The following is a 57671-nucleotide window of genomic DNA, read 5'->3' as shown; positions in this document are numbered from 1 at the left end:
CAGCGTCCGGCACAGGTCGAGAGCTTCGAGTGGACGCTGCAATCGTATGACATCATCCTGTTGTCGTGGACCTATCCGGGGCAGAATGATGTGACGTTCCGCATTGCCCGCAACGGGGTCACGATCGCCGACAATGTCGAGGCCCATTTCTACACGGACCGTGGACTGGACGAAGCACGATCGTACCGATATGAAATATGGGCCGTTAACGAGCAAGGCGAGTCGGAAGCGCCGGCGCAATTGACGGCAGGTACGAGCAACGCCTATCAAATGCCCATCTCCGTCGCATACGACGGAGCGGTCGCAGAAGCGGAGATGCCGGTCGTCAGCGAGGACGGGACGTCGGTGGCCTTCGTCTCCACCGATCCGGACATCCTCGAAGGCGCGCCGCCTTCCCCTTATCCGATTCTATATGTTCGGGATATCCGGACCGGCGTAACGGAGAGAATCTCTCAGTCCGCGCCTTTCCTTGACATCCCGCAGCATGCGCCGGTCTTCAGCCGGGACGGCTCGAAGCTGGTGTTCCAGGACGGCAGCAACGGTTCCGCCCGCATCTTCCTGTACGACCGGAAGTTGGATCGGAACGAGTGGCTCGAGATGCCGATGAGCCAATCCGCCTATGAGCCTTCCTTGAGCGGCGATGGCAATATCATTGCCTATACCGGACGTACGGCGGCGCCGGGCGGTTCGGGCGAATATACGGATGTCTATGTCTATAACAAGTCCGCCCGGCATACGACCCGACTTGATATTCCGGGACGGGAGCAAGCGGCCGGCGTTCTGAACGTGCATCCTGCCGTGAGCGGGGACGGGCGCTATGTCGCTTTCGTCAACGGGTCGAAAGGAATGGGGACCTTGACGCCGCATCTGTTCCTCTACGATCGCACGATCGGCGCGATCGAGGAGATCGACTTCTCGCGGCTGGGCGTTCCGGATCGGGTAGAGGACGCGGCGATTAACCGGGACGGCTCCATCATCGCCTACATCGGGAGCGGCTTGGATTCGCCGACATCGGTGAACATTTATAACCGGACGGAAGATCGCGTGGAGACGATATATGAGGTTAATTCCGGTGTCGGCCCGGACATGGCGTTCTCGGATCCGTCCGTATCGGCCGATGGCCGGTATGTCGCGTTCCATTACGAGAACAGCTCGCCGGATGATCCGGCGTCCGGTCCGTTCACGGAGAGAAGCGGCGTCGTTCGGTACGATCGGGAAACGGGGGCCTTCAAGCGAATCGGCCATTCGGGGGAGGCGAGTGATGATCCTTCGATTAGCGGAGACGGCAGCAAGATTGCCTATCGCACGGCACAAGGGGTCTATCTGGCGTGCTTCGCCGGCCCTTGCTATGAAACACCGGATCCGGGCCAGCTGATCGGCTCGGCGAGACGGGTGCCGAATCAAACGATCCACGGCCAGGCCGTATACGGTACGGGCGTCAACCTGCTGGCCACGGGCCGGCCGGGTCAATCGCTGGAAGGCGCGATCGCCTATCGCGTTCTTACGGAGGGAGGTGCCGTAGCGGATCAATCCGCTGTCGTTCCGCTGACGGAGACTGCGGGGAGCGGCGTATATACCGGAAGCTTCGCCTTCCCGGAGGGTACGGTTGCGGTGCAGTCGTACGCAGCCAGACTTGCGGATGACCCGAGTGTAAGCGTCGCTTCCGCGCAGCCGCCGTTGAAAGTTTCCGGTCAGCTTCATGTGCGGTTAACGTCAACCGAGCCGGGCTTCTGGGCAGGAGGCCGGCTGATCCTCGCCTCCGAGTCGCGCCATCAAGGCCATCAAGCCGAGCTAACCGGGGAAGACGAATATGCGCTACCGCTGGGCGATGCCGCCGACTACAAGCTTACGGTAATCGGCAATAACGGAGCGAGGCTGTATGAGCAATCCGGCATCGCCGTGAAGAACGGCGAGCGGGTCGAACTGAATCTCGAGCTGACGGAAGCCGCCTCCCTAACGGCGAAGCTGATGTCTGAACAAGGCGAGGTTATAACGGGGATTCCTATCCAGATTCGATCCAACACCGGCGCGATGCTGCAAAGCGGCGTGACCGATGACAATGGAGAGTTATCGCTGCAAGGACGGTTCGAAGCAGGCGAAGAGATTATCGTCGTACCGATCGCGCCGAAGCCGTATCGGACCGTAGCTTCCCGGAGGATCACGCTTGCGGCGGGGCCGAACGACGTTGCGTTCACGCTTCCCATGTATCGCAAAGGTACGGTTGCAGGTATCGTGACCGGACGTAGCGGGCCGCTGTCCGGGGCCTCCGTGACGCTGCATCATGCCGAATACCCGCCGCTGCGAACCGTAACGGATGAGGAAGGACGTTATTCGCTGGAAGCCTATGAAGGTCATTACGAGCTTGCGGTGACGGCAGCGGGCGCTGCTTCCTCCGGCGGCTTCGGCCAGACGACGAACGTATCCATTGCCGCGGCGGCCACGATTCAGAAGGATATCGCGGTAACTTCGTTGGGCAAAGCCAAAATCAGCATCGAGCTGCTTCAAACCCGGCTGGACGGCGTGTCGAACAAGATCGCGCTTCACGACGGCTTTGATGCCGCACGATACGGGATGACCGTCGAGGCGGTCGAAACCGGCGGCTGGCAAAGCTTGCACCAGATCAGCTACTTGCAATCCGCGGCGATCTTCCAAGGGATGCCGGGCGAATCGTACCGCATATGCGCGAAGGGTGCGGACAACACGGCCGGCAGCGCTTGCCAGACGGTGGAGCTAGACGACTTCCGTTACGGGGAAGCGACGCTCCGGCTGGAGGAAGCGGCACGGATTACGGGACGTTTCCTCGCGGAGTCGGGGGCGCAGTATGCCGAGAATACGCTGCGCCGCATCGATCCGGAGGACGAAAGCCGCCAGACGGTGGTTCGGCATTTCGACACGGACGCCTCGCACCGGTTCACGCTTTCGTTGGCGGAGCCGGGGACGTACGAGATCGTCTCGCGAAACTGGACGCCGTCGTTCCGGGTTGCCCGTCAGCGCATCGTCGTATCACGGGGCGAAGTGGCGGCGCTCGGGGATATCCCCTATGCCACGAACGATAAGAAGTTCGAGGGGAAGCCGGATAATTTCCTGACGGCACAGCCACAGCAGGTGCTGCCGGGGGATAAGGTCGCCATGCGCGCCTCCTACCGGCTGGCCGGCGGATCGGTCACGGAAGCGTCCTGGCTCATCTCCGTGCCGGAAGGATTCGCCTTTGTCGAAGGCAGCAGCACGGTCAACGGGACGCCTGCCGCGGCAGCGAAGGTGTCGGAAGCGCGATACGAGCTGCCGATCGGCAGCATAGGCGCCGGCCAATCCGGCGTGCTTACCTACTGGCTGCAAGCGAAGGAAGGGCTGACCGAGGATGCGGAGGCGCAAGTGGCGATCGCCTTCCGTTCGGGGACGGCGATGACGGAAGAGACTATCGGCCGGGCGGTCTTGACGGCGGTTGGGGTCACCCTTGAGCCGGCGCAGGAATATGTCTCTGTCCCGCAAGTCACATTGAGCGGCCGGGCGCCAGCGAACTTGATCGTGCGCATCTACAAGGACGGGATCCTTCATGGGCAGACCGAAGCGTCGCCGGGCGGCATCTGGCTGTATGAAGCGAAATGGGAGGAGCCGGCCGTGGTCGAATTGGGCCGGGATTCAACGCCGACCTATGCGTGGACGGCAGAAGTATCGACGCCGCAGCGGCTGCTGGCTTCGGGCAAGGCGCTGGTCACGTACGACAAGCACCGTCCGTCGCTATCGGAGCTTGCGCTGAGCACGGGGGCAAGCCGCCAGCCGGTGAAGATCAAGCCGGCCGACGGCGTATCCCGGTTCCCGATCAACTATCGCAGATATCTGGACATGAAGATGACGTTCGCGCATACGGAGCGGGTCGAGAATGTGCGGGTCGAGATCGGCAGCAAGCTCGTCATCCCAGCCGAGTTCGATCCGCAGACGTCGACCTTCATCGCGCACACCTCTGCCCCGGAGAGCCTGATGGGCGAAGGCATCTACGTGAAGTATGACGTCATTCCCGAGCCGTTCCAGCCGGGTCCGACGCCAACCGCTGAGCAATGGGAGGAGCTGTTCGCGCAAGCGCCGGAGGCATGGCGCAATGCGGCATACCGCGTCGGCGGCGGCATGTCTGGACCGGATGCGAGCGGCTTCGTGGCGACGCCGCCGATTCATGCCGAATTCGATATCGGCGGCAAGCAGTCGGACGTGACCATGAAGTGGAAGGCGAAGGCGGTTCGCGGCGCCTTGGCCGAGCATGAGCCGTACCGGCTTGAATATCACGTCATCCCGTCAAGCAACGAGCTGCAGGTCGTCATGACCGCCAGAGCCGAATTGTACGGCGACTTGGGCAAGCAGATCGTGGGGTTGTCGGCCATGAAGGACGACGGCGGCGTCATCAAGGATAACGTCGACCATATCGTGAATGTCGTTTCGTTTGTTTTTGACGACAGCAAATTCATGGAGATCGGCGGCACGCTCTGGGATCTGAAGGACTACGTCATGGACGGCCTGGATTTCGGCGGTTATGCGGACAAATTGCTCGCTTTCCAGGATTATGTCAATGAGAATGAGTGCCTCGGGAGATTAAAGGAGCCGTACCTCCAAATGATCGACGACCAGTATGAGCATGCGAAGAACATGCTGGTCGTGAAGTATTTCACGACAGGCATCGGCCTGGTCGCCGGAACGTTGACGCTCGCCGTTCCGCCTGTCGGCATCCTGGCGCTGTCGACGGCGGCAACCGTGCTCGGCGACGCGGCCAAGAACGATTGGGACGAAGGTCTCGACTATATGAAGCAGGAGTTCGACAAGCATATGGAATGGCGGCGCGCGATGGAAGACGCGGGCGTGCTGGAGAGCTGCACGTATAAGCCGAAGAAGAAGGATAAGGTCGGCGAGCCGATCTGGATTTTCGACCCGAGCGGTTATGTGTATGAAGGCATGCCGTCGAACCGAGTGCAAGGCGTAACGGCAACGCTACTGTACAAGGATCCCGCAACCGGCGAGTGGGGGCCATGGAACGCGGACTGGTACGGGCAAGCGAACCCGCAGGTTACGGACAAGGAAGGCAAATACGGCTGGGACGTTCCGGAAGGCTGGTGGCAGGTCGTCTATGAGAAGAAGGGCTATGAGCTTGCGCGAAGCGAGGAGCTTAAAGTGCTGCCGCCGCATTTTGACGTGAATATTCCGATTACGACGCTGCAGCCTTCGGAGGTGTCCGGCGTCCGGAGTATCGGGGCAGGGGAGGCGCTCGAGCTGCTGTTCACGAAGCCGATGCTGGTTGCTTCGGTGACGGAGGAGCTCCTAACCGTGGAAGGGGCAGACCATGAACCGGTTCGCGGGACGTTAACGGCGATCGGCGCGGAGCATGATATGCAAGGCCGTGCGCTGGCGAAGACGTTCCGGTTCACGCCGCAAACGCCGCTGCAGGTCGGAGCCGCCTATGAGCTGACAATCGAAGGCTCGGTGCTTAGCTATGCCGGCGTGCCGATGAGCGCAGACTATGCGGAATCGATCGTTATTCCTCCGGCTGACGCTAAGCCACAGGATGCGATCCGCAACGTTCAGATCTATCCGGGCAATCGCTCGCTCGACGTGACATGGGAGGAACTCGATTCGCTCGAGCTTGCGAAGCTCAGAGTGGAGTGGCGTAAGCAGGGAGAGACGGCTCCTGCGGGAAGCATCGAGGTTGCGGCCGGTGTCGGTACCGTTCATCTTGGCTCGCTCGAGGCGGGCACGGCTTACGAGGTGAAGGTCGCCACGGTGAATGTGAACGGGGTGGCTTCTCCTGGCGTTCCAGCGCAAGGCTCCACCCGCGCTGCGGTCGCTGACGCGGATCTGCAGCCGCCTGCAGAAGTCGGTACGCCGGCCGTGCATGCCGAAGCCGAAGCGCTTACCGTGACATGGACCGATCCGGAAGATGACGATTACCGATCCGCGTTGATCTCATGGAGGGAAGCGGGGAACGGTGCGTTCAGCTCGCCCGTCTACCTGGACAAAGGCGTTCAGGAATATCGGTTGGGCGGTCTGAAGGCCAAGACGCGCTACGAATTGAAGATCGCGACGATGGACCAACATTACAACGAGTCGGCTGGCGTAACGGTGGCCGACTCGACGGGCTCGGGCACGACCGGCGGCAACAACGGAAACAACGGGAATACCGGCAATAACGGCGGCACATCCGACGGCGATACCGGTTCAGGCAAAGGGGAGTCCGTCAAGGTATCCTCCAAGGGGGCCGATTGGATGGGGTTTGGGGGCGATGTTCGATTAACCGTGCCGGAAGGCGCATTCGACGAAGCAACCGTGCTTCGTATCAGCCGGCATGACGAGGCAGGTTCCCTTCAGCCGAAATACCGTTCCTTCAGTCCGGTCGTGACGCTTGCAGCCGAGCCGGCGGCAAGCGCGGGCAGCGCGCGGTTCCGTAAGCGCGTACGGCTTTCGATCCGCGTCGTCATGCCGCCGAAGGAGCTGATCGATACGCTTAAGCTTGGCATCTACCGGCGGGATGAAGCAACAGGCCGATGGGTATACGCCGGCGGCGCATGGCATGCGAAGCAAGGGGCAGTCGAGGCCGATATCGATCAGCTCGGCCAGTACGCGGTGCTGTCTTATGCCAATCCATTCCGAGATACCGCAGGTCACTGGGCACAGCAGGAGATTGACGTGCTAGCTTCCAGGCACATCGTAAGCGGCATCAGCGAATCGCGCTTCGAGCCGAACCGTCCGATTACGCGGGCCGAGCTCGTGACGCTCTTATTGCGGGTTGCGAATCCTGGCGCAGCTGCAACCATAGACGCGGTTCAGGGCAGTGGCTTCAAGGATGTGGCGGAGGAGTCGTGGTACGCGCCATATATCGGGACTGCAGTGAAGCTCGGCATTGCGACAGGCAGCAATGGCAGCTTCAGGCCGGACGATCCGGTGACGCGCCAGGAGATGGCGGTCATGCTCGGACGCGCGCTGCAGCTGAAGGCCGATGGCATGGCGCAAGAGGCGGATTTCGCGGACAACGAGCGAATAGCGGCGTGGGCGAGCGCTTACGTGCTTGCTGCCAAGCAGCTCCGGCTCATTCAAGGCGTCAGCGGCAACCGCTTCGATCCGCACGGGCTTGCGACCCGCGCGCAGGCGGCTGCCATTCTCTACCGCGCGCTGAATCATTTGGGGATGCTGCACCAGGACTAGAATGAAAGGAATGAACGGCCGTTCGGTTAGCGGTTAACCGGGCGGCTTTTTTTGCGCGTTGCAGACCTCGAGGGGCAATCGCCTTCCGCGAGAGCCAGGAATCGAGCCCCTGGCTTCAAGAGTGCCTCGGAAGCATAAGCTAGCGCTCGCCCTGGGAGAATGCTGTCTTTCCGATAGGAAACTCAAACCAATCTCCCATTTGTGAACGGATTCCATCCACAACCAATTCTATTAAAGAATCCGTGAACAACAGCGATCGGAAGATCATCACTCTTGCGCAGCAACACTTGCCAGGAACTTAAGTTCAACTTATATAGCGGGAGGATTTCCCGAACGATTATGAGCGAAGCGCGAGAGGCAGGAGGAGCATGGCGTGCGGGGAGGACAACCGGAATTACCACGGGGCCTCTTTGAAGCGGGCAACGGCAGAAGTATGCTGCCTGTAGAGAGAGGGGATGGATAATAATCATCCTTTGATTGGTCGCCGTAGAGGTGGAATTCGCGAGAAGCCCGCTGTCTCATCGAACGATAGCGCGCCGCGCGTCTTCAGTTATTCGAGGACAGGTTCCATCGGAGCCTTACGGTAGCCATGCCCAAGAAGGGATGTACCCACAGATATGCTTCTACAGCTTCCACAGTTGCACGCATTGGGCGATGTCACCGTCAAGCCCGGCTCGACGCTGCCCTTGCGCCGTCTGAACGATTTCGAGCTGGTCTACTTTCCGGTCGGGACCAATTCGGTCGTTATGCTTTGCTTCCTGGTCTCAATGAAATCAGGAAGTTTATCAGAGTGATGTAGAAAGGGAACAATTAATGCTGTTCATGGCTTTGAGACACTCTGTTCCTTCTGCCGTACCTACGACGAACATTAACAGCAAGAGCAGTAGTAGTTGTAGTAGGTGGTTGTAGGATGACAAGAACATGCATACAAACGAATCCGCTAAAAATGCGGATTTTTTTATTTATGTATCCAAAGTTCTTGTCATGGGTCAATGACAAGAACTTGAGCACATTGCCGAATTGTGACAAGAACTTGGGTGCATTGCCGCTGTGCCAAATTATCATTGTAATGACAACAGCTGGTATTAGACAACAATGAGTAGAGTACATGAGAAAAACAATGGAAGTCCAATATTCACAGCCGGATACGGTTGACCGGGTAATCCCGCATGGACCCGGGTGCCGTCCGCATCCCTGTATTCAATGAACAGGTAGCGCTGATCCTCGATGTTCTTTTCCTTCGCCCAGATTTGCAAGCCGACTTCTGTCTCCCCCGTATGTAACCAACCCTCATTATCTATCATTTCAGCATCCCTCATCTCTATCATTACCTCTATTTAAAGCGTAACACACTATATCCTCACATAAAGGGATAGGACCTATAGCCCAGTTCCATTTTTTATGTCAGAATAGATACAAATTATATTGGAGGTTCTTTCCATGCGAAGAAGGTTGATTAAGCAGCCGTTTACTCATGCGAAGCAGCGCTACCTTTTGACGCTGGATACGGACGGCATGAAGCTGTACTTACGCTGTTACCAAGGCCTTAGTGAGAACAATCCCGAGGTTCCGCTGAAGGAGGAGTCGCTCTGGGACAAAGTCTTCGATCTCATCAGCAATCTGGAAGGTTCCGACTTAGCTGTAAATGCCCTTAGGACGCCAGATCGGATTTTACGCCGAGTTAGGGAGCTCTGCAAAATCCCGTATCCGCCCATCCTAGAATGGGATGCATTGATTGAGCAGCTACAGCGTTCGGGGTCTGTTACGTACGAAGGGGACCTGGAAGGGCTGATTACCTATCTGGAGTACCGGCAACTCCCAGTTATCCATTTCGCACACCGCGGAGAGCGGACGATCGTGGATGCGAGTCCGGGGAGCAATCATGTGCGACAGGTGCTGGATGAATTAAAGAATGAAATGGACGAGTTGGATTCAAAGATGAAGGCTCTAAAAGCTCTCCATACTGATATATTCGAGCGGAAGCGGCGGCTCGATCGGCAGGGCGGTGTTCGCGCTGATTGGTAGATTCTTAAATCGTAGATGGGGATCTTTTTGTCGCTTGCAAAGGAGTAACGACTCGGTTATATACCATGTTAGATTTACTAGGTTAGAGCTTAAGGCAGTGTCGCATTCCATAACTATTTGGAAGGCTACTTTTTTATTAATTACTTGGTTTAAAAAAATTAAAGCAACTTGGCTTTGTGTTTTCAAAGCCAAGTTGCTTTTTTATATACGTATATTTTTTCGTTGACTTGGATGGATCTAAATGGTGAATTTTGCGGGTGTATAATTATTCAGTGAATGTATACTGACTTAAAGAATCGATTATTTTTTTCTAATGAATTCGGGAATAATGGCGATGTTAAGGTCGCCAGATGAATTGTCGTCTAATGAATTGTGGAACAACAACAACGAAACTATGCGGGTTTGCGTGCTTCGTTTTCTAAAGAATTATGGAATATGACACGTGTGTGGTGTCATAATTTTTGAGAAAATTTTCAAAATTAATGAGACTGGATTTTCAGAAATGATGAGAAATATATAAATATTCACTTATATGCAGTTTGGGTAAACGTTTATTGGGAAACAGCCGAATCAGTCAAAGGATTTACCGAATAATAAAGAGGAGGCATTATTTAATCCGGCAATAGATCGTCTACACTAAGTTGGACAGTAAAATTGAGGGCTAGTAGAATAAGCACATAAGAAACAAGGAGCGGATCTACAATGTCCCAACAAAGAAGAACGTTTACGGCAGATTTCAAGAAACAGATGGTGCAGTTGTATGAGAACGGAAAGTCGAGAGCGAGTATTGTTAAGAGTACGATCTGACTGCCTCTGCATTGGATCGTTGGATTGAACAAAGCAAAAATTCAGGTTCCTTCACTGAGAAGGACAACCGCACGCCTGAAGAAAATGAACTGCTTGCATTGCGTAAGGAAATTCAGCAACTCAGAATGGAAAACGACATTTGAAAGCAAGCCGCGCTGATCATGGGACGAAGGTAAACGTGATTCGCAACAATGCGCACAAATCGCTGCCACGCAGCACGTACTATTACAAACCAGAAACGGCGGATACGGAAGAAGAACAACAGTTGGAGTATGCCATTGACAAGATCTTTAGGAACAGCAGAAACAACTACGGTACTCGCGAGATTAAGGTCGAACTCAGGAAGACGAAGATTCTCGCTTCTCGTCGCCAGATTGGCCAGATCATGAAGAAGTATGGTCTGGTTTTCAACTATACAGTTGCACAGTACAAGCCATCTAAAGGGGATCCTGACGAAGCGCCAGTCGGTAATAAGCTTCAACGAGAGTTCCAGCAAGACGAGCCTTACCTGCGGTCTATGTGCGAGTCGCTGGAAAATGGCACTATGTGTGCTTATTTGTTGATCTGTTTAACCATGAAATTATTGGGTGTAGTAGTGGGCCTCGTAAAGATGCACTCCTTGTCTACAGAGCAGTAGCAAGCCTCACCGTGCCTCTCCATCACATTCAGATGTTTCATACAGACCGTGGCAGCGAGTTTAAGCTAATCTCCGAAGCACTTCAGACATTTGGGATTACTCGTTCTCTTAGCGCGAAGGGCTGTCCGTATGACAATGCCGTGGCAGAAGCCACATTTAAGATCTTCAAAACGGAGTTTGCCAACCAGATCCATTTCCCCCCAATGTATTGGGGGGATGTTTGTGAGAGACAAGTGGTCAAACTCTCAAATAGATATGTTGGATGTTTCGGGAGGGATTATGATGCAGGAGGGAGATGTCATCGCATATTCTGTCTATAGGCTCTGGGGGATAGTCCGTAAACTTTGGTAAACCGTCGCGTGAAATAGTTGCTGTCGTTAAACCCGCATTCGTAGGAGATGTTCGTGATGGGGAGTCTGCATTGCCGGAGCAACGTACGCGCGCGCGACAAACGAAGTTGTTGCAGGTATGAAATAGGTGTCGTTTGATAATAAGATTGGAAGATCCGATTCAGATGTCTAACCGATATATTGGATTTGGCCGCAATTTCCTCCAGCGTAAGAGGCTCCAGGTAATGATCTTCAATGTAGGAGAGCGCATTAGCCAAATGCATCAGGTTGCGGTCCATGCCATTCTTCTGACTGTCATACTGTCTGGATAAATAAACGACAAGTTCCATAAACCGAGAAATAAGCATCGTCTGATGGCACGGAAGCTTCTCGTTGTATTCGTTGATCATGACGGAGATGACGGATGAGACGTGTTCCATGCTTGGAATAGACAAACTGAGCCTGCTATGAAAAGGTTGAAGATTGTAATAAAAAGGTTCCAAAACGAAAAGTGCCTTGAAACCGTTGGATACTTTTAAATCCGGACCGGCCATTCGAAATAATTCGGGCCGAAACATAATATTGCAAATTTTAAATTCATGAGGATTTAGGTAAGCATGGGGGGTAGCCTCATGAATGACAAATACGTCTCCCGTCTTAATAAAGTAAGTTTCTGAATTTACAACGTGGGTAGCGTTCCCGTTCAATACAATGACGAGTTCGGTGAAGTCTTCATGCTGATGAAGATTCGTGTTTTCTTCGTGCCCGCCATACTGGATAAAAAACGGGAATTGCTCGTCATCCGTAAACCAGTTCAAATAAACGGTATTCAAGATATCGCCCTCCACAAAAAATGGATCATCTATCATTTTTGTCTACGATTAACCATTGTCGTATTTTAGCCCCTGTACATGTAAGATTTTATAATGAGCGTGTAGATACAGATAACGCCTTAGATTGTTACAAAATTCATACTAAAATTAATGAAAAGGCTTACACGCTATAGATTCGAATTTCGCATGGAAGTAGTTTCGTTGCAATTACAAACGTAAAACGCGTAAGCGATTCGAGCATTATGCTCGGCTCTCTTGCGCGTTTTTTTGCTCGTGCGAAAAGGGAGTAGTGACGCCGACTTCGTAGGATCATGACTAAATGTTGCTATTTTCATGTCCAAAAGATGAAGGTTTGCATCCATTTTTTACAATATGATTTTTTAGAAGTAAGGGACACGTTGTGGATTTCAATCGTCTTATACGCGTGCAATGAATTCGATATGGCTTTCAATTGCGCTGCGGCGTTGAGCGGCCAGGAGGTGATAAGCGCGGAATGATCGAACGGCAAGTTTGATATTTCATTGAATTGACAGCGGTTACATTAAAATTGCAGGGGGATGAATATGAATAAAAAACTGGTTATGCTGCTTGTTAGTCTGATGTTGATATTTTCTTTAGCAGCTTGCAGCGGCGGAAGCGGCAACGGAAACAGCAGCAATAGCAAGAACGATCCAGTACGCACAAATGCAGCTTCGGAGGATTCTTCCAACGACGCGGCGGCGACGAATGCTTCCGAGGGGACCAATGACGTTGCAGAAGGCGCGGGCGATTCCAAGGAAACGCCGGAGATGGATTTTGATATGGGCGGCAGAGTGATTAAGATTGTAAACTTCTGGAGTTTGGAAATCCCGGAAGACAATCCTGATAATATCCAAAGGAAGAAGAATCTTGAAGCTCTGATGAAGAAACATAATTTCAAAGTTGAATACGTTGTCCTCGATCAAGCCGAGTACCAGAACAAGGTTACAGCCTCACTGCTTGCTGGCGAACCGGTAGGCGATATCATCAGCTTAGCCAGATCGTACGCCATTCCAACGCTGGTAAGTCAAGATCTGTTGTGGCCGGTTGACGAATATACGAAAAATGACAAAGTGTTCGATCCGAATGTATCGAATAAGATTATGCAGTATAAAGGGAGAGGGTATGGCTTTGGCGGGTACCCGGGCGGAGCAACCGGTTTCTTCTACAACCGCACGTTGATGAACAATCTCGGCATGAAACCGCTTCAAGAATATGTGGATGAAGATAATTGGAACTGGGAAACGTTCATTCAAGTGATCAAAGAGGCTAATAAAGATACGAACAACGATGGAAAGCTTGATACATGGGGATTGGCAGGTGCCGGGTTTTTGGATTCAGCGCTTGCCTCCAACGAGACAGGCTTGACGAAAGAGGACAAGCAGAACCTGGATGATCCTAGAACCGTTGAAGTTTTGAATTTCCAATCCAAACTGAGTACTGAAAAACTCGTCAGACCTTCCGAGGGCGGCGATTGGACGGAGCCAAGTCAGTTTTTCCGTCAAGGTAACACGTTGTTGTATTTAAGTGGAGCTTATGAGGCGGAAGGTCTGAAGAAAGACATGAAGGATTTCGAGTTCGGCTTTATTCCTTTCCCTAAAGGACCGAATGGAACTTCCTACAATACGCCTGATAGCAATCCGTGGGCAATGGTAATTCCGAAGGCAGTAGAGAATCCGGAGCAGCTCGTTTATATCTGGGAGAAAATAGAGACATACGACTCCATTTATGACTATAATCTCCAATCTTGGTACGAGACGTTGTTTGATAACGAAGTTGATATCAACAATGTTAAAGTAGCGTCTAACAGATTCTATCTCGACAGCTTAGCTTCGTTCCCGAGCATGCCTTATTATAAGTTCGCTGACGATATTAACAAAGGCCAATCCGTATCCACGGTCATCGAGACGTACAAAACGCCTTTCCAGGCGGCAATCGATGAAGTCTACAAGAAATAACGATTGAAGTGATCAAACAGTCCGCATCTCATTTACGGATGCGACTGTTTGCATTCGCTTTTGCCGGGGAGGGGAGCAGAATTGAGCATCAGAGTCCAGAGATCAGTGAAATGGATATTGATTCTAGTCGGTATAGGTTTGTCCATGTGGGCCATCTACTCATCACGTCAAACCGGCAACGGCCCTGATCAAGCGATTGGAGATTTTGCAGCGGTAGTGGATGCAGATGCCAAAGACGGATATGACGCCTATATGAAACGCTACGCAAACACAGACAGGCCGGCCGGGGAAATCCGAATCGAAGGCGAGCAATATGCCGAACTCGAAGGGGACGGTTTTGAGCTTGCGAATGGATTTCAAGGTCTGCAAGGTCAAGCCGTGTTGACGCCCGAGGTCGGTACAATCAGCTGGAAAGTCCGGATCGATCATCCGGGTCTATACAATATTCGAATTCATTATTTTCCTCTTGAGGGGAAAAGCTCCGCGATCGAGAGAGAGTTCGCGATCAATCGGAAATTGCCTTTTAAGGACGCCGAAATCTTATTGTTCGATCGATATTGGGGCAATCGCGAAGATGAAATCAAGCGGGACAATCGCGGAAACGATTTGCGCCCGAGGCAGATTGGTAAGCCGGCTTGGCAAATCGTGTCCTTCAAGGACAGAGAAGGTTACCATGACGAACCCTATTTGTTTTATTTCGATGAAGGGGTTCAGACTGTTTCTTTGACTTCCTTGAGGGAACCGATGGCTATCGACTATATCGAGTTATACCAGGAGCCGGAGACGAAAACCTATGAAGAACGGAAAGCCGAATATGAAGCTGAAGGCGTTGCAGCCGCCGAAGGTCAACGTATTGTGATTCAGGCAGAGGATGCGATCTTAAAATCTTCCCCTACGCTTTATCCGATTTCCGATCGGTCAAGCCCTGCGGTCACGCCGTACAGCGCTTCGAAAATTCGGGTCAACGCGATTGGGGGCCTCAACTGGAAGCTGCCGGGGCAATGGATCGAATGGGAATTCGAAGTGAAAGAGGATGGGTTATACCAGATTGCGCTGAAACGCAAACAGGATCAGTTGCGGGGCGTCTATGCGACGCGCAGCATCATGATCGATGGCAGATATCCATTCGAGGAAATGAAGCGGACGCGATTCAGCTTCAATATGGAATGGCAGACAGATGTGCTGGGAGGGAATGAGCCTTACTTGTATCATCTGACGAAAGGGAAGCATCGCATTCGTATGACGGTTTCGCTCGGCGAGCTCGCTCCGCTCATGGAGACGATCGAGTCGAGCGTGCTGAAGCTCAACGAGATGTATCGAAAAGTGATGTTAATTACCTCGAATACGCCAGACCCTAACCGCGATTATCAATTGGAAAAGCGGATTCCCGGCATGATCGATGTCTTCCGGGAACAAGCTGGCCATATTCAGGCCGTGGCGGATTATCTCGAACAATCGACAGGGGAGAGGAGCGATAAAGTCGCTGTTCTTCACACGATGGTCCGGCAGTTGAACGAAATGGCGGAGAAACCGGAAACGATCGCGAACCGATTGAACTCCTTTAAGGTGAATGTCGGCGGTCTTGGCACGTGGATTCTGACGGTGCGCGAACAGCCGCTTACGTTGGATTATCTGATCGTCGCGTCGCCGGACAGCAAGCTTCCGAGAACGCAAGCGACTTTGCTCGGGAAGATCAAGCACGAGTTAGGCGCTTACGCGGCCTCTTATACCGAAGATTACGATAGTATCGGCAGCACGGAAGAAAGCGGGCGTTCCGTCACGGTTTGGGTAACGACGGGAAGGGATCAGGCGCAAGTATTGAAAGCGTTGATTGACGACATGTTTACGCCCGAAACGAACATATCGGTAAATTTAAGGCTCGTTCCGGGCGGCATCCTGCTTCCGGCAGTCCTGGCTGGCGAAGGACCGGATGTTGCCTTGCAAGCCGGCGAGGATATCCCTGTCAATTACGCGATGAGGAACGCCGCAGCCGATTTGACCGATTTTCCGGATTTCGAGGAAGTCGCCGCAAGGTTTCGCGATAGCGCAATTACGCCTTACATCTATGACAAAGGGGTATATGCGCTTCCGGAGCAGCAGACATTCCCGATGCTGTTCTATCGCAAGGATATTCTCAAAGAGCTGGACTTGGAGCCTCCGAAGACGTGGCAGGATGTGTATAACATGATTTCGGTGCTGCAGAAGCACAACCTGGCGTTCTATTTGCCGATCGAATCGGCTGCGAACAATGCGACGCTGGTTCCGAATGCGGCGTTCGCCATGCTGCTCTATCAGAACGGCGGCCAGTTCTACCGGGACAATGACCACATGAAGAGCGCATTGGACTCCGAGATTTCCATGGAGGTTTTCAAGCGCTGGACGCAATTTTATACGAACTACAAGTTTCCGCTGCAAGCGGATTTCGCGAATCGGTTCCGAACTGGCGAGATGCCGATCGGTATTGCCGATTATACCACGTACAATCTGCTGACCGTTCTGGCGCCGGAGATCAAAGGGTTATGGGACTTTACCATCGTACCCGGCACCGAGCACGAGGACGGATCCATAAGTCATGAGGTCGCCAGCCATACGACCGCGGTCATGATGCTGGATAATGCCGACGACAAGGACGCGGCGTGGTCATTCATGAAGTGGTGGACCGACAAGGATACCCAACTCGCTTACGGACGGGAGCTGGAAGGGTTGTTGGGCGAGGCTGCCCGATATCCGACAGCCAACATCGAAGCGTTGGAGCAGTTGCCATGGCCGGTCAAGGATTTCAACAATTTGAAACGCCAATGGCATTGGGTAAGGGGCATCCCTCAAGTGCCGGGCGGATATTTCACCGGCAGACATCTGGATAACGCCTTCCGGCGCGTCGTGAACGGGAGCGAGAATCCGCGCGAAGCCCTTTCGGATTATATTTTGTATATGAATGATGAAATCGCGCTCAAGCGGAAGGAATTCAATCTGCAGAATTAGTTAGGGGGGGGGAAGCCGATGCAAGCAGAAGCAAACCGTCATGCCGCGTCGAGCCTCATCCAGGCAAAGAAGTCGTCACGACTCGCTAATGTTGTCCGAGAGCTTCGAAAAAACAAGCACTACTACTTGCTGATGAGTCCGTACATGCTGATCTTCTTCACGTTTACGGTCGTTCCAGTCGTCATTTCGCTGGCACTCAGTTTCTTTTATTTTAACATGCTGGAATTTCCGAGATTCGTAGGCTGGCAGAATTACTCCCGATTGTTCCTGGGCGACGATGTGTTCATGATCGCCCTGAAGAATACGTTCATGTTTGCGGTCGTCACCGGTCCGGTCAGCTATATCGCGTGTTTTCTCTTTGCCTGGATTATCAATGAACTGTCGCCCAAGGTTAGAGCGGTTATGACCCTTGTGTTTTATGCGCCGTCCATTTCGGGAAACGTTTTCTTTATTTGGCTGATCGTATTCTCTGGAGACAGCTACGGTTATTTGAACGGGTTCCTTATGCGATTCGGTTTTATTCTCGAACCGATTCAATGGCTCTCGAACGAACAATATATTTTGGCCATTATTATCATCGTCCAGTTGTGGCTCAGCCTTGGCACCAGCTTCCTCGCCTTTATCGCCGGTCTTCAGACGATTGACCGGACACTGATTGAAGCGGGAGCGGTAGATGGCATCAAGAACCGCTGGCAGGAGTTATGGTTCATCACGCTGCCTTCCATGCGGCCGCAGCTGATGTTCGGAGCCGTTATGCAGATTACAGGCTCGCTTGCGGTCGCCGATATCTCGATCGCGTTAGCCGGATTTCCAAGCGTTAACTACGCGGGGCATACCGTCGTCACGCACTTGATGGACTTCGGCACGATCCGCTTCGAGATGGGTTACGCATCCACGATCGCAACCGTGCTCTTCTGCATGATGATCGGCGCCAATAAGTTGACGCAAAAACTGTTGCGAAAGGTAGGTGAGTAGACTTGGTCATGAGGATGCTAGCGGTATTCCGGACCCCCAGGCGGTTGAACCGGTCCTTTGCCGTCAGTTTTGTACTGTTCGCGCTTCTTGCCATTTTCGGCGCGTTTATGGCGCTTCCGCTCATCTATGCGGTCAGCAACGCATTCAAGCCGCTTGACGAACTGTTTATTTTCCCGCCGCGGTTTCTGGTCAACAATCCGACGCTGGACAACTTCCTCGACCTGTTCGCCCTGATGGGAAACTCATGGGTGCCGCTGTCCCGCTATATCGCCAACACGCTGTTTATCACGATCGCCGGGACGGCTGGCCATATTCTGCTGGCGTCCGCGGCGGCCTATCCGCTTGCGAAATACCGATTTTGGGGATCGGGGACTCTTTTCTCTATCGTCATTTTGTCTTTGATGTTCTCTGGACATGTGACCGCGATTCCGAACTATATGGTGATGTCCTGGCTCGGCTGGATCAACACGCACGCCTCGATCATCGTACCGTCGCTCGCTTTCCCGCTCGGACTGTTCCTCATGAAGCAATTCATGGAACAGATCCCGGACGCGCTGCTGGAAGCCGCCAAGATTGACGGAGCGAACGAATACCGGATTTATTGGAGCATCGTCATGCCGAACGTGAAGCCCGCATGGTTGACGCTTATGATTTTGCAGTTCCCCGCATTATGGGGGAGCGACGGAGGGAATTTCATTTATAGCGAGAACCTGAAGACGCTCCATTACGCGCTTGGCCAAATCTCGGCAGGAGGCATCGCCCGCGCAGGCGTCGGCGCGGCGGTTGCCCTTCTCTTGATGATCGTTCCGATTGCGCTCTTTATCATCTCGCAGAGCAGCGTCATGCAGACGATGGCGACCTCCGGAATGAAAGAGTAGAAGGGATGAGACGCGATGTTGAGCAGTCTATATAAAGCACGGACATTTGTCTTCACGACGCTCATTTGCTTGCTAAGCATTGGATCGGGAAGCGCGGTCGTCAATGCCGAAGAAACGCCCGCATCCTATCATTATTCCTACTGGGGAGACGCTGTCGCCTCGCCGGCCGCCTATCGGGCAACGGCACTCCTGAATGGCGACAGTATGGGTGTCGGACCATTCAAGGAACCGAACGATATACACGTTACGGCAGATAAGCAAATTTATGTGCTGGACTCCGGCAACAATCGAATCGTGGCGATGGATTCGAGCTTCAAACCGGTTCGAATCATCGATTCCTTTGATCGGAACGGGAAGCCCGATACGTTTATGAGTCCGCAGGGCCTGTTCGTAACCGAAAACAAGCAGCTATACGTTGCGGATACGGGCAATAAAAGGATTGTCCATCTCGATTCGAACGGTAAGCTTGTGAAGGTGATCGAGAATCCGGAATCCGAGCTATTTCAGGAGAAGTTTCAGTTCCAACCGGCTCGAGTTGTTGTCGATAAGGCCCAGCGGATTTATGTCATGGCCGTCGGCGTATTTGACGGATTTATGGAATTTAATTCCAGTGGCGAATTTTCGACGTTCATCGGCGCGAACCGCGTTAGGGTCGACCCGGCCGAGTTGTTATGGAAACGGCTGTCGACCCGCGCCCAGCGGAGTCGGATGGTCATGTTTACGCCTACGGAATTCACGAACCTGGATATTAACGATGAAGGATTTCTTTATGCGACGAACGGCGACAGGTTTGGCGATACGATCAAAAAATTAAATGCCCAAGGGAACGATATTTTGAGGCGAACGGGATATTTCAGCCCGCGCGGCGACATCGCTGCCACGTCTCAGATGGACGCTTCGAGGCTGATTGACATCGATGTCGCGGACAGCGAAATCTATTCGGTGCTGGATTCCAAGCGCGGACGGATCTTCACCTACAACGGCGATGGACATTTCATGTATGTATTCGGCGGTCTGGGCAACCGGCTGGGCGAATTCAACACGCCGACAGCCATTGAGCGTGTAGGAGATCATTTTCTCGTTCTGGATAAAGGGCTTGGGGAGATCACTTTATTCGAGACAACGGAATACGGGCGGACCCTAAACGAAGCCGTTCGAAGCTACTACAGGGGCGATGAAGAGGCTGCTTTCTCCTTATTCCAGAAGTCGATCAACATGAACGCCAACCTGGAATTCGCCTATGCCGGGATCGGCAAAGCGCTGCTTCGGCAAGGGAAGTACGCAGAGGCGATGAAATATTTTAAGCAAAGCAAGGATCAGCCGAACTATTCGAAGGCATTCCTGCTCTATCGCAAGCAAGTGCTGCGCGAATACTTCCCTGCGGTCATGACCTGCATGGTCTTGATTGCGCTCGGCACAATCGCGTTCAGGAAGCTCCGGCAATGGAAAGGGGGAAGGGAACGTGCCGCAATTGAACAGTGAAAGGCTTAAACAGCCATTTTATCTGATTGTACACCCATTTAACGGCTATTGGGATTTGAAATATGAATGGAACAGAAAAACGAATCTGATCGTTTCCCTCTCGATCTTGTTCCTTATGGCCGTTACCAATATTATGAGCAGCCAGTATAGCGGATTCCTCGTCCATATATACAATCCCGCTGAGATGAACAGCTTGATGGAGGTTCTGTATGTACTGCTTCCGGTGTTCTTCTGGTGCGTGGCCAATTGGTCGCTCACGACCTTGATGGACGGAGAAGGGAAGTTTGTCGAAATTTTCACGTCGACCTGCTTTGCCTTCATTCCAATGGTGATCATCCCCTTTCCATGGATTTGGTTAAGCAACGTGATCTCGATCCAAGAGACGGGCTTCTATTATTTCTCGCACAACGTCGCCGTCATTTGGTCCTTGTATCTGTTGTTCGTCGGGAATATGACGGTTCATCAATTTACGCCGTCAAAAACCATAGGTACCCTACTGTTATCGGTGGTCGCCATGGGGTTTCTGGCGTTCCTGTGCTTGCTTTTCTTCAGCCTGATTCAGCAGATCTCATCATTTGTATCCACGATTTACCAGGAAATTGACCTGAGAAGCTAAGGAAGGAGGCATGCGCAGCCATGAATTTGAAAACATATGCCTTGCTGACCTCGTTGTTCCTGTTCGGAATGATGACTGCCGGGTGTGCGGGCGCCGGTTCTGATCAACAAACGGAATCAAGTCGCCCTGTTGCAGCGGAATTTGTGAAGGGAACGGCTTTGCCCGTTTCCTTCACGGATCCTCGAGTCGCGGATATGAAAGGCGTTGCAGCCAACAATCGTCTGCAATTATTCGCTGACGACCGGTCAGGGGTTATTGCCGTTCTTGATAAAAGTAACGGAGAAATATGGTACAGCAACCCTCCGAAGCGGGAATCCGATAAACTGGCGACAGGAATTAACAAGGATTTATTATCCGCTCAATTGAAAATTGATTTCTATAACTCGTTCGGCCAGCTAAGCTCGATCAACTCCTATACAGATAGCGTCATTCATAAGCAAGTCAGATTCGAGAGCATTCCGAGCGGCATACGAGTGACTTACCAATTCGGAACGGACGAGAAAACGGCTGACGATATCCCGATGAAGCTGACTAAAGCGCGTTTAGAGGAACTTAAGGGGAAAGTGGATAAAACGGGAAAGCGCGCGCTGACGATTGCCTATAAAGAGGACACCGACCCATCGTTGTATGTACGAAATGACGCGCTGGCCGGCATTCAACTGAAACGGACTCTCCAGGCGTTTGAAGATGCCGGTTATACGGATGAAGACTTCCGGAAGGATCTCGAAGCGCTCGGGCTTGCGCAAACCAAACCCGAACCGCGTATATTCCTTGCCTCGATCGAGTATACCCTGGATGGCGATAGTCTCGTGGTCAAAGTGCCGGCTTCCGGCATTCATTCCCCCGATGAATATCCGATTAACACGATATCGGTGCTTAGTTACTTCGGCGCAGAAGGAGAGGAGACGGAAGGTTCCTTATTCGTACCGGACGGTTCCGGGGCGCTCATTCATTTCAACAATGGCAAAATCAATTATTCCTCTTACAAACAAAGAATCTATGGATCCGATCTAACGATGGAGAGTGCCGAAGACGGTCTCTGGGAAGAAAAAGCCAGATTGCCGGTATTCGGAATGATTCGCCGGGAAGGAGCTTTCCTCGGCATTATTGAAGAAGGCGATTCCGTTGCAAGCGTGAATGCGGATGTAAGCGGCAAACTGAATGGCTATAACTATGTTTATCCCAGCTTTTATGTGATCAATAAGGACCAAGTCACCCTGGACGCGAACGGACAGGAGCGTTCCTTGCCCCGATTTCAAGAGAACCCGACAAAATCGGACTTTACGGTCCGGTACGCTTTTCTCGGCGGGGAAGAAGCGACTTATTCTGGAATGGCACAGTACTATCGGCAGTATTTGGTCAGAACGCATGGACTTCCCGAACCGAAGTCGGCCAGCGATTCAACTTCCGTAGGGGATGTGCCGTTTTATTTGCAGCTGATCGGGAGTATTTCCAAACCTAAACACGTGGTGGGAATCCCCTACAAGGCGCTCGAACCTCTGACAACCTTTAAGCAGGCAGAGGAAATCGTAAACCAGGTGCAGAAGCGCAATATTCGCAATATTAAGCTTCAATATTCGGGATGGTTTAATAAAGGTCTTGATCATCAGGTTCCGGATCATGTCTCGGTTGACGGAGCAGTGGGAGGAAGCAAAGCGCTGCGGGAATTTATCACGTTCGCCCGGGACAAGGGCCTCTCCTTCTTCCCGGATGTCTACATCGCGGAGGCGCGCACCGGCGATGGCTTCGACGTAACCAAGGAAGCTGCCAGAACCTTGAAGGGAGATCCGGCCGCGATCTACCCCATTGAACCGGTCTTGAACCAGCGCGATCGCACCAAAGCTCCGTTCTATGTTGTATCGCCTCGCTACTTGATGAAGATTGTGGATTCCATGTTGAACGAACTGGACGGCTATCGTCTAGAAGGGATTTCGCTGCGGGATCTGGGCAACCGGCTGAATAGCGACTATCGGGCAAATCATCAGATCGATCGAACGGAGTCGGAATCGATATCGAACCAGGCGCTGGACAGGATTCGCGAACGGAATCTCGAGATTATGGCGAGTGGCGGCAACGCCTTTGCGTTTCCCTATATTACGGATATTACGAATGCACCGATGACCAATAGCGGGTTCAAGATTGAAGATGAAGAAATTCCGTTCTATCAAATGGTCGTTCGCGGATATATCGACTATACGGGCGCGCCTTATAATCTATCGACCTTCAACGACATGAACCAATATATATTGAAGTGTCTGGAGTATGGCTCCGGCATTTACTTCAAATGGATGCACGAACCGAATGAAAGCGTAAAGGATTCGAACTACGACGACTTGTACGCCGTCAATTACGAGCAATGGTTGGACCAGGCTGCCCAAATCTATGAGAAGGTGAATGGAGTCTTGGGCAACGTGCACAACCAGAAAATAATTTCGCACGAGAAGGTAAGCGAAGGCGTCTTCAAGACCGTTTATGAGAATGGGATCTATGTCATCGTGAACTACAATCGGTCCAGGGTACAAGCGGATGGCATGGATGTCGAAGCCGGAGGTTATGTAATGGGTGGTGTACAAAAATGAAATCCATACGTAAACCTCGCCTGTCGAAAATGGATTACGCGCAAAAAAAGGCGCTATGGGGTTTTATTTATGTTTTGCCGTGGCTGATTGGGTTTGTAATCTTTTTCTTTGTCCCTTTGCTGAGTTCGCTGCGATTCAGCTTCAGTGCGATCACGGCCAATTCGGACGGGATAACGGTTAAGTACATCGGACTCCAAAACTATGTGGAAGCCTTAACGATAAACACCAGCTTTAACCGCGTGTTGACCGAATCGATCGTGAATATCGTGGTCAATATTCCGCTTATCGTCATTTTCAGTCTATTCCTGGCGGTGTTGTTGAACCAGAAATTTATAGGAAGATCCGTGGCCCGGGCGATCTTTTTCCTTCCCGTTATTCTGGCATCCGGCGTAATTATGAACTTGGAGAGCACAAGCCTGGTGCAAGCGATAAACGATGCGAGTTCAGGGGCAAAGGTAGTTCGTTCGTTACAGAGCTTTGAATTGGAGAAACTGATGCTGCAAGCAGGGGTAAGCGGGTGGGGCGTCGATTACCTCACGGGTTCCGTTGACCGAATTTATCAGATTGTCAGCCAATCGGGTGTTCAGATTCTGATCTTCCTGGCGGGAATCCAGACCATCTCGCCGCAGCTGTACGAAGCCTCCAAGATGGAAGGGGCAACCGGCTACGAGGCTTTCTGGAAGATTACGTTCCCGATGGTTAGTCCGCTAATCCTGGTCAATGTGATTTATACCGTTGTCGATTCCGTCTCCAGCAACGAGATAACGGATTTGATTCTGGACACCGGTTTTACTGCTTTTAATTTTGGTCTTAGCTCGGCGATGGCCACGATCTATTTTCTGGCCGTTTCGCTCATCTTGCTGGTGGGCGGCTATCTGATTTCAAGGAAAGTTTTTTATTATAATTAAGGGGGGGAGTAAACGTGCGCTATTCCAGACTGGTATCGGTCGAACACTGGAAAAGATGGGTGTGGTCATTCGTCCGTCTTGTATTGATTGTGGGACTTTCGTTTTTGATTGTATACCCGATCTTGCAAAAAATCTCGACATCGATTAAAGATAAAGAGGATCTGTATTCGCCGATCGTCGTGTGGATTCCCCTACATTTTACTTGGGATAACTTCAAGCAAGCGATCACGATTATGGATTACTGGGAGACATTGGCCAATACCTTTGCCCTGTCGATCTCGACTACCATCCTAACCGCGATCACGTGCGCATTGGCAGGTTACGGATTTGCCAGGCTGAAATTCAAAGGAAGCAATCTGCTGTTTGCCGGCGTCATTCTGACCATATTGGTTCCGCCATCGACGATCCTCATTCCCGTTTATCTCAATCTGAAGGATTTTACGCTAATGGGGCTGATTCCGCTGCTTACGGGCAAATCCGCCAATCTGCTGAATACCTACTGGCCGTTCCTATTGACAGCCTTGACGGCCAACTCGCTGAAGGCCGGACTTTATATTTTTATATTCAGACAGTTTTTCCGGGGGATCCCCAAAGAGGTCGAGGAAGCCGCCTATATCGATGGAGCCGGTATCGGGACGACGTTCTCCCGAATCATGCTCCCGAACGCGCTCCCCGCGATTATCACCGTGCTGCTCTTTTCGTTCGTGTGGCAATGGAATGATAGCTTCTTTACGACAACGTATTTGGCTACAGGCAAGGTCATGTCCGTACAGTTGGCTTCGCTGCCCTATAATCTATCCGGAATTACGGACGGGGTTTCATCCCGGTCGGACCCTTTCTATTTGAGTATGGTGCAGGATACAGGCATCCTGTTGGCGATCCTTCCGCTTATCCTCATGTACTTCTGCGTGCAGCGATACTTCGTTGAAGGGATTGAGCGTACAGGTATTGTCGGTTAAGGCCAAACGCAACCCCCGATTAATGACCGGCTAATGACGCACGGTATTGATCGGGGGTTGCTTTCTTATGGGCAGACATGAGGGCGAAGGACATACTTATATGCAACATTTTTAATATGATTTTTAGTTGTTTTTTCTGGGTATTCATCGAATATCGTTTTCAATATGATTAGTATCAACGCTAATGGTAGCGTTTACAATATCATGGTCAGAAGGAGGACAATAAAGGACATGAAAAAAAGAAAAAGTGGCTAGCTGTGCTGACGGCCGCCGTGTTGTGAGGACAGCTGTCAATCGACACAATCCTATAGGCCTGCAGCAAGGAACGCGCCTAAAGATATCGAGCTAAAGCTAAAGCACTACAGCACAACGAAAGGAATGACATCTAATGAAAAGAATGATTTCGTTATGCATCGCTCTCTTCATTCTTATATCTCCGTTACCGGTTGTGTCTCAGACTGCATCGGCGGCACCATCAGCCCCATATGTTGTGAATTATAGTAATAGTAATAACCTAACTCAAAGTAATGATTCCACCGTTGTACCTGGAAGCACCGGTGTTGCCTCCCAGAAATTTGTAGTTTCAGGGGGCGGCTGGAACGGGGCGTTTTACACGGATTGGGGCGCGCATGATGTATCTGCTTACAATACGTTAGATTTTTGGGTCAAAGGAGCGGCTGGCGGCGAAGCTCTTTCCATGAATGTTAGCGACGGGACGAATAGTTATACCGCAAACATACAAACGCCTTCCGATGCATCCTGGAAGCACGTCTCCATTGATCTCTCTGTTATGACCGGGGTTGATTTTACAAAGTGGATGACCATTACATTTAGCTGTAATACAAGTACGCTTAATACGACGTTCTATCTTAATAACGTTCAGTTCTCATACATCGATCCGTACACGGGACCACAAATAACAGTCGTACCCTGGAATGGAGCACAATCGGCAGTATCGCTTACCTTTGATGACGGTGTTGATTCGCAGCTTGATTATGCGGTCCCGGCTTTAAATGCTAAAGGGATGAAGGCTACGTTTTTTATAACGGAAACGGCAATAACGGGCAGCCGAAAGGAAGATTGGAAAAAGCTCCCTTTGGCCGGTCATGAAATTGGAAACCATTCCAAACATCACTATGAACCAAGCGCCAATCCAACCCAACCTTATCAAAGGACGTATAACGATACTTTAGGCTATGATGAAACTGTCGCAGCTCAAACCGAGATTGCACAAGCGATGGGCACAACAGTCGTAACTTATGCCTATCCCTACACGAATAATGATCCCTATCTCGTCAAATACCTGATAGATACGCACCTTTCAGCAAGAGGGGGTTGGGGTAACGGGACTTACTTTATGAAACCATCAGACACCCCCGATTGGATGAATATCTCTTCCCAGTTTACATGGGGAGAGGGAAGCTTTAATACGGACTACAAGAGTTGGGTCGATCATGCAATTAGCCAAGGTGCCTGGACAGTAATTACGGCACATGATGTTGGTGGTGGTGCTACTTCCTTGCCGCTGGATCAGATGAATGCATTGATTAACTATTTGGATACCAAACGATCCAGCATCTGGATCGCCCCTTACGGGGCGGTAAGCGGCTACTGGAGAGCGCAGAAAACCATCGAAAACCTTACACCAAATGCGACTTCAACCGGAACGCGTTATACTTGGAACGTTCCAGCCTACTTCCCCAACAATATCAATCTAAAGGTGAAGCTGAAGAACGGAGATGGTTATCAGGTCGTACAAAATGGTCAAGTCATTCAACCTGATGCAGGCGGCAATTATACGATCTCCTTTGGTGCCAAGTCGCTTGAATTGAAGCGTAAGCCATATGCTGTAAATTACAGCAATTCGAATAACCTAACAGCAAGTACGGACGCTACGGTTGTACCCGGAAATACCGGTGTCGCTTCTCAGAAGTTTGTCTATGCAGGGAGCGGCTGGAACGGGGCTTTTTATACGAATGATTGGGCCGCGCATGACGTATCTGCTTACAATACGTTAGACTTTTGGGTGAAAGGGGGAGCTGGAGGCGTAACGCTTTCCATGTATGTTAGCGATGGGACGAATGGTTATTCCGTAAACATTCCAACGCCTTCCGATGCTTCATGGAAACATGTTTCTATTCCTTTAGCCACTATGACTGGGGTCAATTTCACGAAATGGAAAACAATTACCTTTACGAGTGTTACCAATCCAGCTACGTTCTACATGAATAACGTCCAGTTTTCTCGCACGTAGGCTCAAATCCCCCTCCAAATGTATCGTTTGGAGGGTCTTTTCTTGCATCTGGTGCTGGGAACCGAATGAATGTCTGCCCTACAGATCCTGTCGAATTTGTTGAATGTAGAAACCTAACAATTGGTAGTGGATTATGGTGAAAATAGTGTATATTAAATCTACTACAACCAGCGTACGAGACGTCCTCGACAGTCTAAAGCAACAGATTCAGAGCTTGGAACAGCGGCCAAGCGCTCTCCTTGAGGGCTGTTCCAAACTCTGAAATCCGCTTAAAGGCGGAAGGGATAAGAAGCTACTATTTACGCTCTTACCCGTCCAGAAGAGTGAAGCGCCGCTTTGTGTTGTAAGCGCCACCAAGCCAAGCTCTATCGTTGATAACGGAGCTATCCGCTCACGACTTACTCCTGCATCCGAAAGGAGACCTAGAATGGGAAGCATGATCCTAGCCGCCGTTAGGAAGACGAACAATATCCGGTTAAAGAACAAGATGGTCATTTCCATCGTCGCAGTGGTGTTCATCCCTGTTCTTCTCGTGGGCCTTATCTTGACCGCTTCCTACCGCCAGAACGTACTAGACCAAGCTACACAGCAAACCATGAACAACGTGGACAAAATCAAGAAGCACATAACGGATATTCTTCGCATGCCGATTGAAATATCGAACAAATTGCAAGTGGACGATCGGTTATCCAATTTGGTCAATGACCGCTATGAGACCACCTTCGACCTGGTTACGGCCTATTGGGATTTTCGCTATTTCCGGGACTCCGTGCAATTATACAAGGAAATTGATAACATCCGCTTCTATACAGACCCTCCGCTGCCGATTAGCAACTGGGATTTTCTAAGCGCAGATGAGTCTGTCAAGAACTCGAACTGGTATCGGGAGGCGCTGGACAAATCCAGTTCGTTCATCGGTTGGCATTACATCAAGGATGAGACGAAAGAAAATCGCGCTTATCTCAGCCTCGTTCGGAGGATCGATTTTCCGCTGTACCGTTCCAATGGGGTACTGGTCATCAATTTGGACCAGGATGAACTCAATGGGATTCTAAGCCAGGAACCGTTCGATACGATGATTATCGATGAGAAGGGATTCATTGTCGCTGCCAAACAACCGCAATGGGTCGGACGGAATATCGAAAGCATGGATTTCGCCAAGGATCTGAGCGATCGGCGCGCTGGCGTCTACGATTTTCATTACGAGGGGAAGCCCTCGAAGATTGTGGTGGAAGAGGTGGTTCCGCCATTTAGCCGGAACGGGCTCAAAGTCATTTCGGTCTTTACGATCGACAGTATCGTGAGCGACGCAAACCGGGTCAGCAGGTTGGGGTTCACCATCATTGCGGCCAGTTTGTCCATTGCGATCGTGCTCATATATTTCACCTCGTCTTTCTTGTCCCGCAGACTGCTTCTGCTTAATAAGGTGTTGAACAAGGTCTCCATGGGCAATCTGAACGTCAAATCGGATGTGGACGGAAACGATGAAATTGGCACGTTATCCAGGCAGTTCAACCATATGCTAGCCAGCATCCGGAGCCTGATGGATGAAGTGAGCGAGTCCCACAGGCAGAAAAACCTGCTGGAGCTGCGGCAGCGCGACATCAAGCTGAAGATGATGGCCAGTCAAATGAACCCGCATTTTCTGTTCAATGCGCTGGAATCCATTCGAATGAAAGCGTTTGCGAAAGGGGATGCGGAGATCTCCAATGTCGTGCATCTCTTGGGGAAACTGATGAGACGCAGCATTGAAATCGGTGACCGCAAAATCACGCTCCGGGAAGAGCTCGATATTGCGCGCTGCTATTTGGAACTTCAGCAATTCCGGTTCGACGACGAACGATTGACCTACGAGCTCCATCTGGATCATTCGGCCATGAGCGTGGAGATTCCGCCGCTCCTCGTTCAGCCTCTAGTGGAAAATGCGGTGGTGCATGGACTGGAGGATGTAGAAGAAGGGGGAATTGTCATCATCGGTACGCGTGTGGAGTCGGACCGAGTCGTGATTACGGTAGAGGACAACGGGTGCGGCATACCGGAAGGGAAATGGCGGGAAATCGAGCATTCCTTTCAGGATATGGAAGATGCCGATGAACATCGGATAGGTCTTCGCAACGTGCATCAGCGTCTGATTCTGACTTACGGAGAAGGATTCGGGCTAAAGCTGGACTGCCCGCCCGGATCTGGTACGCGCCTATCATTTTCCATACCGCTGGGGGGAAAGTTGCATGTATAAAGTGCTAGTGGTCGACGACGAACCGGCCATCCGGAAGGGGCTCCTGAAAATCGTCGATTGGGAATCGCTTGGCTTCTGCGTGGTGGGAGACGTCTCAAACGGGATAAAAGCGGTTGCCCTCCATCAGGAGCTTTCTCCTGAACTGATCGTCATTGATATCCGGATGCCGCGCATGGATGGTCTTCAAGCGATCCGAGAAATTCGCAAGACGGATGGGGAATGCCAATTTCTGATCCTGAGCGGATACGCTGATTTTGCCTACGCCAAGCAAGCCATGGAGATGGGGGTGAGCGGTTATGTGCTCAAGCCGATCGATGAACTGGAGCTAAAGGGAGAGCTGCTGCGCATCCGATCCAAACTGGACCAGCGGTCGGGTCACGCCAAATTGTCCGAATTCCATGTCGACGCGCTAAGGGAGGAACTGATCCTCAAGTTGATCGCGGCTGACCCGGCAGACGCTCCGGCACTGGAAAGCGAGCTGCTGCCCTTAACCCGTTTTGCTGGAAAATCCAAGCAGATTCTGTTGGTTGAGGCGGAGGATATCTCTCAGGCAGGACTTGAGCGTCTGGAGTCGGTTAAGACGAAATGGCTGGAAGCCGCGGAGGAGGAGGATCTCGGGTACGGGTTTCAGACCGGCCCGTATATCGGATTCCTTCTGAAGGGGGATCTGAACCGACCCGGCGTCAAAAGCGAATGGACCCGGCTTCTGCAGGACGCCGGCGGTCTTCAGGTAGGCTTTACTGCTGCAGCGGGACGTATTGTCTATAAACTCGCGGATATCCGTCAATCGTATGAAGGCGCCTTAGGCGTGTTGAGAAACCGCTTCCTGCTTGCCGAAGGGCAGATCCACTTGGTGACGGAATCCGTCTTGAGCCATACGGCGACGGAGCCGAACAGGCATGCTCCCCCGGATCTCGAGGCGCTCGCAACCAAGCTGTTCTACATGCTGGATCTCGGCAGATGCGAGGGGGTGGCGGAGACGCTGGAGGAAGCGGGAAGAGCGCTTGCGGCTTATGATTCTTCCGAATCCGCGATCAAGTCCGGCCTGGTGCAAGTGTTGTCCGTTGCGCTGAGCAATCTGGCGGCTCTCCATCAGAACGTCAATATCCAGGACTATGCGCCGTTATTGGCCGAGCTTTATCAACACGCCCATTACGATACGGCGCTCAGCGCCGCTCAGACCCAGCTCGTCGACCTGGCGGGAAGGCTGGGGGGGAACGGCAGCCTGCCTGTGGTCAAGCAAGTGATGGATTTTATCCAACGGCATTATCATGAGAATTTAAAGTTGGAGACGATGGCGGAAATATACAATTACCACAAGGGGTATTTGGGGAAAATGTTCAAGCAGCATACGGGCGACTCCTTCCACACCTTCTTGGATAAAGTCCGTATTCAGCAAGCGATCCGGCTCCTCCGTGAAGGACACAAGGTCTACGAGGTCTCGGAGCGCGTAGGATATCCCAATGTGGATTATTTCCATAGCAAATTCAAGAAATATGTAGGAGCTTCCCCCTCTTCGATCAAAGGAGCTCCTCCAAAGGCCAAGGCATTTTCGCTGGAAACCACATAATTGTGTATAGCGTGGGGGAGAAAGGGAGGCAGCATTTCATGAAAGCCAGCCAAAAAAAAGCGGCAAGCCTGTTGATGATCGGAACCCTTCTTGTAGCCGCCGGCTGTAGCGACAGATTGGAGTCCGATCGCTCCAGCAGCCCTGACGAATCGCCGGAGAAAGCGATCGCGCCCATGACGATCACTTTCGCATCAGGCGATAACAACCCGCTGTGGGATGACATGCAAAGCGAGGTCGGCAAGTTCATTACGGAAAAAACCGGCATCTCGATCAAAGCGCAATTCCCGGGCAATAACACGGACACGGATATGTTCGCGCTGATGGTGGCCAGCAACGAATATCCGGACATGGTTTCGGCCAAAGTCAGCGTGGGCAAGCTGAAGGACGCCGGCGCATTGATCGATTTGACGCCGCTCATTGATGCGCACGCGCCGAACATCAAGAAGCTCTATGGCGAATACATGAAACGGTTGCGCTGGAGCAATGACGACCATGGCATTTATGTCCTGCCGACAGCACCGGTCAACCAAACCTACTTCAAGGCAGGAAGCGGCTTCGAGCTTCAGCACGCCGTGCTGAAGGAGCTTGGCTATCCGCAGATCAAGACGGTGAAGGATTTCGAGCATGCGCTCAAAACCTATTATAACAAGCACAAGACCACGGCCGACGGTCAACCGATCATTCCTTTGTCCCTGAACGGAGGGGAATGGCAGTTTTTGATCAGCGTCACCAACCCGGCTGTCGCAGCGACTGGCGCGTCGGATGATGGCGAATTTTATATCGATCCGGATACGTATGAGGCAAAATTGCATTACCTGCGTCCGGAAGAGAAGGAATACTTCCGATGGCTGAACCATATGCACGACATCGGCTTGCTGGACCCCGAGAGCTTCGTTCAGAAGGTTGGCCAGTACAGGGCGAAGATTGCAAGCGGCCGCGTTCTGGGACTCATCGATGCGGATTGGGACTTCGCCGGTGAAGTAGCTGCATTGAAGAAGGAAGGCAAGATTGATCAAACCTACGCCCACTTCCCGGTTACCCTTAATGAATCCTTTAAGCGACATGACTTCCAGAGCACCGGTTACTTGGCGGGTATCGGCATCTCGATCACGAAGAGCGCCAAAGACCCGGTTCGCGTCATCCAATTTCTCGATTATCTGGCGTCCGATGAAGGGCAAATACTGATCAACTGGGGAATCGAAGGCAAGCATTACAAGGTGGAGAACGGGAAACGCGTCATTCCGGAAGACATTTCGAAGATGAAAGTTAAGGACAACTGGAACTTTAGGAAAACGACCGGCGTCGATATGTATCGATTCGGACCGAGCTACGGAGATGGCGTGAAGGACCCGACGGGCAATTATTACACGCCTGTCTTCCCGGAACAAATCGAGAAGGAATACACGCAAGCGGACAGGGAGACATTGGCTGCTTACAAGGTCAAAAGTTACAAGGATCTGTGGCCGTCCGAGAAACAATTCCCGGTCAAACCATGGGGATCGGCATGGACCATCAACATGGAGACCGGCTCTGAAGCGAATGTCATCTTTCAACAGTGTCAAGCCATTGTGAAGAAGCGCATCACCCAAGCCATTCTGTCAAAGCCGGAACAATTCGACGCTATATGGGATGACTTCATGAAGGAGCTGGAGAAAGCAGGCGTCGAGAAGCTAAACGAAGCGTATACCAAGCTGGTGAAAGACCGCGTGAAACTTTGGAATGAATAAATTCTTCCTATCATGCTATTGTGGATACCTCCAACCGAGATGGGTTGGGGGTATTTTTCTGTTTGAAAGCATTTCTTTTGATATGATTTTAGGTCTACTCTATAGGGTGCAAGGGAATGGTCTCTACCGTTTATGATAAGTACAAATCAGAGAGGGTAAGCTATCACATGTAAAGAGGAAGCTTACGAAGCTAGGAGGAGCACAAATGAAACCGCTAACAGAAGGTACCCTGGAAGCAGGGTCGACGCTCAAAAGGAACCGGTTCTGGTTCAAAGCGTACCAGCAGCGCTACTTGTACATGATGTCGCTTCCATTCGTGATATGGATTTTTATTTTCAGTTATGTGCCTATATGGGGCTGGATTACCGCTTTTCAAAATTACAAACCGAAAGATTCCATTTTCGATCAGAAATGGGTCGGGTTTGATAATTTTATCGAACTATTCCAAGATGAACGATTTTATATTGTTTTGCGAAATACGCTGGCCATGAGTACGATGGGACTCCTTGTAGGCTTCACGGTTCCGGTTATATTCGCCTTATTGTTAAATGAGATGAGAGGTCAGTTTTTCAAACGGTCGGTTCAAACGATCTCGTATTTGCCTCACTTTGTTTCATGGGTTGTCGTAGCCGGACTCGTCTATAAGATGCTTTCGACAGACGGCGGAGCGGTGAACCAATTGCTCATGTGGCTTAACATTATCGACCAGCCTATTCAGTTTATGGCTAAAGGCAATTTGTTCTGGGGAATTGTAACCGCTTCGGATTTATGGAAGGAAATGGGCTGGAGCTCGATTATTTTCCTGGCAGCGATGGCGGGCATCGATCCCGAGCTTTACGAAGCGTCAACGGTTGACGGCGCAGGCAGATTCCGCAAGATGTGGCATATCACGCTGCCAGGTATTCGTACAACCTTCATGGTCCTTTTCATCTTGTCGATTGGCCACTTAATCAGTATTGGATTCGAGAAGCAGTTCTTGCTTGGCAACCCTCTGGTGGCAGATTATTCAGAGGTATTCGATCTGTATGCGCTCAAGTACGGGATTCAAATGAGCCGATATTCGTACGGTACGGCAATCGGTATCGTTAATTCCGTAGTCAGCATCCTACTCGTGTTTATCGCGAACGGAATATACAAGAGAGTCACCAAAGAAACTGTCATATAGGAGGCGCGACCTATGCAAGGAGTTGCTCAAAAAAGTATTGGCGATAAAGTATTTGACCTCTTCATCTATGTATTCATGGCGATGGTAGCCATTGTAACTTTATATCCATTTTTAAATGTACTGGCGATTTCGTTTAACGATTCGGTGGATACCGTACGAGGCGGTCTGACGATTTACCCGCGAGAGTTTACCTTGAGAAACTATGAAACGATTTTCGGCTTTGAGGGCTTGATAACCGGCTTTAAAAACTCCGTCATTCGGACGGTAGTCGGCACGGCAATCGGGGTTGTGGCAGCGTCCATGATGGCTTACACGTTAAGCCGTCCTGATTTTCAGGGCAGAAGATGGATGTCGGTAATGTTCGCGCTCACGATGTATTTCTCAGGCGGACTCATTCCGGGTTTCCTGTTGATGAAACACTTAGGCTTGATCGGTACCTTTTCCGTTTACATCATCCCTGCACTGCTCAGCGTGTGGAACGTGTTCGTGATCCGCTCGTATATCGACGGACTTCCGTATGCGCTTCAAGAATCAGCGAAAATTGACGGCGCGAATGATTGGACGATATTTTGGAGAATTATTCTTCCGCTTTGTCAACCCGTATTGGCGACAGTCGCCTTGTTCATTGCGGTCGGACACTGGAATTCCTGGTTTGATACGTACTTGTTCAATAACAGGAGTCCGGAAAATACGACGCTGCAGTACGAACTGATGAAGGTGCTGTTATCTACGCAGACGGGCAGCGATTACCGCGACCCGAACGCACAGCAAGCGATGGCGGCGGTATCGCCCGAATCCATTAAGATGGCGATTACGATCGTCGTCACCGTACCCATCTTGCTCGTATATCCATTCCTTCAAAAGTATTTCGTCAAAGGAATGACGCTTGGCGCAGTAAAAAGCTAATTTTGGTTATAGCAGGTTCCTGTTATATACATGCAAATCATGCACATGAAAAAAGGGGAGGCTTGAACGAAATGAAAAGAAAGATGCAACTGGCTCTTAGCTTGATGTTGGCGCTCGTATTCGTATTCGTCACGGCATGCGGCAATTCGAATAATGAAGGCGGTAACAACACTGCGACGCCAGAAACAAATGCAACAAATGCAACAAATGCAACAAATGAGCCGGCAGCTGAGCCCATTACGATTCGCATGGCAACCGGTAACAACCCGAACTGGGATGACATGCAATCCGATATCGGCAAATTTATTAAAGAAAAAACAGGCATTACAATTAAACCGGAATTCCCTGTCGGCGGTTCCAGCGATGACGCGTTCGCACTTATGATAGCAAGCGATGAGTATCCGGATCTGGTTGTTCCGGGTAGCAGCACAAACAAAATGGTTGATGCAGGCGCTATGATCGACCTTCGTCCTTTGATCGAAGAGCATGCTCCTAACATTAAAAAGGTTTACGGCGAATATTATAACCGTCTTCGTTGGAGCAAGGATGATGACGGGATTTATACGCTTTCGCTGACCGGCGTTGATCATACGTACTTTGATTCAGGCAGCGGTTTCCAATTGCAACACCAAGTGCTTAAAGCAGCCGGCTACCCGAAAATCAAAACCGTTCAAGATTATGAAGCGGCAATCAAAGCCTATATGGAGAAAAACCCGAAAACGGCAGACGGCCAACCGAATATCGGTTTGTCTCTTAACGGCGGGGAATGGCAAATTCTGATTTCAGTAACAAACCCGGCGTTCCTTGCAACCGGCGCTCCGGACGATGGCGAGTTCTTCATTAACCAAGATACTTATGAAGCAATCATGCACTACCAGCGTCCTGAAGAAAGAGAATACTTCCGTTGGCTGAACCATATGAACGATATCGGCTTGCTTGACCCGGAAAGCTTCGTTCAAAAATACGATCAATACAAAGCAAAAATCGCTTCCGGCCGCGTTCTGGGTCTTATCGACCAACAATGGGATTACGGCCAAGCCGAGAGCGCTTTGAAAGCGGAAGGCAAATTCGCTTCGACATACGCTCGTTTCCCTGTAACCTTGAACGAAACTTACCAGGATCATACCTTCGCAAGTACTGGTTACCTTCCAGCCCTCGGAATCGGTATTACGAAAGATGCTCAAGATCCGGTTCGTTTGATCAAATTCCTGGACTACCTTGCTTCCGATGAGGGCCAAGTGCTTTTAAACTGGGGTATTGAAGGCAAGCATTACAATGTGGTAGACGGCAAACGCGTCATTCCTGCCGATGTGCAAGAGCAGAAAACAAACGATAACAACACATTTGTGAAAACAACGGGTATCGGCAACTACAACCTATCCGCCCGTTACGGCGACGGCGTGAAGGATCCGTCCGGAAACTACTACACGACGACATTCCCTGAGCAGATCCAAACCGCTTACTCGGAAGAAGACAAAAAGACGCTGGCGGCTTACGGCGCAACGACTTACAAAGATCTGTGGCCTTCCGATGATGCGTTTCCTGAACGCAAATACGGCGCGGCATGGACGCTTCAGTTCGAGACGGGCTCCAAGGAGAACGTTATTTTCCAGAAAACGCAGGATATTATGAAGAAACGCATACCGGAAGCGATTTTGGCGAAGCCGGAAGATTTCGATAAGATCTATGATCAGTTCCTGAAGGACCTGGAAGACGCAGGCGTTGCGAAAATGAATGAAGAATTTACCAAGATGGTTAAGGCCCGCGTTGAGCTTTGGTCGAAATAAGAGCAAGGCGGATCAGCTCCCATTGAAGTGTTTGTTTATGAGAAAGGATTGCCTTTGACTGGTTTACTGGTCTTGGGCAATCCTTTTTTTACTGGCAAGGTTCGCCGGGAATGTCTATTTTATGCTAGTAAAAAGACCAAAAAATCGAGGTTTGCATGTCATTTTTGAACTAGAATGCTAGAAGAATGAGTAACTAGGAGAGTGAGAAAATGACAATCGAAAAGAATGACCTTTATTGGGATTTCAATGCGCCTCTCGAGGACCGTGTGAACGACTTGATTGCCCAACTGACACTGGATGAGAAAATTGAGCTTATGCCGCAGTACCAGATCGCAATAGAGCGTCTGGGCATACAGGCGTACAAGCATGGCACGGAGGCGGCACACGGCATGGCTTGGCTCGGGGAAGCGACCAGTTATCCTCAGCCGATCGGTCTCGCTTGTACATGGGATAGCGAGTTACTAAAGAGAATCGGCAGCGCGATGGGGGACGAAGCTCGCGGCTTTTACAAGCAGAATCCGAATTTTAACGGCTTGACGCTGTGGGCGCCAACGGTTGATTTGGAGCGGGACCCTCGGTGGGGGCGGACGGAAGAAGCGTATGGCGAGGATCCGGTTCTGGCCGGCAAACTAGCCGCTGCACTCACGCAAGGCATTCAGGGGGATCATCCTTTTTACTTGAAAGCCGTTGCAACGCTGAAGCATTTTATTGGTAACAATAATGAGGCAGGAAGAGGCGATACATCTGTCAGCCTCGATCCACGCAACCTGCGCGAATATTACCTGAAGGTATTCGAGATCACGTTCAAAGAAGGCGGAGCCCAGTCGATGATGACGGCCTACAATGCGGTCAACGGCGTGCCGGCCAATCTCAGCGAGCTCGTGATAGACATCGTTAAGGGCGAATGGGGAATGAACGGCTTTGTCGTGAGCGATGCTTTCGACGTAACAGGCACGATGCGGGATCATCGCTACGTAGAGACGCTGAAGGAAGCGGTGGCCCGGTCGATCCGGGAAGGCGGAATCGACAGTATTACGGACGATGCAGCAGTAGTGACGGAGGCGATCCGCGAAGCGTTAAAGGACGGGCTATTGACAGAAAATGACTTGGATACCGCTCTGCGGAACACGTTTCGCGTTCGTTTTCGGCTCGGGGAGTTCGACCCGTCGGAACGTAATCCCTATGCCGCGATCGACGAGTCGGCGATCCTCCATCCAGAGCACGCTAAGCTCGCGAGGGAGGCTTCGCAAAAAGCTGTCGTGCTGCTCAAGAACGACGGGAAGACGCTGCCGTTGCAGGCAGACAAACTGAGCAAGGTTGCCGTCATCGGCCCGTTTGCCGATGTTGTTTATCAAGACTGGTATAGCGGGTCATTGCCATATGCGGTTACCCCGCTGCAGGGAATCCGCGAGAGGCTGGCAGCGGAGGGGAATGACGCCGTAACGTCATACACCGCCGGCACCGATCGCGTGCGCATTAAGGCTAAATCTAGCGGACGGTATGTCCGGCTCGGCGAAGATTCAAAGTCGTCTCTCGCTGCTTGCGCGGAGAGGCCCGAAGAAGGCGACATTTTTGAAATATCGGACTGGGGCTGGGGCAGCCATACATTAATTGCACTGCGCAATAGCCTCTTCGTGACAACGGACGACAAGAATTTGCAAGCGTCGGCTCATCGGATTTGGGAATGGTTTACGAAGGAAGTATTCCAGATACGACCTGTAGACCAGGACGGTTCGCTAGTTACCGTCTCGACCTGGAACGGAACACCTGTAACGGTTGATGATGAGACAGGTGTACTGCTCGTAGGTGACGGTCAAGAGGTAGAGATGTCGAACGATATTAACGTCGGAGGAGCAGCGGAGGTGGGCAGTTCGGTTGTTGGAACGCAAGCCGACACGTTCGAGATTGAATGCGTGTCGAGCGGCTTGGACGCCGCTGTCGCATCGGCTCGCGGAGCCGACGCGGCAATCGTGTTTGTCGGGAATCATCCACTGATCAACGGCAAGGAGACGATGGATCGGCCCGACATCACGCTGGCGGAATCGCAGGAAAAGCTGGCGCTTGCTGTAATAGAGGAGAACCCGAACACGATTATAGTGGTCGTCGGCAGCTACCCGTTCGCCTTGAACGCTTTACAGGAGAAGGCGAAAGCGATTATCTACACGTCCCATGCGGGTCAGGAACTCGGCCGTGCTGTTGCGGCCGTGCTGTTCGGCGATGTTAATCCCGCAGGTCGATTGAACATGACGTGGTACAAGTCCGTTGATCAGCTTCCGCCATTCATGGACTACGACATCATCCGTGGCTGCAGAACGTATCAATATTTCGAAGGCGAACCGCTGTATCCGTTCGGACACGGCCTTTCGTACAGCGACTTCCGTTACGAGGCCTTGCAGTTGTCGCCGAACAGCGCTGCAGCAGGGACAGACACGGCAGTCCAGGTTTCCTGCCGTGTGACGAACATAAGCGATTGCGAGGGTGAAGAGGTCGTACAGCTTTATCTTCGTGCAGACAAATCCCGGGTCAAGCGCCCGCGCCTTCAGCTAGCGGACTTCAAACGTATCGCCTTGGCTCCGGGAGAGTCTGCGGAGGTGACGTTCCAACTGAAGCTCGAATCGCTGACCATCTGGGATGTTACGCGCGACCGATTCTGCCTAGAAAGCGGAACGTACTCGGTCATGCTCGGCGCTTCCTCCGCCGATTTGCGGCTTGAAGGCTGCCTTACAGTCGTCGGGGAGACAATTCCGCCGCGTGACCTTACGAAGGGGACTCGGGCCGCAAACTACGATGCGTATCAAGGCATTCATCTAGGTGAATGCCTTGAAGGCGGAAGCGCAGTAATCGTAAATGGCAATAAGGGCTGGCTTGCATTCCATGATGCGGAACTCGGTGCACGGATCTCCGCGATCGAGCTGCGGGCCACCGCTACTGAGGATGCCGAGGTTGAATTTCGCTTGGATGGACTGGATGGTCCGATTGCGGGTAAGTGCAAGATTCCAGCTGGCGGGGAACGTGACTGGCGGAGCCTCACTTGCGGGCTGACAGGCGTCTCCGGCAGGCGCGACGTGTACGTAATCTTGGATGGTCCCGTCTCTCTCTCTTGGTTCCGGATGTTGGCCGACAAAGCATAAATAAATTCCGCTATACTTTTGCAGATGCATGTAAACGAGATATTCCAGTTAAGTTAATAAGGGTGCTCCGGATATTTATTTGACATATACCGGGGCGCCTCATTTCTTTGTAATGAGCAACACCCGGCGAAAAAAGTCTATACTATGCTAATCGATGGCTAGATAATAAAGGTGGGTTCTAACTGATCTCGAATATAATCAAAACACAACGAACTGAAAGCGCTTACTAAGCGATTATGAGAAGCGTTCTGTTGAAGCGAATTAGGAGGTGATTAGCGAGATATTATTCTTTTCCAACTATATTCAGAGAAGAGGGAGCTATTTGATGTTCAAATTTACGTTCAAATCTTTCAAGTTATTCATGATCGCATTGGTTTTTATGTTTACAACCGTTTTTGCAAGCCTGGGTTCCGCAGTATCGGCGGCTACTATGACATGGGATTTCACGCCATATAACGCCGCTCAAATGACTTCGGCTATGGGTGCAGGATGGAATCTAGGAAACGCATTAGATGCTAATATTAATGGTGTTCCTAGCGAAACAGCATGGGGTAATCCAGTTATCACAAAAGCGTTAATTCAAAAGGTAAAAGCAGCAGGGTTTAAATCCATTCGGATCCCGGTTACGTATATGAAAAAAATCGGTTCTGCTCCGAATTACGCCATTGATGCTGCGTATCTGGCCAGAGTGAAAGAAGTTGTCGATTATGCTTACAGCGAGGGCCTGTTTGTCATTCTCAATATTCACCATGATGGCGCTCACTCTACTACCCCCAATACCCCGTCAGATAATTGGTTGTTGCCGAATGCAAGCGATCAAAATACGATTCGAGACAAATTTAAAAAGGTTTGGCAGCAAATTGCCCAGACATTCGTCGATTATAACGAGCATTTGATCTTCGAATCGATGAACGAAGTATTCGATGGGGTGACATATGGCGGGGTACAGCCTGACCTCACGATCTATTCAAACATTAATACATTGAATCAAATCTTTGTGGACACCGTGAGACTGACCGGCGGAAACAATGCGGCAAGATGGCTGTTGATTCCAGGATGGAATACGAACATTGATTACACGGCAGGCAACAATGGTTATACTGGCTTTGCGCTTCCGACAGACTATAACAGATCAAGTACAGTTCCTAGCTCCGAAAAGAGAATCATGATTTCCGTCCATTATTACGATCCTTACACCTTCTGCCTAGTAGAAAACGGAGGCGCTACCCAATGGGGAGCAACAGCCGACCCTGCCAAAAAAGACTCCGGGGGACAGGAAGCCCACTTGGAGTCGCAATTCAAATCCATGTACGATAAGTTCGTTAAACAAGGTTATGCTGTAGTCGTCGGAGAATACGGTGCAATCGATAAGTCGGCTTATGACTCGTCCAACAATACCTATCGTGCCATTTGGACAAAAGCAGTCGTCTCAACAGCGAAGAAGTATAGCTTAGTTCCTGTATGGTGGGATAATGGATCCAATTTTAGTTTGATTAACAGACACAACCTTACAATAACACAGCAAGGAATCATCGATGCCATTATGAGCGGAATAGGTAATTATTATAGGATCGTCAACCGCCATAGCGGCAAGGCTCTGGATGTAAATGGCTACTCAACTGCCGATGGCGCTGCTGTAAATCAGTATGCGTATACTGGCGGCTACAATCAGCAATGGGAATTGCTTCATGTCGGACTTAACAATTATCAACTCATCAATCGTAATAGCGGCAAGGTGCTGGAAATCGGGGGTTGGTCTTCTTCTGACGGAGCTGCAGCTCAACAATGGGCACATTCTGGTCTTGGCGGCTATAATCAACAGTGGCAGATGATTGATGTAGGCGGTGGTTATTTCGAATTTAAAAATGTTGCAAGCGGCAAGTATCTGGAAGTATTCGGTTGGTCTACTAATGATAGCGCAACAGTTGGTCAATGGTCATTAGGCAATCCGTATAACTTTAATCAGCAATGGCAGTTGGTTCCGATTCATTAAATAAAACCTAAGGAAACGCAAAACAACGGAATACTTGTTATCTTTCAGCTATCAGCGAGGCTCACTGCCCTCTATAACGAGTCCAACCACCTTCAAGCTTAAGCTTTGCAGGTGGTTTCTTTTTTGTCAGCCTAGTGGAATTTACTAGAATGCGTACGACAAAATGGCAAAGTAACGGTGATTATGAGGCAAGCGGGAGCCGGCGAGGCTCATCTGGCGAAGGCTTGCTTAATACGGAAATTGCCAAAGGTCCCTACGAACCAACCTTTTGACCAGCATACTCAGAAAGGTTTGCCTTTGACTGGTTTACTGGTCTTGGGCAATCCTTTTTTTGCTGATTAGAGCCTGACATACAAATGGCCAAATCATGCTATTCGATGACCTGAAAATCAAGGTGCAAGCTTATGCCTTGTTTTATAATCCGAATGGATGGGTTTGGGTACTATCAAACTTTAGAGTGATTAGGAGTTGTAACATGGAGACGACGTGCAGCACCGCGACGTATAGCAATCCGGTCATACCAGGCTTTTATCCCGACCCGAGCATCTGCCGTGTCGGAGATGATTATTATTTGGTGACAAGCACTTTTGCTTATTTTCCTGGCGTTCCTATATTTCATAGCAAGGATCTTGTCAATTGGCGCCAGATCGGACATTGTCTCACGACCGAGCAGCAATTGCCGCTGGCCAACGCCTGGTTATCGGGAGGGATTTACGCCCCGACGATCCGCTATCACGATGGCTGGTTCTATATGGTTACGACGAATGTGAGCGGGGTCGGCAACTTCTATGTTCGCAGCCAACAGCCGGAAGGTCCTTGGTCCGAGATGATACCTGTCGCGCAGGGTGGCATCGATCCCTCTCTTTTATTCGATGAAGATGGCAGCGTATACTTTCAATCCACTTATTCCGGCAATGAAGGCTACGGCATATATCAATGCGAGATTGACATAGCGACCGGGACAATGCTGACAGTAAGTCGTCTGATCTGGAGGGGAACGGGCGGAGCGCATGCGGAAGCGCCTCATCTTTACAAGATCAACGGACTTTATTATTTGATGATTGCCGAAGGCGGGACGGAATACGGTCATATGGCGACGATAGCGAGAAGCGAAGCTCCATATGGACCTTACGAACCATGCCCCCATAATCCGATTCTTTCTCACCGAAGCCGGAAGAGCAGCATACAGGCAACCGGGCATGCAGATTTGGTACAAGCGCATGACGGCAGCTGGTGGGCGGTTTTCTTGGGTGTCAGACCTGTCTCCTATCCCTACCGGCATCATTTGGGCAGAGAGACGTTTCTGGCGCCCGTGTCATGGACGCCCGACGGCTGGCCAATCATCGGTAATGGGGGAAGCGTCGAGAGCGTCATGGACGCTCCGCGGTTGACGGAGGTCCGGTGGCAGACGCACTCAACCCGAGATGATTTTGATGATGCAACCTTAGGCTTCGATTGGGTGTTCCTACGGAATCCGAATCCGTTATGCTGGTCGCTCAGCGAATCGCCGGGGAATCTTGTATTGCGCGGAAACGAGGCGTCTCTAGACGATGTCGGCGCTCCCGCCTTTGTAGGCCGTCGGCTGCGTCACTGGTCAAGCCACATTGCCACCTTGCTGAATTTCGAACCGCAGCAAGATGGCGAGGAAGCCGGACTTACCGTGTTTATGAACGAAAACTATCATTACGATCTGGCCGTAACGCGCAAAGAAGGGCGGAAAGTGATCGTATTCCGGCGAACGGTAGGATCTTTGAGATCGGAGAGCATGCTGGAATGCTTAAAGGGGCCTGTCGTTCTTCAGATTGAGGCGCAGCCGGAATGGTTTCACTTCAAGCTTCAGCAGCATCCATCCGATGTTCTTGAAGTGGGATCCGGAGAATCGCATCTGCTCTCAACAGAGGTAGCGGGCGGATTTACGGGCATCATCATTGCGATGTACGCGGTCTGCGAAACGGGGCAAGGTTCACCGGCAAGCTTTGATTGGTTCGAATATGAGCCGTTTCAACCATGATGCACAGTTCGGGGCTGCGAATAACGGCATCTGCGCTCCAGGCTATGACATCATGGCCAGATCTGCCGGCAAGCAGTGATGAATTGGCAGTATAAACCTACTGTTTGCGATAAGTGAGAGAGGGTTGGTATAGATGAAAATGGGTGTCGACTATTATCCGGAGCATTGGGAGCGCTCGATGTGGGAGCAGGATGCACGACTGATGCAGGAGACGGGAGTAAGCCTGATTCGTGTGGCCGAATTCGCATGGTCGCGTCTAGAGCCGGAGGAGGGGCGATATGAGTTCGGCTGGCTTGATGATGCCATCCATATCTTCTATAAGTACGGGATCCAGATCGTTATTGGCACGCCGTCCTGCACGCCTCCTAATTGGCTTGTGGAGCGTTGTCCGGATGTGCTTCCGAGGGACGCAATGCGGAACCCGAGATACCCAGGCATTCGCGGGCATCGTTGTTACAACAGTCCATCGATGCGTTTATATGCAGCTCGGATCGTGGAAAAGCTGGCTGCTCATTATGCCTCTCACCCGGCAGTGATCGGTTGGCAGATCGATAATGAGTTTAGCCTCAACGAGTGCCATTGCGAGAATTGCAACAACCGGTTTCGCGAATGGCTGTCGAAGAAGTACGTAACTTTGGAAGCCTTGAACCAGGACTGGGGTACGGTTGTCTGGAGCGGTGAATATAGCGCCTGGGAGCAAATCACAACGCCGCTTGGCGGAACAACATTCAGGAATCCGTCTTTTTTACTAGACTGGAAGCGGTTCGAAACCGATTCCGTCGTGGAATTTCAACAATTGCAATTAAGGATTCTGCGAAGCTATTGTCCGGACCATTTTGTCACGCATAATATTTGGAGCTATCCGATGTCTCTCGATTATTACAAGCTTTGCGAGGAATTGGATTTTGCTTCCCTCGATTATTACCCCGGCACGAGCCCTGAGAAATCGGTTTCGGGCGGATACAACGGCGCGTTAACGCTCGATTTAACCCGGGGTATCAAGAGACAAAATTTCTGGATCATGGAAACGATAAGCGGCCCTCCCGGATGCTGGTTTCCGATGTGGCGGACCCCGCAGCCCGGATTCATTCGGGCCTTCGCTTGGCAATGCATTGCGCGGGGCGCCGATACGCTCGTTCATTTCCGGTGGCGAAGCGCTCCGTTTGGCGCCGAACAATTTTGGCACGGATTAATCGACCATAGCAATGTACCCGGCAGACGATTCGAGGAGTACCGGAGGCTATGCGATGAAGTGAACCGGCTTTCTCTTGTCTTGGCGGGATCAGAGGTCATTGGCGAGGCTGCCGTTCTGCATTCACATGATATATACAATGCGTTCGAGATTCAACCTCAAGCAGAAGGAATGAATTATTTCGACAATCTGAAGCTATACCATCGGGCTTTGACCAAATCGGGCCTATTGACGGATGTTGTGAATACAACGGACGATCTGGACAAGTATCGCCTTATTGTTGCGCCGTCGCTCTATTTATTGGATGAACAATTGGCAGAAAAGCTGAAGAATTGCGTGAAGAACGGAGCCACCTTAATAGTGACGAACCGTACCGGCGTAAAAAATAGGAGCAACGTATGTTGGATTCATCCGCTGCCAGCTCATCTAGCCGAGGCTGCAGGCGCAACCGTAGCGGAGTACGATCCCGTCGGCTATGACGTTCATACGATCCGCATGTTGGACGGGAAGACGTATTCGTGCAGTCAATGGTGCGATATTCTAGAACCTGCGGGCGCTGAGACGGTTGCTTGGTATGCGGACGATTTCTATGCAGGCACGCCGGCTGTAACCGTTCATTCCTACGGGAAGGGGAAGGTATACTATTTAGGTATCGTTGCCGAGGAGAATTTCTATCTGGATTTATTCGACAAAGCTGCCGAAGAGGCCGGTCTAACTCGAGTTACCGGGTTACCGGAGGGCGTACAAATTTCGATTCGCCGGAAGGGAAACTCCAATTATTTGTTCCTGTTAAATCTGACGCCAAAGCAGCAAACGGTCCAGCTGAATGATACGTATCGGAGTCTTCTGCATGAGAGGAGCGTCGGTCCTGATGTAATCTTGGGACCATATGCGGTTGAAATCGTCGAGTTCGTTGAAGCATTGGGAGGAATACCCCTTGTTGCGACTGTTTAGAACGAATCAACAACGATTGGATGTTCTATATAGGGATATGCGGAAGGTAAAGAAGTCTTATTCGAATTTTCAAATGGGGAAGGAAGGAGATCGCCAGGTGGAGGATATACATGATTTTTAACATGATAATTAGTTGTATTTTCTGGGTACCCGTCGGATATCGTTTTCAATAAGATTAATATCAACGCTAATGACAGCGTTTGCAATATGATTAAATAAAAGGAGGACAATAAGGGGCATGAAACAAAGGAAAAAATGGCTGTCTGTGCTGACGGCCGCCGCATTGACGGCAAGCATGGGCTCTTCGTTGACGACGATCCCCGGCAAGGCATTCGCAGCGGATTCGACCGGAAGCGCAGCAGCGGCTGTACAATCGGACATCGTGCCGTTGAAATCGCAAGCCTATGACTGGGGCAGGGTGAAGATCGTCGGAGGCGGATTCATTCCGGGCATTATTTACAACCCGAAGGAGAAGGATCTCATCTATGCCCGCACGGACATGGGGGGCGCGTATCGCTGGGACCCGGCGACGAAGACGTGGATTCAGCTGTTGGAATGGCTGAGCTTGGAAGACTGGAACCTATCGGGCGTAGAGAGTATCGCTACCGACCCTGTCGATCCGAATCGCGTCTATATTGCTGCCGGCACCTACTCGAACGAATGGGTGCAGTCGAACGGTTACATTCTCCGTTCGCAGGATCGCGGGCAAACGTGGGAGAAGACGGAAATGCCGTTCAAATTCGGCGGCAACATGCCCGGCCGTTCCATGGGCGAACGTCTGGCTGTCGACCCGAACGATAACCGGATCCTCTACTTGGGAGCCCGCAACGGGAACGGATTGTGGAAGAGCGAGGACTACGGAGCGACATGGCATAAGGTGAGCAGCTTCACTGCAGTCGGCGACGTGAAGGATGACTACGGCGGCAATGTCGGCCCCGTATGGGTCACCTTCGATCCTTCGACGGGCTCTGCGGGCCATGAGACGCAGACGATTTATGTCGGCTTGGCGGATACGCAGACGAGCATTTACAAGTCGGTCGACGGCGGGGCTACTTGGGAACCGGTAGCGGGCCAGCCGAAGCAGGGCTTCCTGCCCCACCACGGGACGCTGGGTTCCAACGGTATGCTGTACGTATCGTATAACTCGACGATCGGACCGTACCTCGGCGGCAATGGCTCGGTATGGAAGCTGGATACGAAGACGGGCGAGTGGACGGACATCAGCCCGGAAGGAGCCGGCAATACGAGCAGTCCGTACGGCGGTCTTGCCGTCGACGCTCAGCATCCGGATACGCTCATGGTCGCCACGATGAACAAATGGTGGCCGGAGGAATCGATATACCGCAGTACGGACGGCGGGAAAACATGGAATTCGTTGTGGCAGTTCAGCACGTATCCGAAGCGGGACAACCGGTACACGATCGATTATTCGATCTCGCCATGGCTCGACTGGGGCGTTCAACGCGATCCGGAGACCGATCCGGAGACCTCGCCGAAGCTGGGCTGGATGATCGGCGACCTGGAGATCGATCCGTTCAACTCCGACCGGATCATGTACGGTACCGGGGCGACGCTGTTCGGCTCCGAGAACGTGACCAATCTCGACAAGGGCGAGAAAATCGGGATCTCCGTCATGGCGGACGGGATTGAAGAGACCGCGATTCTCGGCTTGATTAGCCCACCATCCGGGGCGCCGTTGATCAGCGCGATGGGCGATATTGGCGGGTTCCGTCACGAAGACCTGAATACGGCGCCGCGCATGATCAGGAATCCTTATATCGGAACCAGCACCGATCTGGATTACGCGGAGACGAATCCGAATTTGATCGTGCGGGTCGGCCATGCATCGAACCAAGATGCGCGGATGGGCATATCGACGGACAACGGCGTTACTTGGACGCCGGCGGCCAATGCCTGGCAGGCGGAGAATGGCGACAACACGAGCGGAGGATGGGTCGCGGTCGGCGCGAACGGCCATACGATCGTATGGTCTCCGCATCCGGATGGCAGCGCCGTCCGGCCGGTGAGCTTCTCTACCGACCTTGGCAAGACGTGGACGGCCTCGAGGGGCATCCCGCAAGGCGCGAGCGTCTCTTCGGACCGCGTCAATCCGGACAAATTCTACGGTTTCCTTGACGGGAAGTTCTATGTCAGCACGGATGGCGGCGCCAACTTCACGGCTTCGGCGGCTTCCGGACTGCCGAATAATCTGAATGGCAAGTTCAAGGCTGCTCCTGCGGCCGAAGGCGATATTTGGCTTGCCAGCGAGGAAGGACTATTCCGTTCGACGGATTCGGGAGCGAGTTTCGGGAAGATAGGCCGCGTCGACGAGGCGGTATCCGTCGGTTTCGGCAAAGAAGCGCCGGGCCAAACGTATAAAACGATCTATGCCGGTTTGAGAATAAACGGCGGCAAGTTCGGGTTCTACCGATCGGAGGATGAAGGGGCGAGCTGGATCCGTATTAACGACGAACAGCATCAATTCGCGAATGCACGAGGAACGATTACGGGCGATGGGCAAGTGTACGGCCGGGTCTATATCGGAACGAACGGTATGGGCATCGTGCGCGGCGATATTAAAGAGGGTGCGACGGTGCAGACGCCTATGCAGTCCTATGTCAACGCGATGCAGCCGGGATATAATTTGGGTAATTCCCTGGATGCGAGAGGCGCAGATGAAACGTCTTGGGGCAATCCGGTTGTCACCCAAGCGTTTATTGAACAAATTGCCGATCAGGGCTTCAAAAGCATCCGGATTCCCGTGACCTGGTATCCGCACACGGGAGCTGCGCCATCCTACACGGTTGACCCGGCGTGGATGAGCCGGGTACGGCAAATTGTCGACTGGTCGCTCGAAGCCGGCCTGCACGTCATGATCAATATGCACCACGATTCGGTGGAATGGGTCAACACGATGGACGCGAACCATGACCAGGTCGTAGCCGAATACACGGCGGTCTGGAAGCAAATCGCCAACACGTTCAAGGATTATTCCAACAAGCTGATGTTCGAGAGCATCAACGAGCCTTATTTCGGAACCAACCTTGACGACACAACAGAATTATCGCTGCTCCATGAATTGAATACGACCTTCTTCAACATTGTAAGAGCGTCCGGCGGCAATAATGGGGTTCGTCCGCTTGTACTTCCGACGCTGGTGACCAATGACAGCCAAGAATATGTGGATTCGCTTGCAGCCACGATAGAAACATTGAACGACTCGAATATAATCGCTACTGTTCATTATTACGGCTTGTGGCATTTCTCTGTAAACATTGCAGGCTATACAACGTTTAATGACGAAGTGAAAAACAGTATCGATACAATGGTTAACAATGTCAATACGTTAGTATCAAAGGGCATTCCCGTTGTCATAGGCGAATACGGAATACTCGGCTACGGTAAGGGAGAGGAAACCGTCGAGCGCGGAGAGATGCTCAAGTATTTCGAACACTTCCTCCATGCTACGCAGTCGAAGAGCATTGCGACGATGATGTGGGATTACGGCCCGTACGTTAACCGGACAACATTCGAGTGGAGTGACCCGGAGCTATATCATATTATTATGCATAGCTTGACCGGCCGTACTTCGACGACGTCTTTCGATCGGATCTTCATCAAGAGCGGGGAGACGGTCAGCGACCAATCGGTCACCTTGAACCTGAACGGCAACAGCTTTGTCTCGCTGAAGAATGGCGATCAAACGCTCGTACCCGGCACAGACTATACGGTGGACGGGGACGTATTAACGCTCAAAGCAAGCTATCTTTCAAGTCTCGCTACAGGCGCATTAGGCGAGAAAGCGGTATTGTCGGCCCATTTCAGCGCGGGTCCTGCGTGGAAGTTGTACGTTCATTATTATGATACAGCGACGTTGTCCAGCGTTTCCGGGACGATAACCTCCCAAGGCTTCGATATTCCTACAGCCTTCAATGGCGATCGAATCGCTACGATGGAGGCTAAATACGCTGATGGCGGCAATGCCGGTCCGCATAATTGGACATCGTACAAGGAAATTTATGATGCCTACAATCCTGACTACGCCAATGGAAGAATCAGGCTTACGCCAAACTTTTTCCAGAATACGAATGACGGCGTTGTGAAACTGACGTTCCACTTCTGGAGCGGCAAGGTAGTCACATACACAATTACCAAAGTCGGCACAACCGTTACTGGCAGAGGAACCGGTAATTCGGCTCCATCCGCCTCGATCACCTCGTATGAGGATGGCCAGGCGATCAATCTGAATAGTCCGCAGCTTAACTGGACGTTCCATGACGCCGACGATGCGGATGTTCAAGCTGCTTATCAGGTTCAAGCCTCCAGCAACGGTTGGGAGACGGTTGATGTGGACAGCGGCGAACTGGCGGGCGCATCCGGTTCATACACTTTAAATGGATTGGCGGACGGAAATTGGTCGATCAGGGTTCGCTTGAAGGACAATAGGGGCTCCTGGTCGGAGTGGGCGTATAGAAGCTTGGTCATTGATACGGCTGCTCCTACCCTGAAAGTTGTGCTGGATAAGGAAACCTTGTGGCCGGCCAACAATAAGCTGGTTAAAGTAACGGCAACTGTTGAAACGGATGTTGAGCTGTCTAGAGTGGAATTGCTGTCCATTACGCCGAGCGCAGCCGTCGACAGCTATGAATCTATGGTACAAGAAGCCGAAATCGGCACTTTCGATACGGAATTCTTGCTGCTCGCCAAAAAAGCCAAGGGTAAAGAGCCGCTAGTTTATACGATTACTTATAGAGCGACCGATCAAGCAGGGAATGTTACGGAAGCATCTGGCACCGTAACGGTTCCTCATGATCAATCGGGAAAGAACTAAGCTAGTTCACTTAAGGAGGAGTCATAATGGGTAACGTGAGCATTCGATTCGACCGGTTTCCGGGAGGGCTTGGCAAGGCGGTCGCGTTTAGTTTTGACGATGGCCGCGAGCAAGACAGGAGGCTGGTGGAGGCTTTTAACCGATATGGCCTCAAAGGAACGTTCCATCTGAATTCCGGCAATTTCGGCCAGGAAGGATATATCAGTGCCGAAGAAGCGGCGGACTTATATCGCGGCCACGAGATTTCGGCCCATACCGTCACGCATCCATTCCTGGAGCAGTCTCCGGATGACCAGATCGCGGAGGAGCTGATCGCGGACCGCCGTAATCTGGAGGCGATTGCGGGATACCCTGTTCGCGGCATGAGTTATCCGTTCGGCACCTACAACGACCGCGTTGTGCACGCGCTGCCGGTGCTCGGTATCGAATATGCCCGCACCGTCCAGAGCCACGGCGGCTTCCACATGCCGGATGATTCGCTGAGATGGCATCCGACCTGCCACCATAAAGACATGGTCGAGAAGGCGGAACAGCTGCTGTCGTCCAAGCAGTGGTTCAGCCGGATGGAGCTATTGTTTATCTGGGGCCACAGCTACGAATTCGATCATGATGACAACTGGGACCTGGTAGACAAGGTGGGCGAGCTGCTCGACGGCGAGGAATCGGTCTGGAAAGCGTCGATGACGGACATTGTATCCTATCAGAATGCCCTTAAAGCGCTCCGTTTCTCGGTTGATCGAAGCATGGTGCATAATCCGAATGCCCTTGAGGTTTGGATTAGCGCAGACGGCGAAGCCGTCCGTATTGCGGGAGGCGAAACGAAGAGGCTTCGATAGCAAGTCATAATTACGTTGAAATCCGCTGCCCTCGGCGGCCTTGATCCGGACATCTATCGGACTAAGGCCGTCTTTTTTTCTTGCAATCGAGCGTGAGTCCTAGAGGCTACATCATGCTAATTCATGACCTGAAAATCATGGTTTACCATGTAACCGTGCTCTATAATTTGATGTGAAAGTAAAAGACTATAAGAGCAATCATCGCATGATATGAAGTGCTTGGAGGGAATCCGTTGCTGCGACTATTTAGAACGAATGAAATACGCGACGTGCAAGAGCTGGAAGGCGATTGGGATTTCCAACCAACTAAAGGGAAGGACGGGTTGCCGTCCCGCTACGAATACCGAATGCCCGTACCCGGGTGTTGGGAGATGCATCCGCAGTTCTCAACCTATCGGGGCAAAGCCGTGTACCGGCGAATGGTAGAAATATCGCGGAAAGGCGCAATCCGGCTTGTTTTCAAAGGCGTGAGCCATACAGCCGATGTTTTTTTTGACGGTATCCCGGTAGGACGCCATTATAATGCATACACGCCGTTTGCTCTCGTCATTCCGGATGTCGAACCGGGAACGCATGAAATTGCCGTGATCGTGGACAATTCGTTCGGCGAATCGTCCGCGCTCCATGTTCCGAACGATTATCATACCTACGGGGGCTTAATCCGGCCTTCGGCCATTGAGCTGCTGCAAGAATTGTTCATCGAACGAATCGCGTTCACGCCGATTCGTACGGCCGAAGGCTGGCAGGGGACGATTCGGCTCTATGTTCGGAATATCGGACAACGGGCTTGCCGCGCACGGCTGCAGTTCAATCTGGCGGGCCGGGATATTGACGCAGGCGAGGCGAGCGTGATGCCGGGTGAAACCGTCGAGATATCGAGTACGGAGCCGTTTCCCGGCATTACTCCGTGGTCGGCTGGTGATCCAACGCTTTATCTGCTGAAGGCGAATTTGTATATGGAGGGGCAAGAAGCTCCCGTCGATGATTTGATCGAGCGGGTCGGTTTTCGAACGGTGTCGACGGGGAACGGACGCATCCGGGTAAACGGCGAGGAGATTGTGCTGAAGGGCTTCAATCGGCACGAGGATCATGCGCTGGCAGGAGCCGCCATTCCTTACCCGCTTATGGTGCACGACATCGAATTGATGCTGGACATGGGCGCCAATTCCGTCCGGACCAGCCACTATCCGAACGACGAAAGGTTCCTTGATTTGTGCGATGAGCGGGGCTTGTTCGTATGGGAAGAAAATCATGCGCGCGGTCTTAGTCTGGAGCAAATGAAGCATCCGCTGTTCGCCAAGCAATGCGAGGATTGCAACCGGGAGATGGTGGAGTCTCATTTCAATCATCCGAGCATCATCATCTGGGCGATTCTGAACGAATGCGCAAGCGATACGCCGGAAGGCCGGGAGATGTATCGCGCGCAGCTTGAACAAATCCGGGCGATGGATGCGACTAGACCGCTAAGCTTTGCTTCGCATCACCGCGATCGCGAGCTTTGCTTCGATCTTGCGGATATCGTCTCGTTCAACTTGTATCCGCTCTGGTACGAAGAGGAGGATCCATTAGAGCTTGTCAAGGAGGCGAGGCGGTGGGCGGACGAAGCCGGCGGTCTGGGGAAGCCGATGATCATGAGCGAATTCGGGGCCGACGGCTATTATGGCTATCGCGACCCGAGCCGGGTGAAAGGAACGGAGGAGCGCCATGCCGATATCATCGAGCGCAATCTGGAGGCTTATACGTCCGTCCCTTTCTTATCCGGTATGCTGATCTGGCAATTTTGCGACTGCAAGGTAACGGAAGGGACGGGATGGCTGCTGACCCGCGCCGGAACGCAGAACAGCAAGGGAATCGTCGACCGGTACCGCAGACCCAAGTTGGCTTATGCCGTTGTAAAGAAGTATTATGCAGGGCGCTCTAAACAGGAGTAATTTCTCATCACTTCGTTTAATTTTTGCCTGCTTGGGATTAAGCACGTAGTGCGATCAGCGATACGATCAGATTGCCCTGCGACTGTTCGAACGCTGTGTCATGAGTGTTATAAATCGAAGAAATAGTTTTAAATAATTCATGAATTGATCATGAAATTGGATCCCTATCAAGAGGCGGCTTAGCCTGTGCGTGATAGGGATCCATTCTATTTTTTGAATTTGGAGAAAAGACGAGTAGTTCGGGAATGAAAGAGAACCTTGAGTTCTCCATCATCCTAGTGGCGGCAGGGCTAGGCTGCGGGTGGACGGAAGCCGGGGAGCAGGCAGTCATCGTCAAATACGATGGTAATGAACAAAAAGTATCGGTGCGGGTAGATTAGGGTAACCAAAGCGAATGAATTCAATGGTGTATGATTGCGTAATAAAATAATTACAGACGTAAAGGTATTCGAAGTGCCGACTATACTCACTCTCAAATTGAGGTGTCTGATGTGATTACCCATTTTCGCCTGGATGAAGTGACGGTTACCGCGACTATGACTTTGCTTCCCGAAGAGAACTTGTAAAGAACTATGTTGCATCGTTCGACATCAGCCGTCTGATGCACACGTTTAAGATCAATGCCGGTATTCCGTCTGCCGCGCAGCCCCTGGGTGGTTGGGAAGATCCGCAATGCGGCCTTAGAGGGCACTTTGTCGGACACTTTCTATCCGCCTGCTCGAAATTGGCGTTTGCCGATCGCGATGGATGGTTGAAGTCGAAAGCCGAAGAGATCGTCGATATCATGGCTGCATGCGCACAACCAAACGGATATCTGAGCGCCTTTGAAGAAGAAAAGCTCGATATCCTGGAGCGCGAGGAAAACCGGAATGTATGGGCACCATATTACACCCTTCACAAGATCATGCAGGGCCTGATTGACTGTCACCTTTATCTGCACAATGTAACATCGTTGAACCTTGCTTTAAATTTGGCAACTTACATTCATGGCCGCTTTGAGAAGCTTTCATTCTGGAAAATGGATGGCATTCTCCGTTGTACAAAGGTTAACCCGGTGAATGAGTTCGGCGGGATCGGGGATAGTCTGTATACATTGTACGATATCACAGGCGATACCAGGCTGTTCGAGCTTGGCGGCCTGTTCGACAGGGAGTATTTTATCGGCCATCTGGAAGCCGGTATGGATGTGCTCGAGAATCTGCATGCCAACACGCACCTGCCGATGGTGATCGCTGCGATGCACCGCTTTGCGATCAGCGGGGAGGCGAAATACAAGAAAGCGGCTGTCCGCTTTTATGAGTTTGTAGGGGGAAGGACGTTTGCCAATGGAAACAACAGTTCAAAGGCAACCGAATATATAGCCGGAGGCGTTTCCGAAAAATCGGAGCACTGGGGAAGATATGGGATGCTGGGAGACGCATTGACAGGCGGGGAGAGCGAGAGCTGCTGCGCGCATAATACGGAGCGAATTTTGGAACGGCTTATCGAATGGTCCGGATCGGTTCAGCATCTGAATCATTTGGAAACATTGAAGTATAACGCCGTCTTAAACAGTTCCAGTGCGCAAACCGGGCTGTCGCAATACCATCAGCTTATGGGAAGCGGTGCCGTCAAAAAATTCAGCGACCCGTACGACTCCTTCTGGTGTTGCACAGCTTCCGGAATTGAAGCGATGAGCGAGATTCAAAAGAACATTTGGTTCAAGAACGACGGCGTTATTTTAGTAAACGCGCTCATATCCTCCGCAGTAGATTGGAAGGAACGAAATGTAAGAATAACGCAAGTAAGCGGATTTCCGGACAAGCTCACCTCGACCTTGAAAATTGAAGCAACCGAGCCGGTATCGTTCAAGCTGATGCTGAAAGCGGATGCGGTCAAAGCGGTAACCGTCAATTCCGGCCCGATTACGTTCGAGCAGGCAAACGGGTTTATTGTGATTGAACGTATGTTTCATGATCAGGACAAAATTGATATTGAAATCGATGCGAATATGCATCTGATTCCGCTTCAAGGCGCAGAAGGTATTGCTGCAGTCATGTACGGTCCCGTCCTGCTTGCGCGGATTGGGCCCAATCGTCCTGTGTCTGGCCTCTCTGAGCGCAATCTCAACCATACCATCATCAAGACCGATCGAGATCGGTTGGCGTTTTCCATCCAACATAATTCGGACGATGAAGCGTTAATGATCCCGCTGTTCAGAGTGGAAGAGGAAGAATATACGGTTTATTTGGACTTAATGGAACATGCAGCGGAGGCCCGCCAATTTACTTATGCCATAGACGGCAGTAAGGCCTATAAAGAAGAAGCATGATAAGCTAGGCTTGGACGCGTTTCGGCGTGATTTTGAACAAGTTTAAAAACCATCAAATCGGCATTTTGATAAAACGTGAACTTGAACACTCGTAATGATGATATTAAAGTGATAGGGAAGAGGCTTTCAGTGTTTCCGTTACGACTTGAAAGCATGATTATGCGGCTTCCGACCGGAGGCCTACGCTAAATCGTAAATAGAATTTTGGAATGAGTGCTTTCAAGGAGGAGAACTTCGTTGAGCTATTTAAAGATTTGGGATGCGCCTAAAGGCGCGGTTGGCCGGGATGATTTTATCGTAAGCGTCCGTGCTGCCGGGGAGAACTGGCAGCCGCTTTTCGTATATGAAGCGAAGGTGGACATGCATAACGTGAGACGGGCCTCCATGGCCTATTTCGACATGGAAGGAAGCGTGGAGGTAAGGGTCGAGAGCCGGAAGGAAATCGTACGGCAAGTCGTTATCCGGCCTCTCTCGAAACAAATTCCGTTCAAGGTAGAAGGAGCGGCAATAACCTTCCTCTTGAATGAACCGTGCAAGCTGTCCATTGAAGTGAACGGTGATCGCTTCGGCAATCTTCATCTATTCGCGAATGCTCCGGAGGAGAATCCGCCGGAAGCGGACGCTCCGAACGTACTGTTCCTGAGACCTGCCATCCATCGGATGGAGGATATTTATCAGTTGGCCGGCAGTCCGAAGGAGCCCGGGGGCGCGGCGCCGGAAGTGATCTATTTCGGGCCGGGGATGCACTATCTGGAGGAGACGATCTTCCGCATCCCGTCCGGGAAAACCGTCTATATCGCCGGGGGCGCCATTGTCGTCGGCTCGCTTGTCTGCGACCATGTGCAGGATGTAACGATTCGTGGCAGAGGCGTGTTGTATTTGTCTGATTTCCACCGGTTCTCCGCGTTCCGAGGTGTTCGGATCACGTATTCGAACCATATTAGCGTGGAAGGAATCGTGCTGCTGGACCCGCCGCATTACAGCATCTACATCGGCAAGTCCGAGCATATCCGGATTCGCAACTTCAAGTCCTTCAGCACGCGGGGGTGGTGCGACGGCATCGACATGATGTCCAGCGCGCATATCGAGATCGAAGATGTATTCCTGCGGACGTCCGATGATTGTATAGCCGTATACGGAAGCCGTTGGGATTATAAAGGGGATTCACGCTGCGTAATCGTCAAGAACTCCGTCCTTTGGGCGGACGTAGCCCATGCGATGAATATCGGCGGACATGGTGACTACCGCAGGGGTGGCGACTTGATCGAGGATATCGAGTTCAGCAACATCGATATTTTGGAACATCATGAGCCGCAGCCCGGTTATTGGGGCGCCATGAACATTAACGCCGGAGATAATAACACGGTACGTAATGTCACCTTCGACAACATCCGAGTGGAGGATTTTGAGCTGGGCCAGCTGCTGGACATTCGTGTCGTGTGGAATGAAAAGTATAACCCTGTGCCCGGCAAACGGATTGAGAACATTCATTTCCGGAACGTGACCTATAATGGAAGAAATGAAAACAAAAACCGAATATACGGGTTTGACCATAAACGGAAGGTGGATGGAGTCACCTTTACCAATTTGCGGATCAACGGCGAGTTAATTCTGGACGCGGAACAGGGGCATTTCGACATGAATGAGCATGCCCACGGCATTCAGTTTCGT

The 57671-nt window shown here is 51.5% G+C and carries 29 protein-coding genes and 1 pseudogene (2 of these 30 cut by a window edge); 29 read left to right on the top strand and 1 reads right to left on the bottom strand.

From position 1 onward, the window contains the following. The 3 genes and pseudogenes from BCM02_RS05255 to BCM02_RS35880 form a co-directional block, all read left to right on the top strand. Positions 1-7179: the 3' portion of an S-layer homology domain-containing protein gene (locus BCM02_RS05255; RefSeq protein ID WP_148928026.1), read on the top strand. Its footprint begins 276 nt before the window's first position; only the last 7179 of its 7455 coding nucleotides appear in the window; the start codon falls outside the window, past its left edge; its stop codon occupies positions 7177-7179. Positions 7180-8619: 1440 nt separating this feature from the next. After that, complete coding sequence (locus tag BCM02_RS05250; RefSeq protein WP_148928025.1) at positions 8620-9204, top strand: hypothetical protein; 585 nt, start codon at positions 8620-8622, stop codon at positions 9202-9204. A 702-nt stretch (positions 9205-9906) separates the two neighbouring features. Continuing rightward, a pseudogene (locus BCM02_RS35880) lies at positions 9907-10827 on the top strand (IS3 family transposase); the annotation flags it as partial. Positions 10828-10946: 119 nt separating this feature from the next. Here BCM02_RS35880 and BCM02_RS05235 read toward each other — a convergent pair. Next, positions 10947-11810: a helix-turn-helix domain-containing protein gene (locus tag BCM02_RS05235; RefSeq protein WP_148928022.1), complete on the bottom strand. Its 864-nt coding sequence runs from the start codon at positions 11808-11810 to the stop codon at positions 10947-10949. Positions 11811-12373: 563 nt separating this feature from the next. On the opposite strand from BCM02_RS05235, the gene BCM02_RS05230 reads away from it, so the two are divergent. The 26 genes from BCM02_RS05230 to BCM02_RS05110 form a co-directional block, all read left to right on the top strand. Next, positions 12374-13786, top strand: a complete 1413-nt coding sequence (locus BCM02_RS05230) for an ABC transporter substrate-binding protein (RefSeq protein WP_148928021.1) — start codon at positions 12374-12376, stop codon at positions 13784-13786. Between the two features lie 144 nt (positions 13787-13930). After that, positions 13931-16768, top strand: coding sequence for an extracellular solute-binding protein (locus BCM02_RS05225; RefSeq protein WP_148928724.1), 2838 nt, complete (start codon positions 13931-13933; stop codon positions 16766-16768). 18 nt (positions 16769-16786) lie between these two features. Further along, positions 16787-17743 (top strand): carbohydrate ABC transporter permease, encoded by a 957-nt coding sequence (locus BCM02_RS05220; RefSeq protein ID WP_148928020.1) that lies wholly within the window; start codon positions 16787-16789, stop codon positions 17741-17743. Between the two features lie 8 nt (positions 17744-17751). Further along, positions 17752-18621, top strand: coding sequence for a carbohydrate ABC transporter permease (locus tag BCM02_RS05215; RefSeq protein WP_148928019.1), 870 nt, complete (start codon positions 17752-17754; stop codon positions 18619-18621). A 15-nt stretch (positions 18622-18636) separates the two neighbouring features. Then, entirely contained in the window at positions 18637-20103 is a 1467-nt protein-coding gene (locus BCM02_RS05210) for an NHL repeat-containing protein (RefSeq protein ID WP_148928018.1), read from the top strand. Further along, entirely contained in the window at positions 20084-20719 is a 636-nt protein-coding gene (locus BCM02_RS05205) for a Yip1 family protein (RefSeq protein ID WP_148928017.1), read from the top strand. The genes BCM02_RS05210 and BCM02_RS05205 overlap by 20 nt, the downstream gene beginning before the upstream one ends. A 20-nt stretch (positions 20720-20739) precedes the next feature. Then, positions 20740-23298: a DUF5696 domain-containing protein gene (locus tag BCM02_RS05200; protein ID WP_148928016.1), complete on the top strand. Its 2559-nt coding sequence runs from the start codon at positions 20740-20742 to the stop codon at positions 23296-23298. Then, on the top strand, positions 23295-24206 hold the full coding sequence (locus tag BCM02_RS05195) for a carbohydrate ABC transporter permease (protein ID WP_148928015.1): 912 nt from the start codon (positions 23295-23297) through the stop codon (positions 24204-24206). The genes BCM02_RS05200 and BCM02_RS05195 overlap by 4 nt, the downstream gene beginning before the upstream one ends. 14 nt (positions 24207-24220) lie before the next feature. Further along, positions 24221-25165, top strand: coding sequence for a carbohydrate ABC transporter permease (locus BCM02_RS05190; RefSeq protein ID WP_148928014.1), 945 nt, complete (start codon positions 24221-24223; stop codon positions 25163-25165). A gap of 388 nt (positions 25166-25553) precedes the next feature. Further along, entirely contained in the window at positions 25554-27419 is a 1866-nt protein-coding gene (locus tag BCM02_RS05185) for a polysaccharide deacetylase family protein (protein WP_148928013.1), read from the top strand. 427 nt (positions 27420-27846) lie between these two features. Beyond that, positions 27847-29655: a sensor histidine kinase gene (locus BCM02_RS05180; protein WP_148928012.1), complete on the top strand. Its 1809-nt coding sequence runs from the start codon at positions 27847-27849 to the stop codon at positions 29653-29655. Continuing rightward, complete coding sequence (locus tag BCM02_RS05175; protein ID WP_148928011.1) at positions 29648-31225, top strand: response regulator; 1578 nt, start codon at positions 29648-29650, stop codon at positions 31223-31225. Before BCM02_RS05180 ends, BCM02_RS05175 begins: the two co-directional genes overlap by 8 nt. Before the next feature lie 38 nt (positions 31226-31263). Continuing rightward, positions 31264-32952, top strand: coding sequence for an ABC transporter substrate-binding protein (locus tag BCM02_RS05170; protein WP_148928010.1), 1689 nt, complete (start codon positions 31264-31266; stop codon positions 32950-32952). A gap of 205 nt (positions 32953-33157) precedes the next feature. Next, positions 33158-34117, top strand: coding sequence for an ABC transporter permease (locus BCM02_RS05165; protein ID WP_148928009.1), 960 nt, complete (start codon positions 33158-33160; stop codon positions 34115-34117). A 12-nt stretch (positions 34118-34129) separates the two neighbouring features. Beyond that, entirely contained in the window at positions 34130-35023 is an 894-nt protein-coding gene (locus BCM02_RS05160; RefSeq protein ID WP_148928008.1) for a carbohydrate ABC transporter permease, read from the top strand. Between the two features lie 71 nt (positions 35024-35094). Beyond that, positions 35095-36810, top strand: a complete 1716-nt coding sequence (locus tag BCM02_RS05155; RefSeq protein WP_148928007.1) for an ABC transporter substrate-binding protein — start codon at positions 35095-35097, stop codon at positions 36808-36810. Positions 36811-37019: 209 nt separating this feature from the next. Further along, positions 37020-39941: a glycoside hydrolase family 3 protein gene (locus BCM02_RS05150; RefSeq protein WP_148928006.1), complete on the top strand. Its 2922-nt coding sequence runs from the start codon at positions 37020-37022 to the stop codon at positions 39939-39941. Positions 39942-40266: 325 nt separating this feature from the next. Further along, a complete protein-coding gene (locus BCM02_RS05145) occupies positions 40267-41934 on the top strand; it encodes a cellulase family glycosylhydrolase (protein ID WP_148928005.1) in 1668 nt (555 codons plus the stop codon). A 475-nt stretch (positions 41935-42409) separates the two neighbouring features. Beyond that, positions 42410-43945, top strand: a complete 1536-nt coding sequence (locus tag BCM02_RS05140) for a glycoside hydrolase family 43 protein (RefSeq protein WP_148928723.1) — start codon at positions 42410-42412, stop codon at positions 43943-43945. Positions 43946-44078: 133 nt separating this feature from the next. Beyond that, positions 44079-46091 (top strand): beta-galactosidase, encoded by a 2013-nt coding sequence (locus tag BCM02_RS05135; RefSeq protein WP_148928004.1) that lies wholly within the window; start codon positions 44079-44081, stop codon positions 46089-46091. A 238-nt stretch (positions 46092-46329) separates the two neighbouring features. Beyond that, complete coding sequence (locus BCM02_RS05130) at positions 46330-50922, top strand: cellulase family glycosylhydrolase (RefSeq protein ID WP_246183235.1); 4593 nt, start codon at positions 46330-46332, stop codon at positions 50920-50922. Positions 50923-50948: 26 nt separating this feature from the next. Continuing rightward, entirely contained in the window at positions 50949-51758 is an 810-nt protein-coding gene (locus BCM02_RS05125) for a polysaccharide deacetylase family protein (RefSeq protein WP_148928003.1), read from the top strand. A 233-nt stretch (positions 51759-51991) separates the two neighbouring features. Beyond that, complete coding sequence (locus BCM02_RS05120; protein WP_148928002.1) at positions 51992-53689, top strand: glycoside hydrolase family 2 protein; 1698 nt, start codon at positions 51992-51994, stop codon at positions 53687-53689. A 245-nt stretch (positions 53690-53934) separates the two neighbouring features. After that, positions 53935-54069, top strand: coding sequence for a hypothetical protein (locus tag BCM02_RS36275; RefSeq protein WP_281288142.1), 135 nt, complete (start codon positions 53935-53937; stop codon positions 54067-54069). A gap of 221 nt (positions 54070-54290) precedes the next feature. Beyond that, positions 54291-56000, top strand: coding sequence for a beta-L-arabinofuranosidase domain-containing protein (locus tag BCM02_RS05115; protein WP_246183234.1), 1710 nt, complete (start codon positions 54291-54293; stop codon positions 55998-56000). Between the two features lie 237 nt (positions 56001-56237). Beyond that, positions 56238-57671, top strand: the 5' portion of a protein-coding gene (locus tag BCM02_RS05110; RefSeq protein WP_148928001.1) for a glycosyl hydrolase family 28 protein. The gene runs 6 nt beyond the window's last position; the window shows 1434 of its 1440 coding nt (coding positions 1-1434); it begins with the start codon at positions 56238-56240; its stop codon lies off the right edge, out of view.

The organism is Paenibacillus methanolicus (genome assembly GCF_008124765.1).
Taxonomy (GTDB): Bacteria; Bacillota; Bacilli; order Paenibacillales; family Paenibacillaceae; genus Paenibacillus_Z; species Paenibacillus_Z methanolicus.
The sequence above is the reverse complement of the archived record's forward strand: the minus strand, read 5'-3'. Positions and strand labels throughout refer to the sequence as shown.

Bases quoted from the DNA above. Each gene is read 5' to 3' on its own strand.
- BCM02_RS05250 (WP_148928025.1), top strand. From the start codon at position 8,620: ATGCGAAGAAGGTTGATTAAGCAGCCGTTTACTCATGCGAAGCAGCGC.
- BCM02_RS05225 (WP_148928724.1), top strand. From the start codon at position 13,931: ATGTGGGCCATCTACTCATCACGTCAAACCGGCAACGGCCCTGATCAA.
- BCM02_RS05150 (WP_148928006.1), top strand. From the start codon at position 37,020: ATGACAATCGAAAAGAATGACCTTTATTGGGATTTCAATGCGCCTCTC.
- BCM02_RS05135 (WP_148928004.1), top strand. From the start codon at position 44,079: ATGAAAATGGGTGTCGACTATTATCCGGAGCATTGGGAGCGCTCGATG.
- BCM02_RS05215 (WP_148928019.1), top strand. From the start codon at position 17,752: ATGAGGATGCTAGCGGTATTCCGGACCCCCAGGCGGTTGAACCGGTCC.
- BCM02_RS05165 (WP_148928009.1), top strand. From the start codon at position 33,158: ATGAAACCGCTAACAGAAGGTACCCTGGAAGCAGGGTCGACGCTCAAA.
- BCM02_RS05200 (WP_148928016.1), top strand. From the start codon at position 20,740: ATGAATTTGAAAACATATGCCTTGCTGACCTCGTTGTTCCTGTTCGGA.
- BCM02_RS05175 (WP_148928011.1), top strand. From the start codon at position 29,648: ATGTATAAAGTGCTAGTGGTCGACGACGAACCGGCCATCCGGAAGGGG.
- BCM02_RS05155 (WP_148928007.1), top strand. From the start codon at position 35,095: ATGAAAAGAAAGATGCAACTGGCTCTTAGCTTGATGTTGGCGCTCGTA.
- BCM02_RS05140 (WP_148928723.1), top strand. From the start codon at position 42,410: ATGGAGACGACGTGCAGCACCGCGACGTATAGCAATCCGGTCATACCA.
- BCM02_RS05220 (WP_148928020.1), top strand. From the start codon at position 16,787: ATGCAAGCAGAAGCAAACCGTCATGCCGCGTCGAGCCTCATCCAGGCA.
- BCM02_RS05195 (WP_148928015.1), top strand. From the start codon at position 23,295: ATGAAATCCATACGTAAACCTCGCCTGTCGAAAATGGATTACGCGCAA.
- BCM02_RS05130 (WP_246183235.1), top strand. From the start codon at position 46,330: ATGAAACAAAGGAAAAAATGGCTGTCTGTGCTGACGGCCGCCGCATTG.
- BCM02_RS05145 (WP_148928005.1), top strand. From the start codon at position 40,267: ATGTTCAAATTTACGTTCAAATCTTTCAAGTTATTCATGATCGCATTG.
- BCM02_RS05185 (WP_148928013.1), top strand. From the start codon at position 25,554: ATGAAAAGAATGATTTCGTTATGCATCGCTCTCTTCATTCTTATATCT.
- BCM02_RS05170 (WP_148928010.1), top strand. From the start codon at position 31,264: ATGAAAGCCAGCCAAAAAAAAGCGGCAAGCCTGTTGATGATCGGAACC.
- BCM02_RS05180 (WP_148928012.1), top strand. From the start codon at position 27,847: ATGGGAAGCATGATCCTAGCCGCCGTTAGGAAGACGAACAATATCCGG.
- BCM02_RS05210 (WP_148928018.1), top strand. From the start codon at position 18,637: ATGTTGAGCAGTCTATATAAAGCACGGACATTTGTCTTCACGACGCTC.
- BCM02_RS05230 (WP_148928021.1), top strand. From the start codon at position 12,374: ATGAATAAAAAACTGGTTATGCTGCTTGTTAGTCTGATGTTGATATTT.
- BCM02_RS36275 (WP_281288142.1), top strand. From the start codon at position 53,935: ATGAAAGAGAACCTTGAGTTCTCCATCATCCTAGTGGCGGCAGGGCTA.
- BCM02_RS05160 (WP_148928008.1), top strand. From the start codon at position 34,130: ATGCAAGGAGTTGCTCAAAAAAGTATTGGCGATAAAGTATTTGACCTC.
- BCM02_RS05115 (WP_246183234.1), top strand. From the start codon at position 54,291: ATGCACACGTTTAAGATCAATGCCGGTATTCCGTCTGCCGCGCAGCCC.
- BCM02_RS05125 (WP_148928003.1), top strand. From the start codon at position 50,949: ATGGGTAACGTGAGCATTCGATTCGACCGGTTTCCGGGAGGGCTTGGC.